This is a genomic window from Gulosibacter hominis (assembly GCF_904842695.1).
GTDB lineage: Bacteria > Actinomycetota > Actinomycetes > Actinomycetales > Microbacteriaceae > Gulosibacter > Gulosibacter hominis.
Map to the genome: position 1 here is coordinate 288,358 of NZ_CAJGWQ010000001.1, position 57,671 is coordinate 346,028.

Here is a 57,671-nt window from a genome sequence, read left to right on the forward strand (position 1 = left end):
GTGGCAATCTGGCAAAAGTCGCAGCGGCGGGTGCAGTGGTCGCCACCGATCAGGAAGGTGGCTTCGCGGTCTTGCCAGCACTCATAGATGTTCGGACAGCCGGCCTCCTCGCACACCGTGTGCAGCCCACCGCTGCGCGCGATACTGCGCACCTCTTGATATTGCTCACCGACGGCTGCGGTGGTGCGGATCCAGTCGGGCTTGCGTTCGATCGGAGTCTGCTGGTTCTGTGCCTCGATGCGCAGCAGCTTGCGGCCCTGCGGCTCGAGCCTGCCGAGATTAGTCGCGCTCATGCGGTTTCCTCCACTGGGACACGGAACCGTGCCAATTGTTGTTCGAGATGCGGTACGAGTCGGGCCGCAACTTCTTCGAGGGTCTGTTCTACGCCGAGATCACGCATCGAGACCACACCGGCGTCACGGATGCCGCAGGGCACGATGCGATCGAAGTCACCCAGATCAGTGGTGACGTTGAGTGCCAGTCCGTGCATGGTGGTGCGGCTGCTGAAACGCACCCCGATGGCGCAAATTTTGCGGTCGAACTGGCCGGGCCGCACGATCCAAACGCCAGTGCGCCCCTCGACACGACCGGCTGCAATGCCGTATTCGGCAAGCAGGTCAATCACCGCCTGTTCGAGCGCGCGCACATAGGCCACCACATCCTGGCGCCCGTGCACCTTGATAATCGGGTAGACAACCAGTTGCCCCGGGCCGTGATAGGTGACCGAACCGCCGCGATCGATAGGCACCACCGGCACATTTGCATCCGGAATGTCTTCGGGCTTCGTGCGACTGCCCGCCGTGTACACGGGATCAAATTCGATGAGCATGAGCGTATCGGCTGTCTCACCCGCGGCGACGCGCTCATGCAGGTTTCGCTGGCGAGCATCGACCGCCGCGTAATCGCTGCGACCTTCACTCAGTAGATTGTCGATCTGCACAACACTCGACCATAACTGTGTCAGCCAAAGAAGCCCTGATTGCTATTCGGTTTCGGGGCGATCAATCGCGCCCCCAAAGCGCCGATCGCGACCGGCATACTGTTCGATTGCCCGCCAAAGATCTTCGCGTGTGAAATCGGGCCAGAGGGTGTCGACGAACACAAATTCTGCGTAGGCCGATTGCCAGAGCAAAAAATTTGAGGTGCGCTGCTCCCCCGATGAACGCACGAACAGGTCGACATCGGGTAGATCGGGAAGATAGAGATGTTTTTGTAGCGTGCGCTCGGTTATGCGTTCGGGATTAATCCGCCCCTTCGCCGCCTCATTCGCGATCGCCCGCACCGCATCCACCAGCTCAACGCGCCCGCCATAATTGACGCACATGTTCAGGGTCATGCGGGTGTTGTTGCGGGTGAGTTCTTCGGCAGCGCGCAGATCGTTAATTACACTGCGCCACAGTTTCGGCTCCCGCCCCGCCCACTGCACTCGCACGCCCCACTCATTGAGTTGATCGCGTTGGCGCCGCAGCACCTGCCGGTTAAACCCCATCAAAAAGCGCACCTCTTCGGCCGCGCGCTTCCAGTTCTCGGTTGAAAAGGCATACACCGAGAGATGTTTGACCCCCACCTGCAGGGCGCCGGCCACCACATCCAATAGCGATTGCTCCCCCGCCCGGTGTCCCTCGGTGCGCGGTAGCCCCCGGCGGTTGGCCCAGCGACCGTTCCCATCCATCACGATCGCCACGTGCGCGGGCACCTCCGCCGCGGCGAACTCGGGCGGATACACGCCGGTCCAGTCAATCGGTTTGTATGCGGATATACCCGGCAATGACTCGTTCATCGGCTCCTCAACTTGCTCCTGTGTCAAGCCTAGTTGGCTCCGTGCCGCCGGGCGGCATCGGCAATTCTTGTGGCGCGCAGACTGTGCTCGAGATGATGTTCGGCATAGGCAATGGCAATATCACCGGCACGCTCACGCACCGCCGTATCCGCACTCAACTGCACGTGGCGGTTACCGGCAAGGAGAGCCCACAGGTGCCGCATCACATCAATATCCGCGGCCACCGTGGCACCCACCGCGATGGCACACGCGTCACACACGGCCCCGCCGGCTGAATATGAAATGCGAGCATGCGGGCCCGGCACTCCACAGCGTGCGCACTCGTTAAAACTCGGCTGCCATCCGGCAAGAGCGAGTGAGCGCAATAAATACCCGCCCATCACCAACTGCGCCGGATGATCTTGTGCGGCAAGATCACGCAGCGCACCCACCAGCAGCACCCACTGATTGGGTGCCGGGGTTTCGGTGAGCAATTGCATGGCCGACTCCACCACGACCGCGGCGGCGGTATAGGCCTCATAGTCGGCAACAATTTTTGCAGCGAGGGGATGCACGGTCACCGCCTGCGTGACCGTCTCCAAACCCGAACGGTTACGGAAATTGCGGGTGTACAGCTGCACATCCACCACATTGAACGGCTCGAGCCGGGCACCAAACTTGGATGAGGTGCGACGCACCCCGCGCGCGACAGCGCGTACCATTCCGCGCTCGCGACCAAATAGAGTAATGATGCGGTCGGCCTCACCCAGAGGCGCTGCTCGCAGCACCACGACCTCATCCGCATATACCGGCATCACACCAGTATCGCCCGCGGTCATCGCTATCGCGTTTGCCGCGCCCACCTCCCCACCAAAATCCCCGCCACGCGCTGCGCGTGCCTGAACCGAACGGAAGTCTGGTTTTGGAACCACATCTCGTGCAGGAGCTGCCAACGATCCCGCTGTGGCTCGATCTCACCGCCGTTGCCTTTGGTGCGCTGTCCGCTTCTGCAACCGCCGAAGGGGTGCAGCGGCAGGGCCGCCGCATCGACTGGCTGGGAGTGGCCATCCTCGGTGTTTCGGTCGGTCTCGGTGGCGGTTTTATGCGTGATCTGCTGCTCGGGGTGCCGCCGGCCACCATCCAAAACAATTGGTACGTGCTCACCGCGGCGCTCGCGGCACTGTGCGGTATGTGGCTGTCGTACGCGTTGAATCGCATCAATGTGGCCGTCACCATCCTGGATGCAATGTCGCTCGGGGTGTTTGCAGTTGTGGGTACGTCGAAGGCAATCGGCTACGGGGTTGAACCGCTGCCGGCGATCATGATCGGCACCGTGGCCGCCGCCGGTGGTGGTGCCGTTCGCGACCTCTTGCTGCAGGTACCCGTCGGTGTGCTGTACGCGGGCACGTTCTATGCTGCCGCCGCTTTTTTTGGCGCAGCCTCGTACGTTGCCCTCGATCTACTTGGTGTTGGCACTATTACCGGCATGATCGTGTGTTTCACGGTCACGGTCGCGATCCGCATGGCAAGCGTGTGGTGGGGGCTGTCGCTACCCGAACAGATGGCGCTGCGACTACCGCAGCGGCTACGTGAACCGAACCGTGAACGCTTGCTGCTGCGCCGGTACAAGCGCGGCTCAAAACCGACCACGCGCCCCATCCCCATCACCGAGTCGACCCGCAAGCGTAAACGCCGCCGGCGCGCATCCGACTAAAAACAAGCGGGCGGTGATGGCCATTGTGCACCATCACCGCCCGCTATCTGCGTGGGGCTACGCCGAGGGCATAACCTCAACCACACCATCGCGAATCGCGCGGTTCATACCCGACACAATCGCCTTCAGTGATGCGGTAGAAATGTCGGGATCAATGCCGACACCCCACAGCCGGGTGTCGCCGATCTCGATCTCAACATAGGCCGCTGCCAGCGCATCCCCCGATGCCGACAGAGTGTGCTCGACATAGTCGAACAGGCGAACGCCATAGCCGCGATCATTCACGGCGTTGAGGAAGGCATTGATCGGGCCATTACCACCGGCAGTCACAACCCGGGTGTCATCGCCATTGCGCAGCTTCACCTCGAGCTGCGTGCTGCCGTCCATCTCGGTTGCGGTGCGGGTGCCAAAAATTTCAATCTGGCCCCAGCGCTTGTCAGCGCTCTTGCTCGGCAGGTATTCGTCGTTAAAAATATTCCAGATTTCATCGGCCGAAACTTCGCCGCCTTCGCTGTCGGTGCGCTGCTGCACGAGCTGCGAAAACTCAATCTGCAGGCGCCGCGGCAGATCGAGGTTGTGGTGCTCTTTCAGCAGGTAAGCCACGCCGCCCTTACCCGACTGCGAATTGACGCGAATAACGGCCTCGTAGTTGCGTCCCAGGTCGTGCGGGTCGACCGGCAGGTAGGGCACCTGCCACTCGATCTCGCTGACCGGCTTGCCCTCGGCTTCGGCGCGGGCTTCGAGCGCTTCGAAACCCTTTTTGATGGCGTCCTGGTGTGAGCCAGAAAACGCCGTGTACACGAGGTCGCCGCCCCACGGGGTGCGTTCACCCACGCGCAGCTGGTTGCAATATTCAACCGTGCGACGAATCTCATCAATATCGCTGAAGTCGATCATCGGATCGATCCCCTGCGTGAACATGTTGACACCCAGGGTGACCAGGTCGACGTTACCGGTGCGCTCACCGTTACCGAACAGGCAGCCCTCGATGCGGTCGGCGCCGGCCAGATAACCGAGTTCGGCTGCCGCAACAGCTGTGCCGCGGTCATTGTGCGGGTGCAGCGACAGCAAAATCGAGTCGCGGCGAGCCAGGTGGCGATTCATCCACTCAATCGAATCGGCGTACACATTGGGCGTGGCCATCTCAACAGTCGCCGGCAAGTTGATGATCATCTTGTGCTCGGGAGTGGGATCAAACGCTTCGATCACCGCATTGCACACCTCGACGGCATAGTCGAGTTCAGTACCGGTATAGCTTTCTGGCGAGTACTCCCAATAAATGTCAGTGCCTTCCGCGAGGTGCGCAAAGCGCTGACACATGCGCACGCCCTCGAGCGCAATTTGTTTGACGCCCTCGCGGTCCTGGCGGAAAACCACCTCGCGCTGCAGCGTCGAAGTCGAGTTGTACAGGTGCACGATCGCACGCTTTGCACCGCGCAGCGACTCGAACGTGCGCTTGACCAGGTGCTCGCGAGCCTGAGTCAGCACCTGAATCGTGACGTCATCCGGGATCAGATCTTCGTCAATCAGCTGACGGATGAAGTCGTAGTCGGTCTGGCTCGCAGAGGGAAAGCCCACCTCGATTTCCTTGTAACCCATGCGCACGAGCAGCTCGAACATGACCTTCTTGCGCTCGGGAGACATTGGGTCGATAAGTGCCTGGTTACCGTCGCGCAGATCAACCGCACACCAGCGAGGAGCTTCGGTAATTACCCGGTCGGGCCAGGTGCGATCGGGCAGGGTGACACCGAACTGATCGTGATACGAGCGGTAGCGGTGGACGGGCATCTTTGACGGCTGCTGGAAATTTTGCATTTTTCACTCCCTGCGCTGCCGATGTGCACACCGACAGCGACTTTTTCGCCGGCACCTGTGGGCGGGATTCATCAGTTCCAGGTGTAACTACCGGAACAGGTGCCTTACTGTTCAAAATGGCCTAAGCCAACGACACACTCCGCGACGAGGAAGGCTTAGTTGCTAAGCCTCGTCGCGGCAACGAAGAAGGAGGGTGCCGTTTCGGAACATGTGGTCATCGTAGCACTGTCGACCGCCCGAGTTCTGCATAAACAGGCCGTCTAGAGCAGGCCGTGTTCGTAGGCGTACACCACCAGCTGCACCCGGTCGCGCAGCGAAAGTTTTGCGAGGATGCGCGAAATGTGAGTCTTGACGGTCGCCTCCGAGAGGAATTCTTTGGCAGCGATCTCGCTATTTGACATGCCCTTGGCCGCCAAAAAAAACATCTCTCGCTCACGCTCGGTGAGGGCCGAGAACTCTTCTGGTTCGCCACCGAGCCGGCCGGGAGCCTGCGAAAAACGGCGAATGAGATCGGCCGTGGCCTGGGCGGCAAACACTTCGGAGCCCGAGTGCACGGTGCGGATCGCCGCCAGCAAAAACTCCGGGTCAGCATCTTTGAGCACAAAACCGGATGCGCCGACCGCGACCGCGCGTGCCACAGCTTTGTCGAGGTCAAAAGTGGTCAACACCAGCACACGGGTCTCGAGGCCACGCGCCACAATTTGCTGGGTCGCTTCGATACCGTCCATATTGGGCATCCGCACGTCCATGAGCAGCACATCCGGTTTTACCGTTGCCGCCAATCGGATCGCTTCATGACCGTCGCCAGCCTCGCCAACAAATTTCATGTCGGGCTGACTCTCAATCAGCATCCGAATGCCGCCCCGAAAAAGCTGTTGATCGTCAACGAGCGCGACAGTTATTGGACTGCCAGAAGCGGGAGTCGAGGTGGGCACGTGGGTCTCCGTTCTGATCGGTGCCGCCAAATGAGCGCAATCATTCTTGCACGCGCACTGGGGCATTTGCTGGTGCGTTGCTGGTCTAAGGCTCTCCGGTCACGCGTTATGGCTGCGGCCGTGTCGCTAAAGGTGCCGTCGTGCTGGGGTCTGTGAACTGCCAGGTTTGGTCGCGTTCTGCAGCGGCCAGTGCAGCTCCCTGGAATGGCACTCGTGCGCGCACCACAAACTGATTTCCTTCGGTGCCAGCCTTCACCAGGCCACCGATCACGAGGATGCGTTCTCGCATCCCAATCAATCCGTGACGAGCACCCGAGAGCGTCGGGGCGCGTTCGGTGAGATCATTCCGCACGGTGATATCGAGCGCACTGCCCCAGTCGAGCTGCACCGTGGTGGGTTTCAGGCCGTCACCGTACTTGAGCGAGTTGGTGAGTGCCTCTTGGATGAGCCGATAAACAGCCACCTGCGTGGCTGCACCGAGCGAGCGCCGCTCACCGGTCTCTTGCAGCGTGACCCGCAAGCCAGCGGTGCGCAGCCGTTCGACGAGGCTGTCGAGATCGGCCATCGACTGTTGGGGGCCGCTCGGTTGGGTGTGGCGTAGCTGCGCCAAAAGCGCCCGTACCTCGACAAGCGCCGATCGTGCCGTATCGGCGATCGTGCCGAGCACCTGCGCCGACTTCGCGGGATCGGATTTTGCGAGATAACGCGCCCCGTCTGCCTGGGCGACCACCACCGCGAGCGAGTGGGCCACCACATCGTGCATATCGCGAGCAATCTGGTGCCGCTCTTGTTCAACCACGAGTTGCTCGCGGCTGCGCTCATATTCAAGCTCCACCAGCTGCGCCGCGTGGGCTGTTTCACGGCTAAACACCTGCACCCGTTGCACGAGCCCGGCGAGCCAAAAAATACCCGCGACAGCAGTAATTGGCAGCCCGAGATACAGCAGCGATTGCACCAGAGCAGCAAAACTGGCGAGACCACCACCGGTGAAATTACCGATCAAAATGAGGTCAGTGCGCGGGAACATCGCCAGGTGCAGCGCATAAAAAAGCGAAAAAAAGACCGAGGCCAACGCACTCGTCGCAAACCCACGACGGTAGGCATGCGCCGCACACGAGTAGAACACCATCAGCAGGCCAAGGTCATTACCGTGCGGCGGCGCGCCAGTGAGCAGCTTGACCAGGAACCCGATTGAAACAATCGCCAGCGCAATTTCGGGCGAGATTCGCCGCAGCACCATACCGGCCGTAAAAAACGGCCAGGTTGCGGCCACCGCCCAATCAAAATAGAAGCTCCAGTCGCTGGTGAGCACATAGGGGAACCCCACAGTGAGCATCAGCGCCATCCCGACCACGAGATCAGTGAGCCACACCTCCCGCGGTTGCGGTCGGATATAGGCGCGCAGGTAGTCAATCATGATGCTCAGCACCAACTAGGGCTAAAAACCAAGTTTCCCGAGCTGCTTCGCGTCACGCTGCCAGTTACTCGCCACCTTCACATGCAGCTGCACACGCACTTTTTCACCCGCGATAGCCGAGATCTGCTTCGCGGCACGCTGTCGCACCCGCTTGAGCCGGCTGGCCTGATGACCGATAACAATTCCCTTTTGGCTCTCGCGCTCAACGAACAGGCTCGCGTACAGTTCGAGCACGCCGTCCTCGCCCTCGTCCATATCGTCGATGAGCACGGCAATTGAGTGCGGCAGTTCTTCATGTACGCCCTCAAGCGCCGCCTCCCGGATGAGCTCCGCCGCCCGCTGCTCAAACGTCTCCTCGGTGATCATTTCATCGGGATACAGCTGCGGTGACTCCGGCATCGCCGCCAAAAGCTCACCAACCAGCGGCTCGAGATTAAAGTCTTCCAGCGACGATACCGGCACAATCGCATCCCAATCGCGAAGCTCCGAAACCGCCAGTAGCTGTTCCCCGACCTTGCTCTTAGAGACCGTCTCGCACTTGGTCACAATCGCGATTTTTCGCGCCTGCTTAGCAGCGTCAAGCTGGTCGTTGATGAACCGGTCGCCGGGGCCGATTGGTTCACCAGCTGGCACACAAAAACCAATCACGTCAACATCGGTGAGCACCTCTTCGACCATGTCATTGAGGCGCTGACCCAGCAGAGTGCGCGGCCGGTGAATACCCGGTGTGTCAACAATGATCAGCTGCCCGCTGGGTCGATGCACGATACCCCGCACGGTGCGCCGGGTGGTCTGCGGCTTTGATGAGGTGATGACGATCTTCTCACCCACCAGCGCATTAGTCAGGGTTGATTTCCCGACATTCGGCCGGCCAACAAAAGTGACAAACCCGGCTCGATACGGCTCGGTGTTGGTTTCGCTCATAGCCCACTCTCTGTTTTGGATGAGAACTCGGATCGGGTCACGATTCGCACAGTGTTACGCAAATAGCTCGGCACGCAAATAACACGGCACTTAGCGCTCAATTATCCGCCGTGCTCATTGTCTCGCGGATACCGGCGGCGGCGCGGCTCAGCGGTACCGTACCCCTCATCAAGCACGCGCTCGATCGAATCGGGTAGTTCGCCATAGTCGCCGTCAGCATCGGGATCGGCCACCGAACGCACCAGCACTGTCGTTACACGTCGACGTCGTCCACTGCGCTCGGCGCGCAGTTCGAGACCGTGTGTCACCACCGTATCGCCAGGTTCAGGCACCTTGCCAAGTTCTTTGCCCAACAGGCCACCAACCGAGTCGACATCGTCATCCTCGAGATCAACATCAAAAAGCTCTCCCAGCTCGCTCGTGGACATCCGCGACGGCACCCGCAGCGAACCATCGGCAACCAGTTCGGCAGCGTCGCCGCCCCGATCGTATTCGTCGTCAATATCCCCGACGATCTCTTCGATCAAGTCTTCCATCGACACCAGCCCCGCTACTCCGCCATACTCATCAATCACGATGGCAAAGTGCACGCTTTCACGGCGCATCCGTTGCAGCAGATCGTCAGCCCGCAGCGATTCGGGCACGATCAGCGCTGGCCGCAGATGTTCGGTAACGCCGGCGTTGCGATCACCCTGTTCATCAAGCAAGTAGCGCGACAAATCTTTTTGGTAGGCAATTCCGCGCACATCATCGCCGTCGCGACCAATCACCGGCACGCGAGAAAAACCGGCATTAAACATGATTTCGAGCGCTTCGGCCACGGTTGATTCTGCATCCACCGAAACCATATCGGTGCGGGCCACCATCAGCTCGCGAGCGTAGTGATCACCGAACGTGACCACCGAGTGGATGAGCTCACGGTCGTCCTCATCAAATACCGCGAGCTCGGTGGCTTCATCCACCATCGACAGCAGCTGCTCTTCAGAGGTGAGCCGCCCCGCGCGTGCCGGCCGGCCCGGCGTAACCGCATCACCGATGGTGACCAGCAGATCGGCGATCGGCCCCACCACGACTCGGCAGCCGCGCACCAGCCAGGCGGTAAACCGCAGCGTGGCTTCGGGATGCGCCCGCCCGATCGAGCGCGGGCTCGAGCCGGTCACCACAAAACCCACTACGAGCATCACGCCACTGGCGATCAGGAATGCCAGCAGGTCGTCATCAAGCGTTCGCGCCACCGCAATGGCCACCGCAACACCGGCCATGGTTTCTAGTGCAATACGGGTGAACGAAATCGCTGTTGTATGCGCACCAATACCGGCCGCAATGTGGCGGGCGGCCCCCGGACGACGCTGTTGTTCCGCAATTTCTTCAATGTCTGACCGCGAAAGCGACCCGAGCGCGGCCTCGGCTGCTGAGAGCGTCGCGGTAACGGGCACCACAGCTACCGCGATGACCGCGATCAATATCCAGATCACCGGCGGTGACCTCCCCGGCGTTCGATCTCGGCAAAGCTCGCCAGCAGCTCGGCCTGCAGTGCGAACATTTCGCGGTGTTCTTCGGGCTCGGCGTGATCAAACCCCAAAAGGTGCAGGGTGCCGTGTGTCACCAGCAGCGCGATCTCCTCAATCGGGCTAACCCCGTGCTCGACAGCCTGAGCTTCGGCCACCTGCGGGCACACCACCACATCGCCCAGCAGCCCCGGCGGGGTGCGACGCTCAATCGAGCCGGGTCGAAGCTCATCCATCGGGAAGCTCAACACATCAGTGGGCCCGGGTTCGTTCATCCACTGCACGTGCAGCTCTTCCATCGGACCCACATCAACAAAAACAATATTGAGTTCGGCATCCGGATGGATATAGAGCTTGTCGAGCACGTGGGTGGCAAGCCGCAGGATGAGAGCCTCGTCGACGGCCAGATTGGATTCATTGTTGATTTCAATGCTCATCGCTGGTTCCTTCGCTGGTTACCGTGCGTCCCGCCACGCCGCGAACGTTCGCTGGAGGCGCGCTGCTGCTGTGCATCCCATGCGGTGTATGCATTCACGATCTCACCAACGAGCGTGTGGCGCACCACATCCTCGCTGGTGAGCTGTGCGAAATGCACATCCTCGACTTTGCCGAGCACCGACGAAGCGTGTTTCAAACCCGAAGCGCCATCGGGCAGGTCAATCTGTGTGATGTCACCGGTGACGACCATCTTCGAGCCAAAACCGAGCCGCGTGAGAAACATCTTCATTTGCTCGGGTGTGGTGTTTTGGGCCTCATCCAAAATGACAAACGCATCGTTGAGCGTGCGACCACGCATATAGGCAAGCGGCGCCACTTCGACAACATTGGTCGCCATGAGCTTCACCACAAGATCCGGGTCGAGCATCTCTTGTAGCGCGTCAAACAGCGGCCGCAAATAGGGGTCGATTTTGTCATTCAGCGTGCCGGGCAAAAACCCGAGCCGCTCCCCCGCTTCAACTGCCGGCCGGGTGAGAATGAGCCGGGTTATTTCTTTGCGCTGTAGCGCCTGTACAGCCTTCGCCATCGCGAGGTACGTCTTGCCGGTACCGGCCGGCCCAATACCGAAGGTGATGGTGTGCTCATCAATCGCGTCAACATAGCGCTTCTGTCCGAGCGTTTTCGGCCGAATCGTTTTACCGCGCGACGAAACGATGGCCTCGCCAAGCACCTGCGCTGGCGCCGGCGCACCGGGTGTGGCCAGCAGTTTTGCGCTGCGTGATACCTGCTCGGGTTCTACCGGAATACCCCGCCGAGCAAGTTCGAGCAGTTCGTCAACTAGCTGCTGTGCAGCGGCAACCTCTTGCTCGGTTCCGCGGAAGGTGAGTTCATTCCCGCGAGCCAAAACGCTCACGCTCGGGTGTTCGCGCTCGACGGTTTTCAACAGCCGGTCGCCGGGGCCCAGTAGCTGCACCATCGGCACACTCTCGACCACCATCGTCCGCTCGATGAATTCACCATCGGGCCGTGTGAATTGCTGATTAGCGCTATTAGGCAAGTGATCCCTCTTCAAGGCCACCGGCGAGCACATGCGCGTGCACGTGGAAGACGGTTTGTCCGCCGCCGGCACCGGTGTTAAATACCAGTCGGAAATCGCCATCCGAGTGTGCGGCGGCAATTTGTTTTGCCACCGCAACCACATGAGCCAGTAGCTCCGGGTCGCCGCTGGCGAGTTCGGTGACATCGCGATACTGCTCGGTTTTGGGAACCACGAGTACGTGAACCGGCGCCTGCGGGGCAATGTCACGGAAAGCAATCACCCGATCGTCTTCAAACACGATGTCGCTCGGGATTTCGCGCTGGATAATTCGAGTAAAAACGCTGGGCTCAGTCATGGTATTCAGTCTAGTTGGCCGTGCCAGATGAACCGCCGAAAGCTGGCGGGCACACCGCTACCAGCGACCCAGCTTGCACTGCAGCACCGCGATAGCAGCCGGCCCCGCGGTGGAGGTTCGCAGCACCTCGGCCCCGAGCCGAACCCGCTGCGCACCCAATTGCGTAAACTCATCAAACTCGCGTGACTCAATCCCGCCCTCGGGACCCACCACGAGCACAATGTCGTCGGCGACGCAATCGACCTCGCTGAGCCGAGTTTCAGCGCGCGGATCAAGCACTATCACCTGTGCCGCCGACAGCCGCTGCATCAGCTGCGGCACGCTCGCGGCAAAATCTTCAACAGCGGGCAACCACGCCGAAAGCGACTGTTTCGCAGCCTCGCGACAAATACTCGTCCAGCGGTCCCGCTGCCGGGCGACCTTCTCGCCGCGCCACTGCGAAACCGAGCGATGCGCCTGCCACGGGGTCACCGAACTCACGCCGAGTTCTACCGCGGCCTGCACCGCCATTTCGTCACGACCGCCCTTGGCGAGTGCCTGCACCAAATGGATGCGCGGGGTCGGTTCAGGTTCGCGAACAACTTCCAGCACACGCACCTCAAAAGTGCTGGGTGAGACGGCGACAGTTTCGCAGACCACACGCATCCCGTGCCCGTTCAGCAGCTCAATCTGCTCACCAACCTGCAGCCGCGCCACTTTCACCGCGTGGCGCGCCTCATCACCGCCGACGGTAATGAGCTCACCGGCCGCGGTATCAGCGAGCTCGGCAACAAGATACGCGTGCGCCATTAGCGCCCGAACCGTTCACGCATTCGCGAAAAAAGGCCGTGTTTTTCGGTCGCGAGCTTCGGCTTGGTGGAGTTGCGGTCGCGCTCAGCGAACTCGCGCAGCAGTTCCTTCTGGCGGCTATCGAGCTTGGTCGGAGTGACCACCTGCACGGTGACTTTCACATCACCGCGCTGGGTTGATTGCAGGCGCGTGATGCCGCGGCCGGCCACTGTGAGCACCTCTCCCGACTGCACACCGGCGGGAATTTCGAGTTCGATATCGCCATCAAGCCCCGGCAGGGTGACCTGCTCACCGAGCACCGCGTCAACCATGGCAACCTCGAGCACGCACTCGAGATCATCTCCCGAGCGCTGCCACACCTCGTGGTCCCGCACTCGAATCTCGAGGTACAGATCGGCGTTGGCGCCACCGGCGGGGCCGGCCTCACCCTGACCGGGCAGCCGGATGCGCAGGCCCGAGTCGACACCGGCGGGAATATCCACCGGGATGGTCGTGCGTGCCCGCACACGCCCCTGACCGTGGCAGGTGGTGCAGTGCTTGTCAATCACCGTGCCGTAGCCGTGGCAGGTGCCACACGGCGAGGTGGTGACCACGGGCCCGAGCACCGAACGCACCTGGCGGCGCACTTCCCCTGCCCCGCCACATTCTGAACAGGTCTTCGGTGATACACCGTCGGCACAGCAGCTCCCGTCACAGTCGGGACAGCGCTCAGCGGTGTTGACCTCAATATCGCGATGCGTGCCAAACATCACCTCGTGCAGGTCGAGATCGACGTGCACCAGTGCATCCTGCCCGCGCTGCGCACGCGAACGCGGACCGCGGCCACCGGCTGCACCGCCAAAGAAGGCGTCAAAAATATCGCCAAATCCAAAACCACCGCCGGCGCTCGGCCCGGCATCGTACTGTCGCCGACGCTGCGGGTCACCCAGGGTGTCGTAGGCCGCGGTCACATCCTTAAACTGTTCGGCAGCCTCCGGTGACGGATTCACATCGGGATGCAGCTGCCGCGCGAGTTTGCGATAGGCCTTTTTGATTTCGTCCTGGCTTGCATCGCGAGCTACACCGAGAGTCTCGTAAAAATCTGCCAAGTTAAACGGCTCCTCATGAGTGTGGTTAAAAAACGTGGTAGTCGGTGGGGTTCACCGCGGCACGAATCAATCGTGCAAATCATCGGTGAGTCGCGATAGGTAGCGGGCAACCGCACGCACCGCGGCAATATTGTTCGAATAGTCCATTCTTGTGGGCCCCAGCAGCCCAACGCGCGCCGCGCCGCCCTCGGCTCGATACTGGGTTGCCACCACACTGGTTTCTTCCAGCGTGGCATTTTCGTGTTCGTGTCCGATCGATACCGCCACTTCGCGATCATTAATATCCAATTCGGTGAACAGTCGCAGCAGCACCACCTGTTCTTCGATCGCTTCGAGCAGCGGCAGGATGGTCGAAAAATCGCGCTCTGAGCGCGCCAGGTTGGCGGCACCGGCAATTACCAGGCGATGATGTTGGTTCGCCAGCACCTGGTCGACAAGCGCTGCCGCCAACGGAGTGGCCGCCGCCACATCCTCGGGGGCGAGGAAATCTTGGGGGTTGCGCAACAGTGCCGCCGCATCCCGCAGCCGCTTCCCGACAAGCTGTTCATTGAACCGATCCCGCAGCCGCTCGAGCAGTTCGGCGCTTGCGGGTTCGCGAAGCTCGGTGATGCGCTGCTCAACGCGACCGCTATCGGTAATGAGCACCGTGAGCACCCGGCGCTCATGCAGCGGCACGAGTTCAATGCGGTGCACATCGGTGTTGAGCAGGGACGGTAGATGCCCAATGGCAACCGAGCCGGTCAGCTGGGCGAGCATCCGCACCGACCTGTCGAGCAGCTGCTCGGGGTCGAGCGTCCCGGCCATGAACTGCGAAATCGCCCGCCGCTGGGCCGGTGAGAGGGGGCGCACCTCGGCCAGCCGGTCGACGAAAACGCGATATCCCTTATCGGTCGGGATGCGCCCGCAAGAGGTGTGCGGTGCGGTGATGAGTTCAGCCTCTTCAAGCGCCGACATATCGTTTCGAATCGTTGCCGCCGAGACGTTAAAACCGTGCCGGTCGACGATTCGTTGCGAACCCACCGGCTCGCTGGTGGCGACATAGTCTCCGACAATTGCGCGCAGCACCTCGAGGCTCCGCTCGGTAATCATCAGTTCACCACCGTTCTGAATTTGCACTCAAACATGCTGACTGCCAATTGTACGCCGCCAGAGCACCAGGTTTAATGTTTCGCTGCCCGCGTAACCTACAATCGGCACCGCGTTGCTGACACCTTGCTCGTGTTAGCTGTGTGGATAACCGATACGCACGGGAAGGAATATTCCAAATGACTTCGACCCCCGACCAGTCGCAACCCGGCGACGGCGCCCAACAGCACAATCCCTACGGCGCTGGCCAACAAAACAACGGCCAGCAGAACGCCTACGGCGCTGGCCAGCAACAGCAGCCACCGGCCATGAACCCCAATACCTCGCTCATGTGGGGCCACCTGTTGAATATCGTCTCGGTTATTGGCCCACTCGTGTACTGGCTCGCAACGCGTGAACAGAGCGAGGCACACGATCGCGAGGGTAAAGAGGCGCTCAACTGGGGCATCACCGTGGCAATCGCATCAATCGCCTGCAGCCTGCTTTACATCATCCCCTTTATTGGCGGGGTAATCGGCGGCACCCTCATGGGCGCGGTTGGGCTTGTGAACCTTATCTTCGCGATTTACGCGGCCGTTGAAACCAGTCACAAGGGCGGCTACCGCTACCCGTTCACGCTCAACCTCGTGAAGTAAGCCACCGGCCCAACTAGGTGAGCGCCCGCGCCACCACATCCGCGAGCAGCCGGCCACGCAGCGTCAGCACGATCCGCCCCCGCATCGCCGCTGTCGCATCCACCAGCTGATCGGCGATGAGCTCGGCCACCCGCGAGCGGTCGGGCAGCTCGGCAACCGGCAGCCCCTCGGCCAATCGTGTGCGCAGCAGCACCCGCTCAAGCTGGCGCGCATCGGCATCGAGCACCTCGCGGCCGTGCGCGGGTGAAACACCGGCAGCGAGCCGGTCACCATAGGCGGCGGGGTGCTTCACATTCCAAAAGCGCACGCCGGCAATGTGGCTGTGCGCACCGGGGCCGAACCCCCACCAGTCGGTGTCGTGCCAGTACGCCAGATTGTGGCGCGAGGGGTGCTCACCGGCAAGCGACCAATTGGAAATTTCGTACCAGCTAAACCCTGCCGCTTGCAGCCGGGTGTCTGCGAGCTCATACATTTCGGCCTGCAGATCGTCATCAACCGGTGGCAGCTCTCCCCTGCGGATACGCCGCTCGAGTGCCGTACCGGGCTCAACAATCAGCGCATAGGCAGAAATATGGGTCGGTTCCAGGGCGATTGCGGCCTCGAGCGAACGCTCCCAATCGGCAAGCGTTTCGCCTGGGGCGCCGTAAATCAGGTCGACCGAGGTTTCGAGCCCGGCAGCTTTTGCGGCGGCAACCACCTCGGGTACCCGCTCGGGTGTGTGGGTGCGATCAAGCGTGGCGAGCACGCTCGGAACCGCCGACTGCATCCCAAAACTCACCCGGGTAACCCCACCGGCACGCAGTGCGGCAAGTTTTTCCGCATCCACGGTGTCGGGGTTTGCCTCAACGGTAATTTCCGCATCCGCAACAATGCCGAAGGTGTCGCGCAGCGCGGCCAGCACCGTGACAAGATCATCGGCCGCGAGAAGCGTCGGTGTGCCGCCGCCAAAAAACACCGTCGATAGTGGCTCGTGATGTCCCACGCGGTCGAGTACCGACCGCGCCAGGGCGATCTCACGCAGCACCGAGTCAGCGTAGTTACTGCGACTCACCGAGCCGAGTTCATCAGCGGTGTAGGTGTTGAAATCGCAATATCCGCAGCGCACCCGACAAAACGGGATGTGCACATACGCACCAAATTGCCGCCCCGGCGCCATCTCATCAAGCGGTAGCGCACCGTCAGCGGGTACCGGTTCGCCAAGCGGCAGCGCGCTAGGGGGCAACTCGACCGTTCTTGTCGAAAGCAGCGGCCGTTGCCGGCATCAGCTCGCGCCAGAATGCCTCCATCTTTTCGGCCACCATTTCGATTTCGCGCTGCGGGAATGACGGAAACGCTGAGTCTTCACGTTTGGTGCGCAGCGAGAGAAAATTCATCAGCGAACGCGCGTTCATCGTGACGTACATGCTCGAATAAATATTCACCGGCAGCACCGACCGGGCCACCTCGCGAGCAACCCCCGCTGCGAGCATCCGCTGGTACGACTCATAGGCGCGAGTCGACGAGTCGCGAATCTCGTTTTCGACCAGCTCGTGCTGTTCGGGAGTGCCAGGGAAAAACTCATATTTGCCGGGGCGGCCCTCCTGCACGAGCATGCGTTCGCGGTTCGGTACATAAAACACCGGACGCAGCTGCCGATAGCGGCCCGATTCTTCGTTGTAGCTGGCCATCCGGTGCCGCTGAAATTCGCGGAACACAAAAATCGGTGCCGAAACGTAAAACGTCATTGAGTTGTGTTCAAACGGAGTGCCGTGACGGTCGCGCATCAAAAAATTGATGAGACCGAGGTCACGTTTGGCGAGTTCTGTTGATTCGGATGCTGCCGCATCCGTCTCGAGGGTCTGCTCGCCCACCGTCGAAACGCGCGCCGAATACAGCACATCGGTGTCGCTTGCCTGCGCACGCACCAGTTCGACAGTTACATCATCACGGAATTCAATCGCGTCACTCACGCCGACAGCCTACCCTGCCTGGTTGCGCTCGGCACGCTCGAAACCGATCGCCTGCCGCATCGCGGCGCGGGCACGGTTCGTGTCACCGGCAGCACGGTAGGCGAGCGAAAGACGCGCCCAGGCGGCCCACGATTCGGGGGCAGCCTCCACCTCGGTCTTCCAGCGCTCAAAATCGGCATCGGCAGCTTCGCGCACCACGCGCCCGCTTGGCCGCTTCGGCAGGTTATCTTCGGGCAACGCATCCGCTTCGGCCAGCTGCTGCAAGAGGTGATTTCCTTGCACCGCAAACATCAGATCGCGCACCACAAGCACCGCACCGAACAGCGGAAAAATGATCAGCGCCGCACCCATAGCAATCGCGATGAGATCGCCCGATGCAATGAGCCCCCAGGCAATTCCGACAACAACGACCAGATAGATGACCGTGAGTAGTGTGACAAATAGCACACCCCACATCGCCGGTGGCCACCGCTTCATTGGGCGCCACTCCCCCGCGCATCGCTGTCATCCAGCCCCAGCAGCTGCTCAAGCCCGACGGTAACGCCTCGAGCCGTCGCCGCGGCCTGCAAGGCCAGCAGGATGCCGTGGGCATACGCCTCGGACGAAAGGGTTTCGTAGCGGATTTCGAGCGTCTCGCCCACGCCGCCAAAAATCACGCGCTGATCGGCAACCACTCCCTGCAGCCGCAGCGAATGAATCGGAACCCCGGCAACCGCTTCACCGCGGGCCCGCTGCTCGACAAACGGCGGCTCTAGCGGTGCCTGCCGCGCAGCCGCAATGGCCTCGGCGGTGCGCACCGCGGTGCCCGAGGGCGAATCAATTTTGCCGTCGTGATGCGACTCAATGATTTCCACCGACTCGAATAGTTTCGCCGCCATGGTCGCGAGCTTGGTGCCGAGCACCGACCCAATCGAAAAATTCGGCACGACAATAACGCCGCGATCTTCGGGAAGCGTCGATTCGAGTTCGGCAATGCGGCCGCTATTCCAGCCACTTGTGCCGATGACGACATTGCTGCCGTGTTGCACGGCAAAATCAACCACTCGGCGAGAGACCTCGTAGTTTGTGACATCGATCACCACATCGGCGCCGAGCATCTCATCGAGCTCGCTCGAGCTGTCGAGCTGCGAGTGCAGCGTAAACTCATCCGACTGTGCAACAAGGTTGCTGATCAGCCGCCCCATTCGCCCAGTGGCACCGGTAATGGCAATTGAAATCGTCATGGCTCCAGCCTAGGTCGTCGCCGCTCACTGCACGCTGCGGTAAAAAACATCCACTGTGCGCGACAACCAGCTAAACCTAAATCGCCGGGAACCACGACCGCCCGGTTCGCTCCGCCGGCGCAAGATGCGACACATCCCCAAACAGCACGAGCTCGCTCGGCTTACCGGTGCGCAACCGGATCACGGTCAGGGCGCAATTGCCGGTACCCAGCGCGAGCCAGCGCCAGCGCGGAAGTTCGAGAGTGCGCCGCACAAACTCTCCGATCACGAAGTTGTGGGTAACGAGCAGTGTGTGCCGGTCTTCTCCCGAGCGGGTCAACCAGTTTTCGGCAGCATCGTGCATTTGCGCCTCACCGGCCTCGATCGCTTCTTCGCTCACCCCTGAAAAAAACGTCGCGTAGCCTTCGGGCGCGTCTTCACCCGATGAGGGGATGCAATCAAACAGCAGGTTTGACGGTTCGATAGCCGGCCCCTGCGTGTAGTTGTCGAGGATTGCCGCGGTCTCGACTGCACGCTCCAGCGGCGAGGTAAATGCCGCGTCAAACGGGACCTGCCGCAGCCGTGCCCCAAGGGCATGTGCCTGGCTCTGGCCCCGCGGTGAGAGCGGTCCCTCGTCAATACCGAACTCAGCGTTTTCTTGTTCGCCATGCCGAACGAGATACAGGTAGTGGCTCATAGTGCCTGCTCCAGACGCGTTGCCGCCGCCGCTGTCAGCGGACCGATTACCGATACCGTGCACAGGTTCGCCACCAGGTCTTGCGCGAGCGCCTGCACCTCATCGCGCGTCACCGCCTCTAATCTCGCCACGGCAACATCGAGGTCGGCAAATTCGCCCAGCACCGTTTCGGCACGACCGAGCCGATGCATCCTGGTGACATTCGATTCGAGTGCGAGCGCGCCGGCGCCTGCCCCCGACGACACCGCATCGGCGAGTTCGGTTTCGGTCACGCCCTCATCGGCAATGCGCTGCAGCTCGGCAACTGCCACGTCCACCGCCTCGGCGGCACGATCGGGGCGGCAGCCCACATAAACACCACCAATACCGGCATCGGTGTGACCGGCGCTGAACGAGTGCACCGAATAAGCGAGCCCGCGCTTTTCCCGAACCTCTTGGAATAGCCGTGAAGCCATCCCGCCACCGAGTATGTGATGCAGCATTGCGTTCGCATTGCGGCGCTCATCGGTTGCGTGGATGCTCGGCCCGGCGATCACAATATTGGTCTGTTCGAGTGCGCGATCAATATGTGTAAAACCACCGGCGGGCTGCACGAGTGCCCCATTGCGTCGATCCACGGGCGGCTTTCCGGCGGCATCGGGCCAGCCGCCAGCTTCGAGCCCGGCGCTGAGAATTGCGAGGGCCTCATCATGATCGACGCGCCCGGCGATCGCCACGACGAGTCGGTGCGGCTCGTAGTTGCGGCGGTAGAAGTCATAGACCTCGTCGCGATTCACCGCCGAAATCGACTCAACGGTGCCAGCAATCGGGCGGCCCAGGGGATGCTCACCAAAGTGGGTTGCCCACGCCGCATTCCACAGCACATCGATGGGATCATCGTCGCTCATCGCGATCTCTTCGAGAATCACCCCGCGCTCGGTGGCAAATTCGGCCGGGTCGAGCAGTGACGAAGTGATCATGTCAGCGAGCACGGTGAGCGCCATTGGCAAATCGTGGTCACGCACCCGGGCGTGATAGTAGGTCTGCTCGCGCGAAGTGGCCGCGTTGAAGTCGCCACCCACGCGCTCAAACTCGGTGGCCACATCGCGCGCGCTGCGGCTGGGAGTGCCCTTAAACAACAGATGTTCGAGAAAATGGCTCGAACCGTACTCGGCAGCCGATTCATCTCGAGAACCGAGCGGAACAAAAAAGCCGACCGTTGCCGAGGCGGCGCCGGGCACATCCTCGGTGATGAGCCGCAGTCCGTTCGGCAGCACGGTTCGTCGCAACCGTGCGCCACCGGCAACTTCGGCATCAATTTCGGGCAGCGTGAGTGAAAGTTCAATGGGCGTAGTCATGTTGATCGGCGAACAGCCTACCCGCCGCCTGTGACATCAGCCCCGAACTCCTCCAGGATTCGCAGATTCCCTCATGGCAACGTAAGTCTCAGGTATTACCGACCAATCGTGACTGCGAGGTATGACGTGACTCTTCCCACCAATAACCCCTACGAACAGCTCCCCGAGGTCGCCGCGCTGCAGGTATCAGCCGAGTTTACGGATGGTGACACGCTCCCGATGGCACATGTGGGCGCATCCCACGGTGGTGCCGAGCGCTCACCCGCTCTGCGCTGGCAGGCCGTGCCGGGAGCCAAAAGCTACACCGTCACCTGCTACGACCCCGACGCTCCCACCATGTCGGGTTTTTGGCATTGGGTGGTGTACAACCTGCCCGCCGACTGCCTCGACCTGCCCGAGAACGCCGGTAGTGGCGATCTGGCCGACCTTCCCGAGGGCTCAAGCCTCGGTTTCAACGAGGCGCTCGGCCGCGAATACATCGGCGCCGCTCCCCCGGCGGGCCACGGGCCGCACCGCTATTTTTTTACGGTGCAGGCACTTGACTCGCGACTCGATCTGCCCGATGACCTGACCGCCGCTCGCGTGCACTTCATGCTGCGCGAGCACGTCATCGCTCGCGGTCACGTGATGGCGGTGTTTGAGCAGCCCGCCGAATAGTTGCCGACCGCAAACGACTGCTCCCCACCGATCAGCTTGATCAGTGGGGAGCAGTTCAATTAGTGGCGGCTAGTGTTGAGCAAGCCGAGCCCGGCTACTCGTCAGCCGACTCTTCCGTTTCGGCCTTGTCTCCGGCCTCATCCTCATCGAGCACGGGCTCAAGCGAAAGCTTGCCACGGCTGTCAATCTTGGTGACGCGCACGAGCAGCTTCTGCCCCACCGAGAGCACCGACTCAACATCATCGATGCGCTTACCGCCGGCGAGCTTGCGCACCTCAGAGATGTGCAGCAGACCGTCTTTACCGGGCAGCAGCGAGATGAAGGCACCAAACGAAGCGATCTTCACGACCGTACCGAGGTACTGTTCGCCAACCTCGGGGGTCTGCGGGTTAGCGATCTGGTTCACCGCGTCGCGAGCAGCCTCGGCCGAAGGACCGTCGGTTGCACCAATAAACACGGTGCCGTCGTCTTCGATCGAAATCTCCGCGCCAGTGTCTTCCTGAATCTGGTTGATGACCTTGCCCTTGGGGCCGATCACCTCACCGATCTTGTCAACCGGGATCTTCACCGAAATGATGCGCGGTGCGGTGGGTGCCATCTCGTCCGGCTCATCGATCACAGCGTTGATTGCCTGGTCGAGTATCTGAATGCGGGCATCGTGCGCCTGCTGCAGTGCCGCGTCGAGCACCTCGCTGGGGATACCGTCGAGCTTGGTGTCGAGCTGCAGCGCGGTGATGAACTCGGCAGTACCGGCGACCTTGAAGTCCATATCGCCCAGCGCATCCTCGGCACCGAGAATATCGGTCAGCGCCTGGTATTTCATCTGGCCGTCGATCTCAGCCGAAACCAGGCCCATGGCAATACCGGCAACCGAGGCGCGCAGCGGCACACCGGCGTTGAGCAGCGAAAGCGTCGACGCACAGACCGACCCCATCGAGGTCGAACCGTTCGAGCCGAGGGCTTCCGACACCTGTCGAATCGCGTAGGGGAACTCTTCGCGAGTGGGCAGCACCGCGATCAGTGCCTTCTCGGCGAGGTTACCGTGACCGATTTCGCGACGCTTCGGCGAACCCACTCGGCCGGTCTCACCGGTTGAGTAGGGCGGGAAGTTGTAGTGGTGCATGTAGCGCTTGCTCTCAACCGGCGAGAGCGAGTCGATCTGCTGCTCCATCTTGAGCATGTTGAGCGTGGTGACACCGAGAATCTGGGTTTCACCGCGCTGGAAGATGGCCGAGCCGTGCACGCGGGGAACCACGTCGAGTTCGGCGTCAAGCTGGCGAATATCGGCAACGCCACGGCCATCCATGCGCACGCCCTCGGTGAGGATGCGGCCACGAACAACGTCCTTGGTGACGCTCTTGTACGCTGCCGAAACCTGCTCGAGCGAGCCCTCGGGCAGTTCCTCGGCCTCAACCTTCGCCGCGATGGCTTCCTTGACGCGCTCCTTGAGTGCGTCGTCGGCATCCTGACGCGCGATCTTCTCGGCGATCTGGTAAACATTGCCGAGCTCAGCCTCAGCGAGCTCACGCACAGCGTCGAGCACCTCGGGCGTGTAGGCCGGGAAGGTCGGGTATTCGGCAACCTGCTTGTTGACCTGGTCAGCAACCTGCTGCTGGGCTCGAATAAGCTGGGCGATGAACGGCTTCGAAGCCTCCAAGCCCTGCGCGACCACGCGCTCGTCAGGCTTCTGTGCGCCGGCCTTGATGAGATCCCAGGCGTTGTCGGTGGCCTGTGCCTCAACGGTCATGATGGCGATGTCTTCGCTACCGTCCTTGCGGGTGATCAGACGGCCCGCGACCGTCAGCTCGAACACCGCTTCGCTCAGCTGCGAGTGCTTCGGGAATGCCACCCACTGGCCGTCAATCAGCGCGATTCGCACCGCACCAATCGGGCCCGAGAACGGCACACCAGAAATTTGCGACGACATCGACGCCGCGTTCACCGCGAGCACGTCATAGGTCTCATCGGGTGCGATCGAAAGCACGGTCACCACGATCTGCACCTCGTTGCGCAGGCCGTCGATAAACGACGGGCGCATCGGGCGGTCGATCAGGCGGCATGCCAAAATCGCCTCGGTCGAGGGGCGACCCTCGCGGCGGAAAAACGAGCCGGGAATCGCGCCCTTCGCATAGGCGCGCTCTTCAACGTCAACCGTCAGCGGGAAAAAGTCGAAGTGATCTTTCGGCTGCTTCGAGACGCTGGTGGCCGACAGCAGCATAGTTTCGCCGTCGAGGTAGGCCACGGCCGAGCCCTGCGCCTGCTGGGCGAGACGGCCGGTTTCGAAACGGATTGTGCGAGTGCCGAATTTACCGTTATCGATGACGGTCTCGGCGAACTTGATTTCGGGACCCTCCAAGGTCTCCTCCTTCTGTCGCCCGCACAGTGCTGGCGTGGCTCAACACCGAGCGGTGCCAAGCATCTCGCGCTGACCATCAGTAACCAAGTTCTGGAATTGCTCCAGCCCTCCGCCACCGACAATCAGTCGCGTAAGCGCTATGCGGATGGATACGAACTAGCCCAGTGTATCCCGAGACACTGCAAAACCGCCGGTGTGCCAGCAAAACGCCAGCCGCGGCACACCGGCGGCGATGCCTAGTTGCGTGCCACATCCAGGGCACGCTGCAAATCGGCAATCAGATCGGCAACCGGTTCAATACCAACCGAGATCCGCACCAGCCCCGCACTAATGCCGGCAGCTTCTTGAGCTTCCGGAGTCATCGAAGCGTGCGTCATCGTGGCCGGATGCGCAACGAGCGATTCGGTGCCGCCGAGCGACTCAGCCAGGCTGAACAATTGCAGCGAATCGACGAATTTGCGAACCGCATCCAGGCCGCCAGCAAGTTCAATCGACAGCATCGCACCAAAGCCTCGCTGCTGCTGCGCAGCCAACTCGTGCTGCGGATGCGCTGTCAGCCCCGGATAGTTGATGCGGGTAATTGCCGGATGCTCGGCGATTGCCGCGACGATGTCTTGGGCGTTGCGCTGGTGCCGCTCGACACGCACTTCGAGTGTTCGCAGCCCGCGCAGCACCTGGTGCGAGTCGACAGGAGAAGCGGTCAGCCCGAGCACATTACCCCACCAGTCAAAGAGTTCGGCGTGCTCGGCGCTCTTGGCAACCACCGCGCCCTGCACCACATCCGAGTGACCATTGAGGTACTTGGTGACCGAGTGCACGACCACATCGACACCGAACTCGAAAGGCTGTTGCAGCAGCGGCGTGAGGAAGGTGTTGTCGGCAACAACCAGCGCACCGATCTCGTGGGCGGCCGACGTTACGGCCCGCAAGTCGGTAATGCGCAGCAGCGGGTTCGACGGGGTCTCAAGCCACACGAGTGCGGGTTTCAGCTGCTGCAAGCGCGTTCGAGCGGCTTCAGCGTCGGAGAAATCTACGGGCTCAAATTGGTAAAGCCCCTTGCTTGCCAACTGCTCAAACTGCCGCCACGAGCCGCCATAACAGTCGTGCGGATATGCGACCGTGTCGCCGGCGCGCAGCAGCGCCACGATCGGCAGCAGCACTGCCGCCATACCGGTGGCGACGACGGTAGCGCCGGCACCGCCCTCGAGCTTTGCGATCGCTTCCCCGAGCAGTGCCCGGGTTGGGTTACCCGATCGGGTGTAGTCAAACTCGCGAGGTTCGCCGAGCGCTGCAAATGTGTAGTTGGTCGAGCTGTACACCGGTAGCACGACAGCTCCGTGGTTGCGGTCGGTTTCGATTCCAGCCCGGATGGCCTGGGTGAGTGCGGTTGGCTCGGTCACTATTCGCCTCTTTCACGTCTTCTGAATCCGGTCTTGCCGGTGTCGACAGGTTGAGGCGAACCTATTTGAGGATGCGCGATAGGCGCCAATGCGGCGCAGTAGTGCGTCACACGGCGCCATATCGCGTCATATTTATCACCGCGCCGGCCAGCTGCGGCCGGTTTCGGCTAGGGATGCACGTTCGGGAATTCCCCTGTGGGCTGTTCACCCTGGTCGTAAATTTCGCGGGGCGAGCCGACGATCTTCGGGTCGGGAGTGCCGACAACCCGGTGGTCCTTACCCGGGTAATCGAACAGCGATAGAACGTGGCGCATTGCTTCGAGTCGGGCACGCTTTTTGTCGTTCGACTTCACGACCGTCCAGGGCGATTCGGCAGTGTCGGTGTAAAAAAACATCGCTTCTTTGGCGTCCGAGTAGTCGTCCCACTTGTCGAGCGAGGCGAGGTCGGTCGGCGACAGCTTCCACTGGCGCACGGGGTCGTCACGACGCGAGGCGAAGCGCGAGAGCTGCTCGGCACGCCCCACCGAGAACCAAAATTTGATGATGTGAATACCCGAGTTCACGAGCATCCGCTCAAATTCGGGTGCCGAACGCGTGAACTCGAGATATTCGGTGGGCGTGCAATAGCCCATGACCCGCTCAACACCGGCGCGGTTATACCAAGACCGGTCAAACAGCACGATCTCGCCGCCCGAGGGAAGATGCTCGACGTAGCGCTGGAAGTACCACTGGGTTGCTTCTTTTTCGGTGGGCTTTTCGAGTGCCACGGTGCGGGCCCCGCGCGGGTTCAGGTGTTCCATAAAGCGCTTGATTGCGCCGCCCTTACCCGCTGCATCGCGGCCCTCAAAAATGATGATGATTTTTTGGCCGGTTTCTTTCACCCAGGTCTGCAGTTTGAGCAGCTCAATCTGTAACTGACGCTTCTGACGCTCGTAGACACGACGGGTCAGTTTTTTGTCGTAGGGATATCCCTGGCGCCACGCATCCGGGTCGGCGCTGCTGTGACCGCGCAATTCGCGCAGTTCGTCGACTTCATCGGCCATATCGGGAAGGCCCGCTTTGTCGAGGCGATAGGTGGATGAATCGTCAGCTCGCAGCGAATCGAGCGTGGTGAAGGTGGTTGCCCGCTTTGCGGCGGCACCCGCGGCAGCCTTGCTTTCTTGGTTCGGCTTCTTGTTTGCGGTTGCCTTGATGCTGGCGTCTTGATCCTGACTCATGCCTTAATTTTATGCCGTTCATAACGGGCCTCGAAATCGCTGTACGTCGAGCACAAAAAACTGTGTCCCCACCGGAATTTCGGTGGGGACACAGCCAAACGAATGCGAATTTGTAACTAGCGGCGAAGGCCGAGTCGCTCGATGAGCGAACGGTAGCGCTCAATGTCGACGTCAGCGAGGTAGCTGAGCAGACGACGGCGCTGACCAACCATCAGCAGCAGTCCGCGGCGCGAGTGGTGGTCGTGCTTGTGGAACTTGAGGTGCTCGGTGAGCTCTTTGATGCGAGCGGTCAGCAGTGCGACCTGCACCTCGGGGCTGCCCGTGTCACCCTCGTGAGTGGCGTACTCGGCAATGATGTCGTTCTTCTGCTGTGCGTCCAGTGCCATGGGCATTCCCTTCGTTCGCTGCGCGGCGCGCCTCACCCATTGTGAGAGCTCTCTCTATCCGCGGCCGATTACACGGCAACCTGACCACTATACCCGACAATCGAATGGGCTTGCAAATGCAAATGACATGCGGGACATCGGGAAAGCGCGTGCCGGCCCGCAACTACGGACCGGCACGGCACTCGAGCGAATGAAAACGCCTACTTCACGCCCAACAGGTCAATCACAAAAATCAGTGTGCGTCCCGAGAGCGGGTGTCCCCCGGCATTGCCGTAGGCAAGCTGCGGCGGGCAAATGAGTTTACGGCGGCCACCCACACGCATACCGGGAATGCCCTCCTGCCAACCCTTCACGAGCATCGCGAGCGGAAACTCGATCGGTTCGCCGCGCGACCAGGATGAGTCAAACTCGGCGCCCGATTCGTAGTCGACACCGAGATAGTGCACATTTACGATGCCGCCGGCCTGCGCCTCATCACCGTCACCAACGGTGATGTCTTCAATAATGAGTTCGGTCGGTGCCGGACCCTCGGGCATATCAAGTTCTGGCTTCTGCAGTTCAGTCATGCTTCGATGCAACCACATTTGTTTGCGCTGCACCTGCGTGCCGCTGCTGTTGCGCGCTATTGAGCACCTCGCGGTGCTGGCGGGTCGCCTCGAGAAGTGCCCGTTCAAGCGGCCTGCGAAGTGGATCGCGCTTGTCGACCGCGGCGTGTTCGCGCGCGAAGGCGAGCCGGGTGGCGCTGCGGATAAACCCTCGCATCGCCTCGGCAACATGCGGCGGCTGCTTTGCTGCCCAGTGCAGCGCGGCCCGGCGGGTCTTCCAGTCGGTAATCATCCGCACCTCTTCGCGCGTAAACCAGCCCGCTCGGCGGTACTCATCGAGTCGGCGGCGCAGCACTGCTACGTCTCGGTCTTGCAGACGCATCAGCATCCAGACGACCACTCCAAATAGCGGCACCTGCACAATGAGGTAGTAGATCACCCACGAAAGCGGGTTTCCTGGCTCGATACCAAGTAGCGGCAGCACCAGCACCGCGCCACCGTTCCACAGCGCGTGTAGTCCGATTGCCGCGAGCAATCCGACGGCACCGGCCACAACAAACCGCCACGCTTCGTGGTGCCGCGCGGCCCATCCGATCGCCAGGCCAAACACCCCCGTGAACAGCACGTGAGCGAAAGGCGAGAGGATGCAGCGCACCACGAGCATCCACATAAACTCGGTGCCGAACGATTCACTCGAGGCGAAATAAATAATGTTCTCGGTAAAGGCGAACCCGGCGCCAATCATGGCCGCGTAAATAAAACCGTCGAGCGGACCGCCAACCTCGCGGCGAGCAATGAGCACTATGAGCAGCAGCCCGAGTGATTTCATCGCCTCTTCAAGCACCGGTGCCTGCACCAACAGTGAAAACACCGCTTGTGGCAGCTGCTCGGTGACATAGTTTTCGGCCACGTCCACCAGGAAGTTTCCGGTCAGTAACGTCCCAGCCACTGCCGCCCCGGCGCCATAAATGGCCATGAGCGCAAGTAAGAGTGGCGGTTCGGGTTCCCAGCGATCGAGATAGGCGACCGCGGCCAGCACCAGTGAGAGCGGGATGAGCGCCGGCAGCACCATGATGAGCGCGTTCACCCGCCAGGTCGACAGCATCCACCCCAGCGTAATGAGCGCAATTAGCAACAGGAGCGCCAGCGCGATAAGCCAAGCCAGCGGCACCAAGCGCGCACGGTTCCGAACACGCCGAAGCCGCTCATCAAGCTGCATCGATCGATCGGTCAGCCGCGGCGCCTGCATATCTGGGGCATTCTCCTCATCACAACGGTCGGTTTTGCCCACCGCGGCTCAAAACCATGTGCCACAAGCGCGAGCAAACGAATGCGTCTAGAGTAAACCGCACCTACGACATCTGGCCGGATGACGCGCACTCAGCCGAAACGAGCATTCCCAAGCTAGATTTACTGCATGGGCAACAAACGAATCGTGACCGTCAAAAGAGTCTTGTTCGTAACAGGGCTGGGTGTTGGCTACGTGCTCGGCGCCCGCGCCGGACGAGAACGCTACGAACAGATCGTCCGTCTAACGCGCCGAGCAGCCGCGTCTGCGCCGGCACAGCGCGCGGGTGATTTTGCCCGTGAACAGCTCGATAGCGCCTCGGAAAGCATCGCCCGCCTCACCGGCGAGCTCGAAGAAAAATCGCGCGAACTCCCCGGGAAGCTGGTTCACACTGCCGAATCGCTGCGCGCTGATCTCAAACGCCGTGCCGTCGACTTCAGCGACAGTTTTGATGATGCGCAGGCGCAGCGGCTTTTCGACGCTGCCGAGCGACACTCGGATGCGATTGACGAGCTCGAAAGTGATGATGACTCGATGATCGACACCGAAAACGCCGACGAGCGCAATCTCAATCAGCCCTAAGAATTCGGCTTCGCGCCGTTTAACGGCGCGAAGCGAATGAAAAACGGGCGGGCCTTCCGAAACTTGTTCGGGAGGCCCGCCCGTATGAGTAGGTCGCTACCTGCTAGGCAACTTCGATGCTGTCAAGGTCAACCAGGTCGAGCGAGTCGATCTGACGCTCGAACTCGGCAACCTCTTCGTCGGTGAGCAGCTTCCGGTCGCCGAGGGTCGGGATGCTGCCGGCAAGCTGTTCGGCCTGCAGCAGTTCCTCAACCTGCTCGCGGGTGAGCAGGCCCTCTTCAACCGCGATATCGGCAACCGACTCGCCGGTGCGCTGGGCGCGCTTGGCGATCTTCGAAGCGGCGGAGTAGCCAATAACCGGGTTGAGGGCGGTGACCAGACCGATGTTGGCACGCACCTGGCTCTCGGTGCGCTCGCTGTTGGCGGTGATGCCGTTTACACAGTTGACGCGCAGCGTGCGCAGTGCGCGGCGCAGCCAGGTTGAGTTCTGCATCAGCGTGTGCAGCATAACCGGCTCGAATGCGTTCAGCTGCAGCTGACCGGCCTCGACCGCCATCGACACGGTGACGTCGTTACCGGCAACCACATAGGCAACCTGGCTAACCGCCTCCGGGATAACCGGATTGACCTTACCGGGCATGATCGATGAACCGGCCTGGCGCGCGGGCAGGTTGATCTCGTTGAAACCAGCCTGTGGGCCCGACGAGAGCAGGCGCAGGTCATTACAAATCTTCGAGAGCTTCATAGCGGCGCGCTTCATCACGCTCGAAACCGACATGAACACACCGGTGTCGCTCGTGGCCTCGATGAGGTCGCTCGCGCCGACAATGTCATCGCGTCCGGTGATCTTACGCAGGTGCGGAACCACCGCGGCAGAGTAGTCGGGGTGTGCGTTAATACCGGTACCGATTGCGGTACCACCGAGGTTGAGCTCGAGAACGAGCTTCTGCACCTCGATGAGGCGGTCGATATCTTCGCTAATGGTGGTGGCCCAGCCGTGGAATTCCTGGCCGAGAGTCATCGGCACAGCATCCTGCATCTGGGTGCGGCCAACCTTGAGAACGTGGCTGAACTCGACGCTCTTCTTGAGGAATGCGTCCTGCAACAGACGGTATTCGGCAACGAGGTTTTGCATCGAGTGCACGATGCCGATCTTCACCGACGACGGGTAGGCGTCGTTGGTCGACTGCGCCATGTTGACGTGGTCGTTGGGCGAGATGTACTGGTATTCGCCCTTCTTGTGACCGGCCAGTTCGAGGGCGCGGTTGGCGATCACCTCGTTGGCGTTCATATTCGAGCTGGTGCCGGCACCACCCTGGATGACACCCACAACGAATTGATCGTGCAGCTTGCCATCGATGATCTCCTGGCAGGCGGCATCAATGTACTTACCGATTTCGGGATCGAGCTGACCGATTTCAACGTTTGCCCGGCAAGCGGCCTGCTTCACCTGTGCCAGCGCCACGATGAAGTCGGGATATACGCCAATCTTGCGTCGAGCGATGTCGAAGTTTTCGACCGCGCGAGCGGTGTTAACACCGTAGTACGCGTCAGCCGGGATCTTCATTTCGCCGATCGAATCCTGTTCGATGCGGTAGTCCTGACCGTCAACCATGAACCGCGACCTTCCTCTGTCGAAGCTACGACCGCACCGATGCGGTCATCTTTCGCTCTCACCCTATCGCAAGATGAACCGCATTCGTTTTACGTTCGCACAGAGTTTGCTGGTAGTCGTGGTGCAGATTGCCAGCCACCCAGCTAGCGACCCCGCAGCGCGTCAAGCATGAGCCCGACCAGTGCATCCACCTGCAGATCGTCTGAATGCACCAGATCCTCGTCGCTGCCGTCAAGGGCACGCGCGGCAAGTCCCTGCTTCGAATCAATGAGATCGGCCACATGTGCATCAATCGTCTGCGAGGCAATGATGCGCCAGGCGGTAACCGGCGTTTCCTGCCCGATGCGGTGCACCCGGTCGATCGCCTGGGTTTGTTCGGCAGCGGTCCAGCTCAGCTCGGCAAGCACCACATCACTTGCCACCTGCAGGTTAATTCCCACACCGGCCGCGAGCAGCGAACACACCACGACCTTCACCTCGGGATCGGTCTGGAATGCTTTCACGGCACGGTCACGCGCCAGCTGCGACTGCTCGCCGCGGATCGATACGGTGCGGATGCCCTCGGCAGCGAAGGCGGCTTCGGCGCGGTCGAGCGCCTCAACATGTTTCGCGAAGTAGACAACCTTGCCCACCGAGTGCGCCAGCTGGGCGGTGTACTGAGCTGCCAGCTCGGATTTCGCCACACCGATGCGGTGGAGCATGGCAAAAATCGAGTCGCCGGCGCTGGATGCTTTTGACTCCTGCACTTCGTGGTGCGCCACCATTTGCAGCCGCTTGAGGTCGATCGTGTGCGGCGGCAGATCGCTCGCCTGGAGGATGCGCGCGTAACGTGCCAGCAAGCGTTCCACCAGAGCCGCCTCGGCCCGACGAATCGACGATCCTTCGTCACTATCAAGCTCGATCGGCATATCGACAATGCGTTTCGATGGCAGCGATTTGGCCACATCAACCTTGCGACGCCGAACAATGCCGAGATCAATTACCTCGCGTCGTGCCGCGGCCATGAAGCCAGGGTCAGAAGGCACCAGGCCGGTTGCATCCAACCGGTCAAGTAGCTGCTGCGAAGGGCGGTACTCCCCCACCTGGCCCGGAATTTCTTCAATCCAACCCAAAAAATGCCAGATCGATTTGAAGTCCTCCACCGAATTAATCAGCGGCGTACCGGTGAGCGCCATCAGCAGCGGCCGATCACCGGGAATCTGGCCGCGCAGCGTGTTCGCCAGCTGCGTCACCAGACGAGAACGCTGCGAAGTGGGGTTTTTAATGAAGTGCGCCTCATCAACCACCATGCCCCGCAGCCCGAGACGCTGCAGCCAGCCCACGTGCCGATCAAGAATTTCGTAGTTGATGATGAACACGTCAGCAAACGCATCCACATTTTCACCATCGCCAGAAATAACCGTGGCGCGGCGTCCGGGTGTCCAACGCGCAACCTCCTGTGCCCAGTTGGTTTTCACCACGTTCGGCACGACGCACAAAAGCGGATAGGCGTCGGCAACCGATGCCGCCAAAATTGATTGCGCGGTCTTACCGAGGCCCGGCTCATCAGCCAGCAAAAACTCTCGGTGACCGTAGCGCACCGCCTCAACCAGCTGCGCCTGGTGCGGCATCAGCGCGCGTCCGGCGGGCGCTACCCGGTCGAACCGCGGTGGATCGGGCAATTCCATCGAGGCAGCCCCGCCACCGGCACCGGTTTCAAATGCTTTCAGGATGGGGTCGATCACTTCCCAATCGCGCAGCTGCGAATAGTGGGTTGCTGGCAGGGTGAGTTTTTCGAGTTTTGGTTCGAGGAAGGGCTGCGATCGCACGCGCGCCTTCACGCCCACCGGCATAACCTGCCGTTCACGCAGTTTTTCGGGCACAACGGCGCCGGTTACTGGCACATCCGGTTCGTCATCGACGACCATATCGATGCCACCGGCAAAGAGCATCTGCTTGCGCATCGCGCGCGCTTGGGGCGTGGTGGCTGTTTCGGCCTGCAAGAGGCGAATAAGCGAGGTGTCTCGCGCAGCTGTTTTCGCCATGATCGCGGCCAAACCGTCAAGCCGCTTCATCGCGTCGTTACGCTCGGCATCGCTGATGGTGTCATCAGTTTTTAGGCGCGCCCGCTCCTCGCGCATCAGCAGCGCGACCACCTGGAATTTGGTGCGGTTAGTGGCCGAGACATGCCCGCGCATCACCGCCGCTTCAACCTCGCGAACCGCTTTTGCAAGCTGCGGGATCACACCGGTGTTGTCAGTTGCGGCACGCTTTCGCCGGGCACCGTACTGCCCGCGGCGGGAATTCGACACCATGACTCCTTCACTGGCCGGCGGCGCTCGCCGCTGGCGGTTCCGATCACAACTGGGGATCGGACGAATAAAGCAACGAATCGAACGGTCAACTTTCTCGATTCGAACGCGGACGGCGAGTATGCAGATGCTCAACCATCGCAGGCGCACCGCTCATTCTAGCCGCAGCAGGGCGGTCGGATGCAATAATGAACCGCGTGACCGCCAATACCGCCGATCCCTCCCAGCCATCGAGCTCGCAGCCGTTCTCGCGTCCGCCCGCAAAACTCAGCGGCGACTGGAGCGCGCATATTGCCACCACGCTCGATCGGCTCGCCTTTGTGCTCGCGGGGCTTGATAACCGGGCGTGGGATGCACCCAGCCGATGCGAACAATGGCGGGTGCGGGATGTTGTTGGCCACCTTCTCTGGCGTTTGGGTTCAACCAACCGCGAACTGATCACCAGCGGCCTTGGGGCAACCCTCACGAGCGCACTCAACCCGAACGCGGCGATCGCAAAGATCGCTATCGAGCTCGGTGATGCTTCCGAGGCCGAGCTGCTTTCCGGGCTCGAAGAACTCTCTGCCGACAAGATGGCCGGTATTGGCCGCAGCACCGTCGTTGAACTCACCGAGGCGGTGGTGCACGCCTACGACATCACCGATGCGCTGGAGCTGCCGCTGCGCTTGAGCCCGCGCTCAACCAGCGCCGTGGCGCTGTCGCGGCTGCGGGTCGGCGGCCGCAACGCAAAGATCACTAAAAAGCATTCGCTGCGCGCAATTGACGCCGGCTGGCAGATCGGTAATGGCCCGGCGCTCGACGCCACCGCAGCCGAAATCATCATGCACCTGTTCGGCCGCACCCGGCTCAACCCGGATCAATAGCCGGCCCGATTGCTACCGGGCGGCAGGCACTTTGTGAGTCCCGTCGCCAAGCTCAGCAGCCGGCCATAAAACGCCAAGCGCCGGCTCAGCAGCCGGCCATAAAGCGCCGCGTCTCGAGCGTTTCAGCACGCATCCGCAGCCGGGTGCGAGTCTCGTCGACATCGTGCCCCATCCGCTCGATGAGCGCCTCGAGGCTGGCGAATTTTTCCATGCCTCGAATCCGCTGCACGAACGCAATATCCACCGATTCGCCGTAAAGATCGAGGTTTGCATCCAGTAGATGCGCCTCAACCTGACGCTGCGGCACACCCTCAAACGTTGGGTTGTTCCCCACCGAAACTGCGGTGGGATACACCCGGCCGCCTGAGCGGAACCAACCCGCGTACACACCATCGGCCGGAATCAGACCCTCGACCGTGGCGGGGTCGAGATTTGCGGTTGGAAATCCGAGCTCGCGACCGCGCTTTGCCCCGTGCACCACCGTGCCCGACACCACGTGGTAGCGGCCAAGCATCTGTGTGGCGAGCTCAACGTCACCGGCGCTCAGTGCTTCGCGCAACCAGGTTGACGATGCGCGCCGACCTGTTGGGCCGGGAATATCCTCGGGAACGATCACCTCGAAGCCGCGTTCGCGTCCCACGCGCCGCAGGAGCTCGACATCGCCCGCTCCCCCGCGGCCAAACCGAAAATCACTCCCCACTATGAGCAACTCGGTGCCGAGCTGCTCGACAAGCACGCGCTCGATGAACTCTTCTGGCGATAGATTCGCCAGCTCGCGGGTAAACGGCAGCACGACCGCTGCATCCACACCAAAAGTGGCTATCTGCTCGAGCTGCTGCCGCGGCGACAATATCGGTACCGGGCAGCGGTCTGGCGCAAAAAGGGCCAGCGGATGTCGATCAAATGTCACCACCACCGCGTGCAGCCCACGCCGGTCAGATTCGGCCCGCACCAGCTCAAGCAGGGTTTGGTGGCCGCAGTGCACACCATCAAACTTGCCAATTGTCACCGCCGCGGGGCGCAGCGCGGCCGGGAATTCATCGGGTTGGTAAATCGTGATCATATCGTCGACGGCTTCATTCGGGTTGCTGGACGAGACTCGAGGTAGGCGGCTCCAATGAGCGGCAAGACGAACGGAATATACAGGTATCCGCGACCAAAGCCGCTCCACACGGTGTCTGCCGGGAAATATTCGGGGTGTACGGCCGAAAGCATACCCACAGTCAGCACCCCGGCGAGCTCAAACCCCACCGCGCCGGCGGCAATACCCTGCCACGATCGGCTGCGGTGTGCCAGCGCCAAAGCGATTCCGGCGAGCAAATACACCGCCGCTGCAACCGCGCTGAGCGTATAGGCAAACGGTGCGGCATCAAAATCACGCACAATCTGCACGACGCTGCGCCCGGTGGCCCCCACAAAAAGCACGATGTACACCGCAACCAGCACCGGCGACGCCTGTTCCGGACGGCGCGGTTTACGAGCTGACGCGGTTTCGGTAGTTTTCGCAAATACGCCCAAACTACTGCCCCGCTATCCCAATAGTGGTGCGTTGCCGAGCCAGATCTGCTGCATCCGGAACACCATCACCGAAGCCGAAAGCGCCGCGATTCCCAGCACCGCATTTGCCCAGCGGCCACGATCGATAAGTGCCCACAGGATGCCGCCGAGCGGGAAGATCACCAGCGCCACCTGGTACATCCAAAACTCCAGGCCATCACCGAGGCAGACATTGCCCCACAGCGGCGCCACAATCGCGAGCACCAGCTGTACGAGTGCGAGCAGCGCCACCACCGCCACCGAACCGGCGGTGAAATCCCCCGGAGGCCGATTGCGGAACGCCTGCACCAGGCAAATGATGCCGGCGAGGGCCCCAATCCCAAACTGGAGCCACGTGTACCACTCGATCATGCGCCGCCTCCGTCACGCTGCGGAAAATTCATCAGTGTCTTTGTACGTCCGGCGCGGATTTCTACCAGCCCGATTGGTTCCCCGGCATCCGTGAGCGCGGCCACGGGCGTTCCGGCTGGCAGATCGGCGATTGTCAGCGTTGACAGCGGCTGGTCGGCGGCGGTTTGCGGCGCGATGACCGCGGCAGGTGCGGGGATGCGCTGCCCGTTACGCAGCGCTCTGGCTCGGTCGGCATCGCAGCGCATTTGCGGAAACCTGCGAACCAGCAGTTCGGTGGGTGAGAGCAGTGCCGCAGCCAACCGTCGCGCCTCATCGGTGCCCGCTTCGCTATCGGGCGCGGGACGCTCAGTAGCAAGCGCGGCCGCATCCGCAACGTGGAAGCTGCCAACGCTGGCACGCCGCAGCAGACACACGTGTGCGGGAACACCGAGTGCCAGGCCAAGGTCACGACCGAGCGCGCGAATATAGGTGCCCGAAGAACACGACACGCGCACATCCACATCCACAATCGCTTGACCCTCGGCCTCACCATGGGTGACGCGACGCACTTCCAGCTCGTGAATCGTCACCCGCCGCGATGTCAATTCGACCCGCTCACCCTCGCGAACGCGCTGATAGGCGGGTTTACCATCAATTTTGATGGCCGATACAGCACTGGGCACCTGATCAATTTCGCCAATAAATTGCGGCACCACACCCTGCACCTCGGCCGGAGTGATTGCCACAATGTCTTCCCGTCCGGCAACTTCGGTAATTTCACCGTCAGCGTCCTCGGTGTCGGTGGCGATGCCGAGCCGAATGGTTGCCTCATACTCTTTGTCGTCGCCAATAAGATACGTGAGCAGGCGGGTCGCATCCCCCACCCCAACCAGCAACAGGCCGGTTGCTGCAGGGTCGAGCGTGCCGGCATGACCGACCTTGCGGGTGCCCAGGGCTCGACGAACTCGAGCCACGACATCATGGCTGGTAATACCGGCCGGTTTGTCGATGAGCAGCAGGCCGTGCGGGCCGGTTGGTGACGAAGACATACTGTTCCCGAGTCTACCGTCAGGGCGGCCGTAGCGGGTGCGGCAGCAGCTATCCGTGCGGCCCGATAGGCTGACCGGATGCGAACGAGCATTATCGGAGTTGGCGCGGTGGGCGGGGCCCTGGCCGCACTATTCGATCGTGCCGGGCATGAAATCACCGCCATTGTTCGACCCGAAAGCGCCAGTGCCGCAATAATCCAGCGCGATGGCCTGCGCCTAAGTGGCGCGCGCGGAACGCATCTTGCGCGGATACGAGTTGCCCACGAGCTGCCCAAAAACACCGAGCTAGTCATCGTGGCCACCCGCACCTTTCAAACCGATGCGGCACTCCAGGCCCATGCCGCACGGCTCGGCCCAGCCGGATTGCTTGCGAATGTGCCGGTCGTAATCGCACAAAACGGCTTGGATGGCCCACAGCGAGCTGTCACCGCACTGCACCGTGACGATAGCGGCGGTGTTTTTGGTGCGCTGGCACTGTTTCCGGCCACCCAGCGAGCCCCCGGCGACACAGTATTGACCGGCGACGGCCGAGTCTGTCTGGCGCCAGCTCGACCCCAGGATTTTGCCACCGCCAAGCAGCTCGCCTCGTTTTTTGACGATGCTTTCCCCACACTCGCGCTGCCGCGACTATATCCGGCTCTGTGGAGCAAGCTGCTCGTCAACCAGGTCAACGCCCTACCGGCCATTACCGGCAAGAGCGTGCAATTTACCTGCCGCCATCCGCTTACGTCCGCAATTTTGGCCCACTCGCTCACCGAGGCGGTCGCGGTGGCGGATGCGCACGGCATCCGCTGCATTAATATCGGCGTGTTGACGCCCGCCCACACGAGCATGATTCGCGCGGGTGCGGCGCTCGCCGTGGTGCGCTCGCGATTGGCGACAGCTTTTGGTGTGCGCCCCAACCCGGCGTCGACGCTGCAGGCAATCCGCCGCGGTCAGCCCACCGAAATCGACGATCTTAACGGTGCGGTTGTGCGGGCAGCAGCCGAAGTGGGGCTTTCGGCGCCGGTGAACGCGACGCTCACCGCACTCGTGCACGAGGTGAGCCGCAGCGGGCGGCATCTCAGCCTCGCCGAGCTGCGGCGTCGGATGGCGAAGCTCGGCGACGCTGATCGCGGAGGGGCTGCTGAGTGCGCAGGGGCTACGCTGCCACAATGACCGATAACCCACTGGTGACCGCAGTGATCGACTGGTACCGCTTCGACCACCGCGATTTTCCCTGGCGCGATCCCGATGTGACGCCCTGGGGCATTTTGGTGAGCGAGGTCATGTCGCATCAAACGCAAATGTCGCGAGTCACGCCCCGCTGGCTGGAGTTCATGCGGCGCTGGCCCACCCCGGCAGCGGCTGCCCAAGCGTCGGATGCCGAGATCCTGCGGGTGTGGGACCGGCTCGGCTACCCGCGCCGGGCGCTGGCGCTGCGCCAGTGCGCGCTAGCCATAGTTGAACGGCACGATGGCGAGGTACCGGCCGATCGTGAAGCGCTGCAGGCGCTCCCGGGTATCGGCCCCTACACCTCTGCGGCGGTGTGTTCGTTTGCATTCGGGATGCGCGTGCCGGTGGTCGACACAAATGTGCGCCGGGTGATTGCCCGGGCGGTTCACGGCGATGAGGTTGCGTGGCGGCCGAATGCGCGCCGTGATGAGGCCGAGATGCTGGCCCTACTGCCCCGCGTGGATGCCGATGTGCAGCCCTGGAATGCCGGGGCCATGGAGCTGGGCGCTACCGTGTGTTCACAGCGATCCCCTGATTGTGTCCGCTGCCCCATCGCCGAGATATGCGAGTGGCGCGGTGCCGGGTTCCCGTCGCTTCCCGATTCCGAGCGCGAGCGGCGGCAGCTTCGGCAACCAAAGTTTGCCGGCAGCAATCGTCAGCGTCGCGGCCGTGTGATGGCGATCGCGCGCGCTTCGCATGGCGGTTTTGCCATCGATCAGCTCTGGAATCGCATCCTGCTGGAGACAGATTTTTGTGCCCCGGAAGATTCGGTGCAGCTTGCTCGAGAACGCGAACAGCATCTGGCAGCTGCCGCGACGCTAGTTGCCGAGGGGATGCTGCAGCAGCGCGGCGATTGGATCTCGCTGCCGGGCGAGCCGGCACCATAGGTGGCCAGGGCACACAAAAGGCAGCGCCCCGCAAACGGCGAGTGCCCCGCTCACTCAACTGAGTGACGGGGCACTGCCGTGGGTTCAGCGCCGCTATTCGGCTGCTGATTCGCTATCGCGGTAGGGGTCGGCCTCGCCGGCAAACGACTTCCCCTCGCGTTCGCGGGCGACCCGTTCGTCGGCCTCACGTGCCTGCGCGAGCAGGTCATCAATGCGGCCAGCGTTTTCGGGAAGTGCGTCGAGGACAAATTCGATGCTGGGAGTGAGCCGGGTGTTGAGCTGCCGGCCGATTTCCGACCGGATCATGCCCGTTGCCGACTTGAGCGCCGCAGCGGTGCCCTTTCGTTCTTCTTCGGTGCCATAGACCGTGTAGAAGATCGTGGCGTGCTGCAGATCACCGGTGACTCGCACATCCGTGACGGTGACAAAGCCCAGGCGCGGGTCTTTTACTCCCCGCTCAAGAGTTTTTGCCACCAGCACGTGGATGCGTTCAGCGAGTCGAGCTGCGCGTGGATTTTCAGTCACGGGGCTTCTCTACCATCTCAATCGTTTCGATCTCGTCGCCGATCTGAATATCGTCGAATTTGCCGAGGCCGATACCACACTCGAAGCCCTCCCGGACCTCGGTGACATCGTCCTTGAAGCGGCGCAGTGATTCGATGGCCAGGCCATCTGCCACCACGACGCCCTCGCGAATGATGCGGGCCTTGGCGTTGCGGGTGATCGTGCCCGACTGCACCATACAGCCGGCGATATTGCCCCACTTCGACGAGCGGAAGATCTCACGGATCTCGGCAACACCCGACTGGACTTCCTCGTACTCCGGTTCGAGCATGCCGCGCAGCGACTTCTCAATGTCTTCGATCGCCTGGTAGATGACCGAGTAGAACCGGATGTCGACGCCCTCGCGGGCTGCACGCTCGCGAGCCTTGGCGTCGGGGCGCACGTTGAAGCCGATGATCACGGCGTTGTCGACAGTGGCGAGCGACACATCCGACTCGGAGATCGCACCCACCGCGCGGTGAATGATGCGCAGCTGTACCGACTCGTCGATTTCGATCTTGAGCAGTGAGTCTTCGAGCGCTTCGACAGCACCCGAAACATCGCCCTTGAGAATGAGGTTGAGTGACTGCACCTTGCCCTCTTCGAGCGCACGAGTGAAGTCTTCCAGCGACATCCGCTTGCGAGCCTTCGCCAGCTGGGCGTTACGCTCGGCCGCCTCACGTTTTTCAGCGATCTGGCGAGCCGTACGGTCGTCCTCGGTCACGATAAACGTGTCACCGGCGCGCGGCACCGAGCTGAGCCCCTGCACCTGCACCGGACGCGACGGACCGGCTTCGGTAACGTCATTACCGTTTTCGTCGAGCATTGCACGCACGCGACCGTAGGCGGTGCCGGCCACGATCGAGTCGCCAACACGCAGCGTACCCGACTGGATGAGCACGGTTGCCACCGAGCCGCGACCGCGGTCGAGTTTCGCTTCGATAGCGGTACCGCGAGCGTCACGGTTGGGGTTGGCTTCCAGCTCGAGCGCGGCATCAGCGGTGAGCAGCACGGCGTCGATCAGCTCGGAGATGTTTTCGCCCTTCTTGGCCGAAACATCCACGAACATGGTGTCGCCACCGTAGTCTTCGGCCACCAGGCCATACTCGGTCAGCTGTGAGCGCACCTTCTGCGGGTTGGCGCCGTCAACATCGATCTTGTTGACCGCAACCACGATCGGCACGCCGGCCGCCTGGGCGTGGTTCAACGCCTCAATGGTCTGCGGCATGATGCCGTCATCGGCGGCGACCACGAGGATCGCGATGTCAGTGACATTGGCACCGCGGGCACGCATGGCGGTAAACGCCTCGTGACCGGGGGTGTCGATGAAGGTGATCGCGCGGCGGACGCCCTCGTGCATCCCGGTGACCTGGTAGGCACCGATGTGCTGGGTAATGCCGCCAGCTTCACTGGCACCCACGTCAGCGCGACGGATTGCATCCAGCAGCGCGGTCTTACCGTGGTCGACGTGACCCATGACGGTGACCACTGGCGGACGGGGCTCCATGTCTTCTTCGTCTTCGACCTCTTCTGCCTCGAGGTCGATGTCAAACTGTTCGAGCAGTTCGCGGTCTTCGTCCTCGGGCGAAACGATCTCGATACGGTAGCCGAGCTCTTCACCCAGCACCTCAAAAGTTGCTTCGTCGAGCGATTCGGTAGCCGTTGCCATCTCACCAAGGTGGAAAAGCACCGTCACGAGGTCGCCGGGCGAAGCATCAATTTTGTCGGCAAAGTCGGCGATCGATGCGCCGCGACGCAGCCGGATGCGCGTCTCACCATCACCGTGTGGAACTTTCACACCGCCGATGGTCGGCGCTTCCCGCATCTCGTACTCGGCGCGTTTCGCCCGCTTCGACTTGCGCGACTTCGACTTACCGCCGCCGCGACCGAAGGCACCCGCGGTGCCGCCGCGACGTCCGCCGCCGCCACCGGGACGACCGCCCGGACGGCCGCCGAAACCACCGGGACCGCCGGGGCCACCTCCGCGGCCACGACCGCCGCCACCTGGGCGACCGGCGTGCTGCGGCTTTTCACCGGGCAGCACTCGCGGCTGACCCGGACGCGGAGCCTGCAACCCGGCCGTGTGCATCCCGGGGCGGGGGCGATTGCCACCGCGGTTACCGGGCTTCGCGCTGAACGGGTTATTGCCCGGACGCGGCGAGGCCTGCTTGCTCGAGAAGGGGTTATTACCCGGGCGCGGGCCGCGCGGCCGGGGCATGTTGTTGGGGCCGGGCTTGGGTGCGCCACCGGCGCCGGGCTTGGGCGCACCGGGCTTCGGAGCTGCACCCGGTTTCGGTGCGTCGGCCTTGGGCGCTGCTGCCGCCTTCGGTGCAGCATCCGGCTTCGGTGCTGCAGGCGCAGGCTTAGCGGCGGGCTTCGCCGCCGGTTTCGGTTCTGCCGGGGTGGGCGTGGGGGTTACTCCCGAACGAGTGGGTCGGGGTGCCGCACCGCGTCCGGGCTTCGGGCCGGGGGTCGGGGTGGGCTTCACACCCGAGCGCTGCGGCCGGGCACCGGGGGTCGGGGTGGGTTTCACGCCCGAGCGCGGAGCCGGTTTCGGGGCCGCAGGCTTTGTGGTCTTGCCCGCTGCGGGCTTTTTCGCCGCTCCAGTAGCGCCGGGCTTAGCGGCCGGTTTAGCTGCGGGGGTCGCCGATTTGGCGGCGGGTTTGGCAGCGGGCTTCTCGCCTGCTGCATCGCCGTCTGCCTGTGCCGCACGCTTCGCGAGCTCGTCGCGCAGTCGACGCGCGACGGGCGGCTCAACGCTGGAAGATGCGGTTTTTACAAACTCGCCCATCTCCTGCAGCGTTTGCAGGGCGACTTTCGATTCGACGCCCATCTCGGCGGCGATCTCATGTACGCGTGGTTTTGCCACTGTTCTCCTTCACCGGGTCTGATCCCCGGTGGGGAGCAGACCGTTTAACGTCGGTTGTGTCTCATCGTGAGCCACTCATGACTTGTCCATGGTCCGTTCAACCTTTGCTGTCGCGTCGTCGGCTGATTCCGACGACAGTTGACTGATGTACGCACGCAGTTCGTGATCGTCGAGAGTATTCACTCGCAAAGCACGCCGCCAGGCACGCTTTTCAAGTGCGGCTCTCGCGCAATCCGCGGACGGATGCAACCAGGCGCCTCGTCCCGGAGCCGAGGCCGATGTGTCTATCACCAGCCGATTTTCGGCCACCACCACTCGTGTGAGTGCAGATCTTGGGGCGCACGATCGGCATCCAATACACGTTCGCACCTGACCCATACTACCCCTCGGTGCTGGATATTTCCGGACACCGGGCGGTCGCGGTCGAGTTATTCGTCGTCTTCGAGGATGCTGTCGGGCTGAATATCGATGCGCGCACCGGTCAGTTTGGCGGCCAGGCGGGCGTTCTGCCCCTCCTTGCCGATCGCCAGCGAGAGCTGAAAATCGGGAACGAGCGCGCGAACCGCCTTCGCCTTCTCATCGAGCACGAACGCACTCGACACCTTTGCGGGACTGAGCGCGCTGGCCACAAATGTGGCCAGATCGGGGCTGTAGTCGACAATGTCGATTTTTTCACCCGCGAGTTCGTTCGTAACCGCGCGCACTCGAGCGCCGAGCTCGCCAATGCAGGCACCCTTGGCATTAATACCCGGCTGGTTGGCGCGCACCGCAATTTTGCTGCGGTGCCCGGCTTCGCGGGCTACCGACACGATTTCGACCAGCCCGCTGGAGATTTCCGGCACCTCCAGCTCGAAAAGTTTGCGCACCAGCGCCGGGTGCGTGCGCGACACGGTGATCTGCGGACCGCGCTTACCGGTACCACGCTCGACCTTGGTGATAAAAACCCGCATCCGGTGCCCGTGCGGATAGGTCTCGCCCGGCACCTGCTCTTCGGGCGGCAAAATACCCTCGACGGTACCGAAATCAACGTGAATCATGTTCGGGTTCGGCCCCTGCTGAACAACACCGGCAACGATGTCGCCCTCACGAGCCCGAAACTCACCGAACACGCGGTCGTCGCCGATATCGCGCATCCGCTGAGTGATGACCTGTTTGGCTGCCGTCGCAGCGATGCGGCCGAAATCTTCGGGATGCTCGATCGCCTCACCGATGACGTTGCCCTCATCGTCGAGTTCAGGAACGAGCACATTGATCTCACCGGTCTGCCGGTCGAGCTGGACGCGCGCACCCTTTGGCGGCTCAATGCCGAGTTCCTGGGTGGCGTGCTTCTGGTAGGCCGTCAGGATGGCCTGTTCAATAATGCCGGCCAGCTCGGCCTGGGGGATTTCCCGCTCTGCCTCAAGCAGCCGCAGCACTGCGAGATCGATCTTCATGTGTTCGCTCCCCTATTCAAATATGTTTGTTGTGAACCGCCTATGCTACCTGACGTCGCTCGAGCAGTGCCGCGATTGCCTCATCAGCGGGCATTTCGGTGCGCTCGTTAGTGCGCCGGTTCCAAAGCTCAACAATTCCCTCGCCGGCCTTCTTACCGGCGATGATGATCCACGGCATGCCCAGCAGCTCGGCATCGCCGAACTTCACGCCGGGTGAGGTTTTGACTCGATCGTCTACGAGCACCTCGAGCCCGGCTGCATCCGCTTCAGCAGCCAGTTTTTCAGCGAGCTCGAACGGCTCATCACCCTTACCGGTCGCAACAATTTGCACGTCGAACGGTGCCACCGACTCGGGCCAGATAAGGCCGCGGTCGTCGTGGTTCTGTTCGGCGATCAGCGCCAGGTTGCGGGTAACACCGATTCCGTATGAACCCATCGTCACCGTGACGAGCTTGCCATTGGGGTCGAGCACCTTCAGCCCGAGTGCCTCGGCATACTTGCGCCCCAGCTGGAACACGTGACCGATCTCGGTGCCGCGCTGCGTGGTGATCGACCCTGCCCCGCCGGGAGCCGGGTCGCCATCACGCACTTCGGCGGCTTCAATACGGCCATCGCAGCTGAAATCGCGGCCGAGCACCAGCGAAGCAACGTGGTGATCGACGCGGTTGGCGCCGACGATCCAGTTCGATCCCTCACCGATGCGCGAATCAACAAAATACGGGATACCGGTGATCGACTCGGCACCAAAAAACTGCTCCCCATCACGCCACGGTCCGATAAATCCCTTCACAATTTCGGGATGCGCGGCAAAGTCGGCCTCGCTGGCCGGCTCAACCTCGCGCGGCTGGAAAGCGACTTCGAGGCGCTTCATATCGACCTCGCGGTCACCCTCGAGCGCGATCACGGCGAGCTCACGGTTCCCATCGTGATCCACGAGCGCCACCACAATGTGCTTCAGCATGTCGGCAGCAACCCAGTCGCGCCCCTCGGGGTGCGGGTGGTTAGCGTTCGCCCAGTCAACAAGCGAGTCGATCGTGCCCGCACCCGGGGTCGCCACCACATTTGCTGCCGCATCCCCACTGGCGTCTCGAGCCGGCGCCGGAGTGGCGGTGTAGGCCTCAACATTGGCGGCATAGCTACCGTCTGCGCTACGCACAAAGATATCTTCACCAACCGGGGTGGGGTGCAGGAACTCCTCCGACTTCGATCCGCCCATAGCGCCCGAGTCGGCGGCCACAATGACGTATTCGAGCCCGAGCCGGGTGAAGATGCGCTCATAGGCGTCGCGCTGACGCTGGTAGCTCTCGTCGAGTCCCTCATCCGAGTAGTCGAACGAGTACGCATCCTTCATCGTGAATTCGCGGCCGCGCAAAATACCGGCACGCGGCCGAGCTTCATCGCGATATTTATCTTGAATCTGATAGATCGTCAGCGGCAGGTCTTTGTACGACGAATAGAGGTCTTTCACCACCGATGTGAACGCTTCTTCGTGGGTTGGTGCGAGCACCATCGGCACATCCTTGCGATCGGTGAGCCGGAACATGCCGTCGCCATAGTCGTCCAGACGCCCGGTGGCCTCATACAGTTCGGCTGGCAGCAGCGCAGGGAAAAGCATCTCTTGGGCGCCGGCGGCGGTCATCTCTTCGCGCACGATCTGCTCGACCTTGCGCCGCACCCGCAATCCCAGCGGCAGCCAGGCGAACACGCCCGGTGCTTGGCGACGGATGTATCCGGCACGTACGAGCAATTTGTGGCTCGAAACTTCGGCATCGGCAGGGTCATCGCGCAGTGTGCGCACGAACAGCGTAGAAAGACGTTCAATCACGGGTGTAATGCTACCCGCAGCGATGAGTGGTCACCGTAACCGCTACCAGGGTTTGTCGGCTCCGCCCCCAAAGCGATTGCCGTCGAGCTCATCCTCACGCTGATCGCGATTGTCTTCGAGGTCTTGTTCGATCTCGTCGAGCGCATCGGGGTTCGGGTCACCGGGTTGCCGCTTGTCTTTGCCGCCGTCCTCTTCCGGCTGCGGCTGGGGTGGCGACTGCTGTTCGAGGCGGCGAATTTTTTCGCGGATGCGCGGCTCGCTCTCGCGCAGTGATCCGGTCGCGGACGAGTCGGCACAGGTGGGGTCGGCTTCGGTGATCACCTTGAGCGCTTCGACATAGTGCGCGTGCGCGTTTTCAAAATCCGACTTGAAATAGGCATCGTCGCCCTGAGACTCGATGGTGATCGCCAGATTTGCCCGAATTGGGCACTGTTCTCGCGGCTGCGCCAGACCGAGTGCACTCTCGAATGCCGCGCGAGCCTCATCGTAGGCTTCCGCCGCCAACAGACTCGTCCCGGTGTTGTAGTCGGCCTTCCAGGTCTCAACGATATTGAGCCAGTGCAGCTGCGAGGAGGTGTTGAGCGCGCCCTCAAAGTTGCCATCGGCGTACTGACCGGTCACCACACTCGCGGCGATATGCTGCGCAATCAGCTTGCATCCGATAAGCCCCATCACGATGGCCAACGGCACCGCCACGAGCACAAAAATGCGCCGCTGACGCCGGCGACGACGTTCTGCTGCCAGCAGGCGCTCTCGGCGGTCAGCATCGCTTTCGCGCAGCTTCGTGAGCGCCGCCACGCGACGATCGAACTCGGCCTGCGCGGTCTGGTCAGTCTGCTCGCTCCGGTCAGTCTGCTCGCTCCGGTCAGTCTGCTCGGCCATATTTTTGCGACTCATTCCGACACCACCTTCGCCGCCGCAAGTTCGCGCTGCTGCCGCACCAACCAACCACATTCAACGAGCATCCAGCCGGCTGCCACCAGTGCAAACACCCAGTAAATCGGGAACGTCGTCACTCCCCCGCGCTGTGTGGCACCTTCGCCGCGAGCCGGGTCAATATCCGCCGCTTCCGGTTCACTATCGGCGTCGCGAAGCTGATATTCAACCCCGAGGTCATCGGCAATGTCTTGCAGATTCGCCTCATCAATCGTCGAGATTCCCTCCTGGCCACTGCGGTCACGGATGTACTCGTCGCCGCTATAGGGATCAGAATCGCGCATCCGGCCACCGCGTTCGGTGCCATAACCAAACACCTTGCCGCCCTGGATAAGATCGGCCGACCCGCGATACCGTTCGGGTGTGGTGTCGGAAGTGATCTCGCCATCACCCAGGTAGTAGACCACGCGCATCCGTTCCGGGTTGTAATCGATCGCATTATTGAGCACCTGCTGCAACATCTCGGCTCCGGCACCGATCGACGAGCCGTGACTGCGACCGGATGGTTGCGGCTGCGCCAATTGCATCGCTTTGGCCAGTGCCGTCGTATCGGTGGTAAAGGGCAGTCGGTACTGGGCTTCGCTATCAAATGTGATGAGCGCAAACCGCGCCCCCGCGTGCCGCAGCGCCAGCTGTTCAATATCGCTGCGCATCCCGGTCAGCCGCGGTTCACTGCCATTCCAGTCTTCGGCACCGGCCGAGCCGCTGAGGTCGACCACAAACACCACATCGAGTTCGGTGTTCGCGGCATTCGTCGCCACCGACCCAACGCCCGGGCGCAGCGCCGCGATCAGCACCGCGCACACCAGCAGCAGCCGCCCGAGCCACATTCCGCGACCATCTTTCGGGGCCGCACGCATCCCGACCAACACCAGCGCCACCAGACCGCTGCCGATCAGTAGCAGCAGTAGCGGATGCACGAGCGGATTGAGCGTCATAGTCGCGACCTCCAGACCATCGTCAAATAGATCGCCGTACCGCCCAGGAGCAGCCACAGCCAAACTTCGGGCCGGTCGGTGATGGTCAGCTGCGGAGCGCCGCGAATCAGGCTTGTCTGCTCAGAGGTGATGGTGTCGACGATGGTGTCGACCTGGGTGCCGTCAGTGAGCGCGAAATATGTGCCGCCATTGTTTTCGAGCGAAATTCGATACTCTTCGGCGTAGGCGTCCTGGTTTTCGTTGGCGTCGAGCCCGTACACCGAGATCGAATTGTGGCGCGCATATTGCAGCGCTTCGGGAAGCGTGACTGTCTGTTCCCCATTCACCTGGTTGTCGGTGGCGAGAATGATCGACCGCGAGCGGCCGTCATCGATCGGTTCTTCATCGGTAGACGGCGCCGCCCCCTCAAACTGCATGACGCATGACGCCAGACCATCGCCCACGAGCGAAGCGCCGGGTTTTTCGAGGGTGCCAACATTGACGAACTCGGAATACCCACCCGACTCCATTGCGTCACGCATTTGCTCAAGCTGTTCTTTCACAAATGCGTAGTCGTCAGTGAGCGGAAAAATCGGCACCGCCGACGAGTTCCACACCACCAGCGACATGCGTTCGCCATCGAAGCCTGGCAGCATCTCGAGATAGCGGTCGATCACCTTCGCGTCATAATCAACCATCGATCCCGATACATCCAGGCACAGCACAATATCGCGGTTGTATTTTTCGGGCGTCACCACGTTTGTGTACACCCAGCGGGCCCCGCCAATTGTGGCAACCACGAGGCTGAGCACCGCGGCGATAAGCGCGAACCAGACGCGTTTGGATGCCTTTCGCACCGCCCGGTCATACTCGGGTAGCCTTGTCAGGCGCGCCGAGTTGGCGATCGGGGTGCCGGTTTTTCGGTGACCTGGTCTGAACAGCTGCTGGCTGATGATCACGGCCACCAGCAGCACCAGCACGACTATCGGCACCCACCACAGCACTAGTGACATCCCGACATCACCTGCCTGGCGGCTCGCACCGACTCATCAAAGTTTTCGGGAGGCTCGGCGGCAAACACCGCTGGATAAAATTTTGCCACCGCATCGGCTGTGCCCCGCAGCGGTGACTGCTGCAACTGCCTCAGCGTCATCTTGTCGGCGGGGATGCCGGTTATGACGGCGACATATTTTCGTACCGCACGCGAAAGTTCCTCGGTGGCTTCGCGCTGACCGAGCTCGCCGTTTCGAGCCCGCTGTTCGAGGGCATCCACACGCTCGGCCAATTGGCTTTGTAGCGTAACGGGATCGGCCGGTTGCGCATCGGGATGCTGTCGCACTGCGCGTGCTTGCCGTCGCGTGAGCAGCGTGGTCACCAAAAAATAGGCGATGATCAGCGCCAATAACAGCAGCCCCAGCAGCAACCACACCGGCGAGTATCCGGTTGGAGGCATCGGCGGGCTCGGTGCCGGCCAATCGTCATCGGGTTTCAGCCGCGGCACCAGCGTCAGGTTCAGGACGAAACTAGTGCCGGTCATACTGCCTCGTTCTCAACATCTCGAGCAGTTTTGGCGCCACCTCGTCACGGAGCTCGAGGCGCGCATACGAGGCGCCCGCGCGACGCAGCAGCTGCAGCAGCCGCTCATTACGCTGGTCGCTGGCACGCACCACCGCCGCCGCAAGCTCGGTGTCGCCCTGCAGCACCCGAGGTAGGGCCCAATACCCGGCCACATCAAAACTCCGCTGCCGGCGACTGTTTTTTAGCCCCATCGGATGCGCATCAGCCAGTTCAACCCACAGCAGTTCATGCTGATACGACAGCGTGGCAATGAGTTCTTCGAGCTCGCTGCTCATAACCACCTCATCGGCTACCACCACCAGTAGCGAGCGCTGCCGTTCGCGGTCGCGCACCTGCCGAAGTAGCGCCAGCAGGTCGCTTTCGGCGGTGTCGGAACCACCATCGCTGTGGATGCGTCCCAGTAGCCGCTCGAGTTCGCCCTCCCCGACGCGGAACGGGAACCGTTCGTTTCGGCGCGCATCCGCCACCAGCGCCCCGACTTCGTCGCCGTGCTGCAGTGCGAGCCAGCCCAAAATACCCACGGCCTCGACCGCAAGATCGGCTTTTCGTTCTCCAGCGGCCGATACCGCACCGAGATTCCGGCCACCAGCAACCGCAAAGAGCAGGCGGTGCCGCCGCTCGGCGCCATAGCGACGCACCATGATCGCACTGTGGCGGGCGCTGGCTCGCCAGTCGATATCGCCAACCTCATCGCCGGGCTGGTAATCACGCAGATCATCAAAATCTAGGCTGCGGCCGCGATGTATCGATGCGTACTGCCCCTCGAGCAGATGCGCCACCGGACGGCGGGCACGCACATAGAGCCGTGATTTCACACGGCTCAGCAGCGATTGCGACTCAGCTTGCACGGGCACTACGGCGTCCGGATCGCCCCGAGAACCGCATCAACATAGTGGTCGGCCGTCACGCCCGTGGCCGCTGCCTCATAACTGAGCACGAGCCGGTGCCGAAGCACTCGCGGCGCTATCGAACGCACATGCTCGGGAAGCACCTGCGCGCTGCCCTCAATCAGTGCCAGGGCGCGGGCACCGGCACTCAGCGCGATAGCGGCTCGCGGTGACACCCCAACCTCGAGCAGGCGGGCAAGCTCTGGCGGCAAATACTGTTCGATGTGACGGGTTACATAGGTGATCGACACGATGTATTCGGTGATTGCCGGGTCGATATACACGCGCTTCACCAGTTCTTGCAGCCGCTGCACATCGTCGAGCGTGGCAACCGGTTTTGGTTCGGTGGCAAACCGTCCCTCATCGATGCGTCGCAGCACCTCGGCTTCTTCAGCGGGCGTGGGATAGTCGAGCACGTCCTTCAGCATGAAACGGTCGAGCTGCGCCTCGGCAAGCACATAGGTGCCCTCCTGCTCGATCGGGTTTTGGGTGGCGATCACCATAAACGGCTTTGGCAGCGGGTATTCCACACCACCGATCGTGGTTTGCCGCTCCTGCATCGATTCGAGCATCGCCGACTGAGTTTTGGCACTCGACCGGTTAATCTCGTCAAGCAGCACGATATTTGCGTGCACCGGCCCCAGCTGGGTGCGAAACTCACCATCGCGGGCATCGTAAATCTGACTGCCAATAATGTCGCTCGGCAGCAGGTCGGGTGTGCACTGGATGCGGTTAAAGCTCCCGTCAACGGCCGCGGCAATTGTTTCGGCCGCGGTAGTTTTTGCCAGACCCGGCACCGATTCGAGCAGCACATGGCCACCGCAAATAAGCCCCACCAGCAGTGACTCGCCAAGTCGTCGTTGGCCAACAACTCGATCCGAGAAGGCCTCGGCAATCCGCGAAATCGTTTCGGACGATTCCGCAAGTTCGGCTTCGCTAAGCGAATTGGCCGCTGCCTGCCGATCCGGCTGTGCCAGCTGCTGCGGAGGCAGCATCGGTAGTGGCCGGTTTAGCTGTTGCGGCTGCTGAGTCGGCTGCGGCACCGGCTGCGGCCTTCCCCAGCCCGGCTGCGCGGGCGATGTCTGACCGTATGTGCCCTGAAATTGCGGCGCGCCCGTCGCCTGCGGCACCGGCCCCGGTCCCGCAGGCGGCGGTGACCCCTGCCACTGTTGCTGGTATGCCGAAAAGGCGCCGTTGGGACGTTCAGAAGGCGAATGCATGCCGCCCAGGTTACGCGATGATTTCTGGTGAGCCTTCAGACCCCGGTGGCATTTCGGCGGCAATGCGCTCAGCCTCTGCGATGAGGGTCGGTACGATCTCCGATTCAGGCACGGTTTTGATGACCTCACCCTTGATAAAAATCTGCCCCTTACCGTTACCCGAGGCGACCCCAAGGTCGGCTTCGCGGGCCTCTCCCGGACCATTCACAATGCATCCCATTACCGCGACGCGAATCGGGACGGTGAGGTGTTTCAATCCCTCTTCAACTGAATTGGCGAGGGTGTACACATCCACCTGCGCGCGGCCACACGACGGACACGAAACAATCTCGAGCTTGCGTTCGCGCAGATTCAGCGAGCGCAAAATCGCCAGCCCCACCTTCACCTCTTCAACCGGTGGAGCCGAGAGCGAAACGCGAATCGTGTCGCCAATTCCGTCACCCAGCAGCGAACCGAATGCCACCGCCGATTTGATGGTGCCCTGGAAGGCGGGCCCGGCCTCGGTCACACCGAGGTGCAGCGGCCAGTCGCCGCGCTCTGAAAGCATCCGGTATGCATTCACCATGACCACCGGGTCGTTGTGTTTCACCGAAATACCGAAGTCGTGGAAGCCGTGCTCTTCAAACAGGCTCGCCTCCCACACCGCCGACTCAACGAGTGCTTCCGCGGTGGGGCGGCCATATTTTTGCAGCAGCGACGGCTCGAGCGAGCCCGCGTTGACACCGATTCGCAGCGCCACACCGGCATCGGACGCGGCCTTGGCGATCTCACCCACCCGGTCGTCAAACTTGCGAATATTGCCCGGGTTCACGCGCACCCCGGCGCAACCGGCATCGATCGCCTGGAAAACATAGTTCGGCTGGAAGTGAATATCCGCGATCACCGGAATCGGGCTCTTTTTCGCAATGATCGGCAGCGCCTCGGCGTCATCCCGGCTGGGCACAGCAACACGCACAATATCGCAGCCAGCGGCCGTGAGTTCGGCGATCTGCTGCAAAGTGGCGTTGATGTCAGTGGTCGGGGTGGTGGTCATCGACTGCACCGTGATGGGTGCATCGCCACCGACATACAGCGAGCCGAGTTTCACCTTGCGCGTCTTGCGGCGCGGGGTGATCACTTCGGGGACCTTGGGCATACCGAGATTTACTGCAGACACGCTACGAGTTTACGACGGGACTGCCTGACAGACCGCACCGACTCGGTGCGCGCCGTCACGAACACTATTCAAACAGCCGGATGGGGTTGACGATATCGGTGAAAATAAACAGCGCACCGATCAGCATCAGCAGCCCCGCCACCACGATCGTGACCGGCAAGAGTTTTGCCGAGTCAAACGGCGCCGGGTCGGGACGGCGCCGCAGCCGCGCCCACCACTTGCGCAGGCCATCCCACAGCGCCGCTGCAATATGCCCGCCATCAAGCGGCGGCAGCGGAATCAGGTTCATCAACCCGAGCGCAACGTTCACAGAGCCGACCATGCCGATCATGGTGGCAGCGCGATCGGCAATTGACACATCGTGCAGCTGCGCGATCTGACCGGTAATCACCCCGACACCAACCACGCTCACGGGCCCGTTCGGATCGCGTTCGGCGCCGAGAAAGCCTGCCTGGAACATCTCAACCACCCGCTGCGGCATGGTGATGATCACATTCACCACCGCGCGCGACTGCTGCACAAACATTTCACCGGCGTAATAGGGCGATTCGTGCACTTTTTCGAACCGCGAACCGAAGCCCACAAAACCGACCGTTTCGAGCACCGGTTTGCCGGCGTCATCTTTCACCTGGCTGCCAGTGACCTCGTCAAAAACATAGCGCTGGGTTGGTTCGGGATGCAGCACTGTCTCATGAATTACGCCCTCGCGCGTGTACTGGAGTTTGAGGTCTTTACCGGCTGACTCGCGAATGATCTGCTGCACCTCATCCCACGAGCCGGGATATTCGGAGTCAATCCTTACCAGGGTGTCGCCGGGGCGCAGCCCCGCCGCGTATGCCGGAGATGGTGTTTCGCACGAATCGGGGTCAGCGGTTGCTTCTTGGCCGGCCGGAACCACGCAGCGGTACACCGATTCGAGCGTCAGCGATGGCTGATTCACACCGAACCCGCTGGCGACGATCACAAAACAAATGATGGCGACGATGAAATTCATCAGCGGTCCGCCAAACATCACCAGCAGCCGCTGCCACACCGGCAAGCGGTAGAACGCACGATGCTCTTGCCCGGGCGGAATTGTTTCGGCCGATGCCTGGCGACCGTCCTCGATGAATTGCGAGAGGATCCCGGTGCCTCGCGCCTTGGCCTTCTCGCCCGGTGCCGGCGGATACATGCCGATCATCTGCACGTATCCGCCAAGCGGAATCGCTTTCACACCGTATTCGGTCTCACCACGTTTTGTTGACCAGAGCGTCGGACCAAACCCGATCATGTATTGCGTGGTCAGCACATTGAAGCGCTTCGCGAAATACAGATGCCCGCATTCGTGCAGCGCAATCGACAGCGCGATACCGAAAATCGCGATGAGGATTCCAATAATGAACGCAATGACATCAATCACAGCGTTCAACCTTAAACCGCAATGATCCGGGCCGCCTCGGCACGCGCCCAGCGCTCGGTTTCGGCCAGTGACTCGCGGGTGATCTCACCCGATGCTGGCTGATAGCGGTCAACTACCCGCGCCACTGTGTCGACGATCTCGACAAAGCCCAGCGCGCCCTCGTGGAATGCATCCACACACACCTCGTTCGCGGCATTGAACACCGCCGGGTATCCCCCGCCAGCTTCGCCAACCCGAGCCGCCAGCTGCAGTGCCGGGAAAGTTTCGTGATCGGGAGCTTCAAAAGTCCAGGTGTGTGCACTTGTGAAATCAACCGGCGGCACCGCATCCGGCACACGTTTGGGCCAGTCAAGCGCCAGCGCGATCGGCAACCGCATATCGGGGTTCGACACCTGCGCCAAAATCGAGCCGTCAACATACTCGACCATCGAGTGAATCATCGATTGCGGATGCACCACCACATCGATCTGCGAAAACGGGATGTCAAAAAGCACATGGGCCTCGATAACCTCCAGCCCCTTATTAACGAGGGTGGCCGAGTTGGTGGTCACCACCCGCCCCATATCCCACGTGGGATGCGCGAGCGCCTGTGCCGGGGTTACCTCGCGCAGCTGTGCCCGTGTTTTGCCCCGAAACGGGCCGCCCGAGGCCGTGAGAATGAGTCGCCGCACCTCGGACCGGCTGCCGCCACTGAGACACTGCGCTAGAGCCGAGTGTTCAGAATCAACCGGAACGATCTGGCCGGGATTCGCGAGCCTGCGCACGAGCGGCGCCCCGACGATGAGCGATTCTTTATTGGCAAGGGCCAAAGTACGACCGGTTTCGAGCGCGGCCAGCGTCGGCCCCAGCCCCACCGAGCCGGTAATACCGTTCACCACCACATCGGCGTCCACATCCCGCACAAGCTGCTCGGCCGCATCCGCACCCAGCGCGGTGTGCGCCGCGGGCACGTTGAACTGCGCCGCCTGTTCGGCGAGCTGTTCGGCATTGCGTCCGGCGCTGAGCGCCACCACCTCGAAGCGATCGGGGTTTGCCCGCACAATCTCGAGGGTCTGGGTGCCGATTGAGCCGGTTGATCCGAGCACCACTACGCGACGCAACTGTTCAGTCATGACACATACGTTAGCGCCGCCGAGGCCGTAGCATGGCTGACAGTGCGCTTGCGGTGGCAGAACCCGGTGTGTTCGGGTCGACTGGAAGCGATTGATTTTTGTAGTTGAGGCTGTGGCTGAGGAGGCGGTGTCGCGGTGGGACGTTCGGGAACTTTCATGGCAGCGGATGCGGTGGAGCTTGCGACGGTTTCGCGCGGCGGCTTCATCGAGTCGCGGCATATCGGCTCGGCGGCGGTGGTTGACGGCGAGGGCGAACCGATCGCCCTTATTGGTGACACCTCGACACCGGTGTTTCCGCGTTCGACCATGAAATTTTTGCAGACGCTGGCCGCATTGGATGCGGGTGCTCCGCTTGATGGTGAGCATCTGGCGATCGCCTGTGCCAGCCATTCCGGCACTCCCCTGCATGTGGCGCTGGTTCGGGATATTCTCGGCCGCGCGGGGCTGGATGAGACGGCGCTGCAGTGCCCGCCCGCCTGGCCTGCCGACCGCGCCGCCCGCGACGCGCTAATTCGATCTGGTGAACCCAACGCCCCGATCTATATGGAGTGTTCGGGTAAGCACGCGGCATTTCTTGCCGCCTGCCGTGCAGCGGGATGGCCCACCGACAACTATCTCGACCCCGAGCATCCTCTGCAGCGCCGAGTCGCTGAAACCGTGGGCCGATTTGGTGGTGGACGTATCGACCACACCTCGGTTGACGGTTGTGGCGCCCCGGTACACACCATGCCGCTGGTTGCGTTGGCGCGCAGTATGGCGCGTTTCGCCACCGCGCAAGAATCGTCGCCGTTTGCGATATTCCGTCACGCAGCACAAATTCGGGATGCGGTGATTGCGCATCCAACCGCGATGTCGGGTGCCGGTCGCCCCGATACCGTGTTGATCGAGCAGCTCGGCATCATGGCAAAGTTTGGTGCCGAAGGGGTGTATGTCGCCGCCACCCGAGAAGGTGTGTCGGTGGCGTTGAAATATCTCGACGGCACCGGTCGCGGTGCACCGCTGGTGGCGCTCCAGCTGCTCGTTGCGGCGGGCGCCGTTGCGCCGCAACAGGCCGAGCAGGTGCTGCCGTATCTGGGCCTGGAGGTGCGCGGTGGTGGCCGCGTGGTCGGGCACGTAAATGTGGGTGCCGGTGTTCCTGTCGAGCTTCCCGCTCGCTAGTTTTGATCGCGGTTGCTGGCCTGTCATTTGCATGGCCGGCCCGTTTCGGTCGCCAACTGGTCTATTACGCCGGTTTCGCCCCAATCGACTTCACAAAACTGCCACGGTAATGCGTCGCGCAATCGCACCCGGCGAAATTTGCCGTTCGGAGTGCGCCACAGCCCGTATTCACGCGGGTCGAGGATGGGTGGTGGTAGCGGATCATCACGAAAAAACGTTCGCCACTGCGCCGGGGCAACGCCGATTGCGAGCACCGGCCGCTGCCGTGATTCGCGAGCCAGCGCCCCGTAGGTGCCCTGCCACTGCTCGGGATCTCCGATAAGCACCCGGGCACCGGACACCACTCGCACCTGCTCGCCCGGCGCTGCTGGCATCGCCGCCCCGGGTTTTGGCACCCCGCTGACATCGTGGCCGGCCTCCGCAAACCACTGTGATAGCCGATCGGTTTGGCGTGCCACCACGACGCAGCCGGATTGCGGCACTTCAAATGAACTGTGCCGTAGCACCGGCGCTCGTTGTTGCAATTCCGTTTCGCTGTGGCAGCTGTGTACCTGCACCAGCAGGTCGTGCCATCGGCCGCGGCCGGGCACAAAGCGCCCGCTGAAATGACGGGTTTCGCCCCCGTTCAGCAGCCACTCCTGTTTTGAGTGCGTTGCTAACCGCAACACTGCACTCATGAGTGAGCCCAGTCGCTGTAGTGACCCGTTAAGCCGCGTACTGGCAAACACCACACTGTGACCGCCCGGCTGCCGAAGTAACCGGGTGATGCGCTCGAGCAATTCGGTGCGGTGCGGTTCTTCAAGCTGCTGCTCAAGCGCATCCAAATCATCGATAAGTAGCAGGTCGCCGGCCGCACTGGCGGTTGGCAACTGGGCCAGAAGCTCGTAGGCATTTTCGGCGCTGTGCCCCACCCAGCGCACCGGCCGCCGCGCCGCGGCCGCCGCACGCGCCATACTCGCCAGCGCGGTCGACTTACCCGACCTCGGCGCTCCCACAATCAAGGCGTGGTCACCCGGTCTTGGTAGCTCAAGCTGCCACTGCCGCTGCTGCTCGGGTTGGTCGGCAGTAGCCCAAGTGGTGCCCCGCTGGGGAATATCGTTGCCGAGCGCTGGCTGCCAGGGGCGCACTATTTCGGGTAGGCACTCACTGCGCCGACGATGGTTTTCGCGGGCCGCAACCTCAGCAATGTCCACCGCGGTCGCTCGAGCCACCTGCGCGGTACCAACACTGCCGCTACCAATGCGATAGAGCATGCGCCCGCGCGGGGTGATGGGCAGTTCAGCCGCATCTTCGATACCGAGAAGCGTGCGTGAATCAATGGGCTGTTCCACGCGAAGGCTCAGGCGCAGGGCACAGTTTGCCAAAAGTGCTTCGCGAAACACCCCTGTGGGCCGCTGCGTGCACAGCACCAGGTGGATGCCGAGGCTCCGACCTCGCGACCCAATATCGGCGAACACTTCGGTGAGCTGCGGGTGATCGGTCACAAGCGCCTGGTATTCGTCGACAAACACCACCAGCCGCGCGAGCCGCCCCTGCGCCTCGGCAATATCTCGCACGCCCAGTTGCCGTAGGCAGTGCTCGCGGCGTTTGAGTTCTGCCTGCAGGCTGGCGAGAACACGCAGCGCTTCACCCTCGTCGAGATCGGTGACAATACCCACGCAGTGCGGCAATTGCTGCACCGCATCGAAGGTCGCCCCGCCCTTGAAGTCGAGG

General features: G+C 62.0%; 56 protein-coding genes (2 of these 56 only partly in view). 8 read left to right on the top strand and 48 right to left on the bottom strand.

What is annotated here, in order from left to right:
- The 4 genes in view from lipA to recO are tightly spaced (at most 42 nt apart) and all read right to left on the bottom strand, a layout consistent with a single transcriptional unit that may run on beyond the window.
- Window positions 1-293 carry the 5' end (the start) of a lipoyl synthase gene (gene lipA, locus JMV54_RS01315; protein ID WP_201517070.1) on the bottom strand. Its footprint begins 781 nt before the window's first position, so only the first 293 of its 1,074 coding nucleotides appear in the window; the start codon lies at window positions 291-293; its stop codon lies off the left edge, out of view.
- The gene (gene lipB, locus JMV54_RS01320; protein WP_201517071.1) at window positions 290-940 is read right to left on the bottom strand and encodes a lipoyl(octanoyl) transferase LipB; all 651 of its coding nucleotides are present in this window, start codon (window positions 938-940) and stop codon (window positions 290-292) included. The genes lipA and lipB overlap by 4 nt, the downstream gene beginning before the upstream one ends.
- A 42-nt stretch (window positions 941-982) precedes the next feature.
- The gene (locus JMV54_RS01325) at window positions 983-1,780 is read right to left on the bottom strand and encodes an isoprenyl transferase (RefSeq protein WP_201517072.1); all 798 of its coding nucleotides are present in this window, start codon (window positions 1,778-1,780) and stop codon (window positions 983-985) included.
- A gap of 29 nt (window positions 1,781-1,809) precedes the next feature.
- Window positions 1,810-2,598: a DNA repair protein RecO gene (gene recO / locus JMV54_RS01330; RefSeq protein WP_230972753.1), complete on the bottom strand. Its 789-nt coding sequence runs from the start codon at window positions 2,596-2,598 to the stop codon at window positions 1,810-1,812.
- 83 nt (window positions 2,599-2,681) lie between these two features.
- Between recO and JMV54_RS01335 the strand changes: the two genes are divergently transcribed.
- Window positions 2,682-3,473, top strand: a complete 792-nt coding sequence (locus JMV54_RS01335) for a trimeric intracellular cation channel family protein (protein WP_201517073.1) — start codon at window positions 2,682-2,684, stop codon at window positions 3,471-3,473.
- A 57-nt stretch (window positions 3,474-3,530) separates the two neighbouring features.
- Here the strand turns inward: JMV54_RS01335 and leuA are convergent, their stop codons facing one another.
- The 11 genes from leuA to hrcA all read right to left on the bottom strand — a co-directional run bounded on the left by leuA (window position 3,531) and on the right by hrcA (window position 14,870).
- The gene (gene leuA / locus JMV54_RS01340) at window positions 3,531-5,288 is read right to left on the bottom strand and encodes a 2-isopropylmalate synthase (RefSeq protein ID WP_201517074.1); all 1,758 of its coding nucleotides are present in this window, start codon (window positions 5,286-5,288) and stop codon (window positions 3,531-3,533) included.
- 260 nt (window positions 5,289-5,548) lie between these two features.
- A complete protein-coding gene (locus JMV54_RS01345) occupies window positions 5,549-6,223 on the bottom strand; it encodes a response regulator (RefSeq protein WP_269144430.1) in 675 nt (224 codons plus the stop codon).
- A gap of 106 nt (window positions 6,224-6,329) precedes the next feature.
- Window positions 6,330-7,652 carry a sensor histidine kinase gene (locus JMV54_RS01350; RefSeq protein WP_201517076.1) on the bottom strand — a complete coding sequence of 441 codons (1,323 nt, stop codon included), beginning with the start codon at window positions 7,650-7,652 and terminating at the stop codon, window positions 6,330-6,332.
- A 9-nt stretch (window positions 7,653-7,661) separates the two neighbouring features.
- Window positions 7,662-8,564, bottom strand: coding sequence for a GTPase Era (gene era, locus JMV54_RS01355; RefSeq protein ID WP_201517077.1), 903 nt, complete (start codon window positions 8,562-8,564; stop codon window positions 7,662-7,664).
- 101 nt (window positions 8,565-8,665) lie between these two features.
- On the bottom strand, window positions 8,666-10,039 hold the full coding sequence (locus tag JMV54_RS01360) for a hemolysin family protein (RefSeq protein ID WP_201517078.1): 1,374 nt from the start codon (window positions 10,037-10,039) through the stop codon (window positions 8,666-8,668).
- Window positions 10,036-10,509, bottom strand: a complete 474-nt coding sequence (gene ybeY, locus JMV54_RS01365; protein ID WP_201517079.1) for an rRNA maturation RNase YbeY — start codon at window positions 10,507-10,509, stop codon at window positions 10,036-10,038. The genes JMV54_RS01360 and ybeY overlap by 4 nt, the downstream gene beginning before the upstream one ends.
- Window positions 10,506-11,507 carry a PhoH family protein gene (locus JMV54_RS01370; protein WP_230972754.1) on the bottom strand — a complete coding sequence of 334 codons (1,002 nt, stop codon included), beginning with the start codon at window positions 11,505-11,507 and terminating at the stop codon, window positions 10,506-10,508. The genes ybeY and JMV54_RS01370 overlap by 4 nt, the downstream gene beginning before the upstream one ends.
- A gap of 52 nt (window positions 11,508-11,559) precedes the next feature.
- Window positions 11,560-11,904, bottom strand: coding sequence for a histidine triad nucleotide-binding protein (locus JMV54_RS01375; protein WP_201517080.1), 345 nt, complete (start codon window positions 11,902-11,904; stop codon window positions 11,560-11,562).
- 57 nt (window positions 11,905-11,961) lie between these two features.
- Window positions 11,962-12,693 carry a 16S rRNA (uracil(1498)-N(3))-methyltransferase gene (locus JMV54_RS01380; RefSeq protein ID WP_201517081.1) on the bottom strand — a complete coding sequence of 244 codons (732 nt, stop codon included), beginning with the start codon at window positions 12,691-12,693 and terminating at the stop codon, window positions 11,962-11,964.
- A complete protein-coding gene (gene dnaJ, locus JMV54_RS01385; RefSeq protein ID WP_201517082.1) occupies window positions 12,693-13,781 on the bottom strand; it encodes a molecular chaperone DnaJ in 1,089 nt (362 codons plus the stop codon). Before dnaJ ends, JMV54_RS01380 begins: the two co-directional genes overlap by 1 nt.
- Window positions 13,782-13,847: 66 nt before the next feature.
- Window positions 13,848-14,870: a heat-inducible transcriptional repressor HrcA gene (gene hrcA, locus JMV54_RS01390; protein WP_201517271.1), complete on the bottom strand. Its 1,023-nt coding sequence runs from the start codon at window positions 14,868-14,870 to the stop codon at window positions 13,848-13,850.
- A gap of 176 nt (window positions 14,871-15,046) precedes the next feature.
- Between hrcA and JMV54_RS01395 the strand changes: the two genes are divergently transcribed.
- On the top strand, window positions 15,047-15,502 hold the full coding sequence (locus JMV54_RS01395; protein WP_201517083.1) for a DUF4870 domain-containing protein: 456 nt from the start codon (window positions 15,047-15,049) through the stop codon (window positions 15,500-15,502).
- A 13-nt stretch (window positions 15,503-15,515) separates the two neighbouring features.
- Here JMV54_RS01395 and hemW read toward each other — a convergent pair whose 3' ends face one another.
- The 6 genes from hemW to JMV54_RS01425 form a co-directional block, all read right to left on the bottom strand.
- Complete coding sequence (gene hemW, locus JMV54_RS01400) at window positions 15,516-16,658, bottom strand: radical SAM family heme chaperone HemW (protein WP_230972776.1); 1,143 nt, start codon at window positions 16,656-16,658, stop codon at window positions 15,516-15,518.
- A gap of 55 nt (window positions 16,659-16,713) precedes the next feature.
- Window positions 16,714-17,451, bottom strand: coding sequence for an FAD-dependent thymidylate synthase (gene thyX, locus JMV54_RS01405; protein ID WP_201517085.1), 738 nt, complete (start codon window positions 17,449-17,451; stop codon window positions 16,714-16,716).
- A gap of 9 nt (window positions 17,452-17,460) precedes the next feature.
- A complete protein-coding gene (locus JMV54_RS01410) occupies window positions 17,461-17,928 on the bottom strand; it encodes a hypothetical protein (RefSeq protein WP_230972755.1) in 468 nt (155 codons plus the stop codon).
- On the bottom strand, window positions 17,925-18,674 hold the full coding sequence (dapB, locus tag JMV54_RS01415; RefSeq protein ID WP_201517086.1) for a 4-hydroxy-tetrahydrodipicolinate reductase: 750 nt from the start codon (window positions 18,672-18,674) through the stop codon (window positions 17,925-17,927). The genes JMV54_RS01410 and dapB overlap by 4 nt, the downstream gene beginning before the upstream one ends.
- A gap of 76 nt (window positions 18,675-18,750) precedes the next feature.
- On the bottom strand, window positions 18,751-19,350 hold the full coding sequence (locus JMV54_RS01420; RefSeq protein ID WP_201517087.1) for a histidine phosphatase family protein: 600 nt from the start codon (window positions 19,348-19,350) through the stop codon (window positions 18,751-18,753).
- The gene (locus JMV54_RS01425) at window positions 19,347-20,687 is read right to left on the bottom strand and encodes a M16 family metallopeptidase (RefSeq protein ID WP_201517088.1); all 1,341 of its coding nucleotides are present in this window, start codon (window positions 20,685-20,687) and stop codon (window positions 19,347-19,349) included. Before JMV54_RS01425 ends, JMV54_RS01420 begins: the two co-directional genes overlap by 4 nt.
- Window positions 20,688-20,813: 126 nt before the next feature.
- Here JMV54_RS01425 and JMV54_RS01430 point away from each other — a divergent pair, with 126 nt between their 5' ends.
- Window positions 20,814-21,344 (top strand): YbhB/YbcL family Raf kinase inhibitor-like protein, encoded by a 531-nt coding sequence (locus tag JMV54_RS01430; RefSeq protein WP_230972756.1) that lies wholly within the window; start codon window positions 20,814-20,816, stop codon window positions 21,342-21,344.
- 94 nt (window positions 21,345-21,438) lie between these two features.
- Here JMV54_RS01430 and JMV54_RS01435 read toward each other — a convergent pair whose 3' ends face one another.
- The 6 genes from JMV54_RS01435 to JMV54_RS01460 all read right to left on the bottom strand — a co-directional run bounded on the left by JMV54_RS01435 (window position 21,439) and on the right by JMV54_RS01460 (window position 28,497).
- Window positions 21,439-23,700, bottom strand: coding sequence for a polyribonucleotide nucleotidyltransferase (locus JMV54_RS01435; protein ID WP_201517089.1), 2,262 nt, complete (start codon window positions 23,698-23,700; stop codon window positions 21,439-21,441).
- 236 nt (window positions 23,701-23,936) lie between these two features.
- Window positions 23,937-25,100: a cystathionine gamma-synthase gene (gene metB, locus JMV54_RS01440; RefSeq protein ID WP_201517090.1), complete on the bottom strand. Its 1,164-nt coding sequence runs from the start codon at window positions 25,098-25,100 to the stop codon at window positions 23,937-23,939.
- A 167-nt stretch (window positions 25,101-25,267) separates the two neighbouring features.
- On the bottom strand, window positions 25,268-26,317 hold the full coding sequence (gene ppk2, locus JMV54_RS01445; protein ID WP_420842071.1) for a polyphosphate kinase 2: 1,050 nt from the start codon (window positions 26,315-26,317) through the stop codon (window positions 25,268-25,270).
- 116 nt (window positions 26,318-26,433) lie between these two features.
- A complete protein-coding gene (gene rpsO / locus JMV54_RS01450; RefSeq protein WP_201517091.1) occupies window positions 26,434-26,703 on the bottom strand; it encodes a 30S ribosomal protein S15 in 270 nt (89 codons plus the stop codon).
- 200 nt (window positions 26,704-26,903) lie between these two features.
- Window positions 26,904-27,269 carry an FKBP-type peptidyl-prolyl cis-trans isomerase gene (locus JMV54_RS01455; RefSeq protein ID WP_201517092.1) on the bottom strand — a complete coding sequence of 122 codons (366 nt, stop codon included), beginning with the start codon at window positions 27,267-27,269 and terminating at the stop codon, window positions 26,904-26,906.
- Window positions 27,262-28,497: a PrsW family intramembrane metalloprotease gene (locus tag JMV54_RS01460; RefSeq protein WP_201517093.1), complete on the bottom strand. Its 1,236-nt coding sequence runs from the start codon at window positions 28,495-28,497 to the stop codon at window positions 27,262-27,264. Before JMV54_RS01460 ends, JMV54_RS01455 begins: the two co-directional genes overlap by 8 nt.
- A gap of 168 nt (window positions 28,498-28,665) precedes the next feature.
- On the opposite strand from JMV54_RS01460, the gene JMV54_RS01465 reads away from it, so the two are divergent.
- Window positions 28,666-29,118 carry a hypothetical protein gene (locus JMV54_RS01465; protein ID WP_201517293.1) on the top strand — a complete coding sequence of 151 codons (453 nt, stop codon included), beginning with the start codon at window positions 28,666-28,668 and terminating at the stop codon, window positions 29,116-29,118.
- A 103-nt stretch (window positions 29,119-29,221) separates the two neighbouring features.
- Here the strand turns inward: JMV54_RS01465 and JMV54_RS01470 are convergent, their stop codons facing one another.
- Both JMV54_RS01470 and JMV54_RS01475 read right to left on the bottom strand, forming a co-directional pair.
- Window positions 29,222-30,733, bottom strand: a complete 1,512-nt coding sequence (locus JMV54_RS01470; protein WP_201517094.1) for an aspartate ammonia-lyase — start codon at window positions 30,731-30,733, stop codon at window positions 29,222-29,224.
- Between the two features lie 143 nt (window positions 30,734-30,876).
- Window positions 30,877-33,027 (bottom strand): DEAD/DEAH box helicase, encoded by a 2,151-nt coding sequence (locus JMV54_RS01475; RefSeq protein WP_201517095.1) that lies wholly within the window; start codon window positions 33,025-33,027, stop codon window positions 30,877-30,879.
- A gap of 185 nt (window positions 33,028-33,212) precedes the next feature.
- Between JMV54_RS01475 and JMV54_RS01480 the strand changes: the two genes are divergently transcribed.
- Window positions 33,213-33,887: a maleylpyruvate isomerase family mycothiol-dependent enzyme gene (locus tag JMV54_RS01480; RefSeq protein WP_201517096.1), complete on the top strand. Its 675-nt coding sequence runs from the start codon at window positions 33,213-33,215 to the stop codon at window positions 33,885-33,887.
- Window positions 33,888-33,972: 85 nt separating this feature from the next.
- Here JMV54_RS01480 and JMV54_RS01485 read toward each other — a convergent pair whose 3' ends face one another.
- From JMV54_RS01485 to truB, 4 genes are read right to left on the bottom strand one after another with little or no spacing between them, the layout of a single operon-like run.
- On the bottom strand, window positions 33,973-34,950 hold the full coding sequence (locus JMV54_RS01485; RefSeq protein WP_201517097.1) for a bifunctional riboflavin kinase/FAD synthetase: 978 nt from the start codon (window positions 34,948-34,950) through the stop codon (window positions 33,973-33,975).
- Window positions 34,947-35,405, bottom strand: a complete 459-nt coding sequence (locus JMV54_RS01490) for a hypothetical protein (RefSeq protein ID WP_338085369.1) — start codon at window positions 35,403-35,405, stop codon at window positions 34,947-34,949. The genes JMV54_RS01485 and JMV54_RS01490 overlap by 4 nt, the downstream gene beginning before the upstream one ends.
- A gap of 12 nt (window positions 35,406-35,417) precedes the next feature.
- The gene (locus JMV54_RS01495; protein ID WP_201517098.1) at window positions 35,418-35,795 is read right to left on the bottom strand and encodes a hypothetical protein; all 378 of its coding nucleotides are present in this window, start codon (window positions 35,793-35,795) and stop codon (window positions 35,418-35,420) included.
- Window positions 35,792-36,823 (bottom strand): tRNA pseudouridine(55) synthase TruB, encoded by a 1,032-nt coding sequence (gene truB, locus JMV54_RS01500; protein ID WP_201517099.1) that lies wholly within the window; start codon window positions 36,821-36,823, stop codon window positions 35,792-35,794. Before truB ends, JMV54_RS01495 begins: the two co-directional genes overlap by 4 nt.
- Window positions 36,824-36,901: 78 nt before the next feature.
- Between truB and JMV54_RS01505 the strand changes: the two genes are divergently transcribed.
- Together JMV54_RS01505 and JMV54_RS01510 are read left to right on the top strand one after the other, a co-directional pair.
- Window positions 36,902-37,981 (top strand): ketopantoate reductase family protein, encoded by a 1,080-nt coding sequence (locus tag JMV54_RS01505; protein ID WP_201517100.1) that lies wholly within the window; start codon window positions 36,902-36,904, stop codon window positions 37,979-37,981.
- Window positions 37,978-38,925: an A/G-specific adenine glycosylase gene (locus tag JMV54_RS01510; protein WP_201517101.1), complete on the top strand. Its 948-nt coding sequence runs from the start codon at window positions 37,978-37,980 to the stop codon at window positions 38,923-38,925. Before JMV54_RS01505 ends, JMV54_RS01510 begins: the two co-directional genes overlap by 4 nt.
- A gap of 93 nt (window positions 38,926-39,018) precedes the next feature.
- Here the strand turns inward: JMV54_RS01510 and rbfA are convergent, their stop codons facing one another.
- From rbfA to dxr, 14 genes are all read right to left on the bottom strand, one after another.
- A complete protein-coding gene (rbfA, locus tag JMV54_RS01515) occupies window positions 39,019-39,450 on the bottom strand; it encodes a 30S ribosome-binding factor RbfA (RefSeq protein WP_201517102.1) in 432 nt (143 codons plus the stop codon).
- Window positions 39,443-42,337, bottom strand: coding sequence for a translation initiation factor IF-2 (gene infB / locus JMV54_RS01520; protein ID WP_201517103.1), 2,895 nt, complete (start codon window positions 42,335-42,337; stop codon window positions 39,443-39,445). Before infB ends, rbfA begins: the two co-directional genes overlap by 8 nt.
- Before the next feature lie 75 nt (window positions 42,338-42,412).
- Window positions 42,413-42,715 (bottom strand): YlxR family protein, encoded by a 303-nt coding sequence (locus JMV54_RS01525; RefSeq protein ID WP_201517104.1) that lies wholly within the window; start codon window positions 42,713-42,715, stop codon window positions 42,413-42,415.
- A 50-nt stretch (window positions 42,716-42,765) separates the two neighbouring features.
- Window positions 42,766-43,770 carry a transcription termination factor NusA gene (gene nusA / locus JMV54_RS01530; protein WP_201517105.1) on the bottom strand — a complete coding sequence of 335 codons (1,005 nt, stop codon included), beginning with the start codon at window positions 43,768-43,770 and terminating at the stop codon, window positions 42,766-42,768.
- Window positions 43,771-43,810: 40 nt separating this feature from the next.
- Window positions 43,811-45,595, bottom strand: a complete 1,785-nt coding sequence (locus JMV54_RS01535; protein WP_201517106.1) for a proline--tRNA ligase — start codon at window positions 45,593-45,595, stop codon at window positions 43,811-43,813.
- A 42-nt stretch (window positions 45,596-45,637) separates the two neighbouring features.
- Window positions 45,638-46,492 (bottom strand): hypothetical protein, encoded by an 855-nt coding sequence (locus JMV54_RS01540; RefSeq protein ID WP_201517107.1) that lies wholly within the window; start codon window positions 46,490-46,492, stop codon window positions 45,638-45,640.
- Window positions 46,489-47,469 (bottom strand): vWA domain-containing protein, encoded by a 981-nt coding sequence (locus tag JMV54_RS01545; protein ID WP_201517108.1) that lies wholly within the window; start codon window positions 47,467-47,469, stop codon window positions 46,489-46,491. Before JMV54_RS01545 ends, JMV54_RS01540 begins: the two co-directional genes overlap by 4 nt.
- Window positions 47,466-48,461 (bottom strand): vWA domain-containing protein, encoded by a 996-nt coding sequence (locus JMV54_RS01550; protein ID WP_201517109.1) that lies wholly within the window; start codon window positions 48,459-48,461, stop codon window positions 47,466-47,468. The genes JMV54_RS01545 and JMV54_RS01550 overlap by 4 nt, the downstream gene beginning before the upstream one ends.
- A complete protein-coding gene (locus JMV54_RS01555) occupies window positions 48,452-48,985 on the bottom strand; it encodes a hypothetical protein (RefSeq protein WP_201517110.1) in 534 nt (177 codons plus the stop codon). The genes JMV54_RS01550 and JMV54_RS01555 overlap by 10 nt, the downstream gene beginning before the upstream one ends.
- The gene (locus JMV54_RS01560; RefSeq protein WP_201517111.1) at window positions 48,972-49,880 is read right to left on the bottom strand and encodes a DUF58 domain-containing protein; all 909 of its coding nucleotides are present in this window, start codon (window positions 49,878-49,880) and stop codon (window positions 48,972-48,974) included. The genes JMV54_RS01555 and JMV54_RS01560 overlap by 14 nt, the downstream gene beginning before the upstream one ends.
- Complete coding sequence (locus JMV54_RS01565) at window positions 49,880-50,908, bottom strand: AAA family ATPase (RefSeq protein WP_201517276.1); 1,029 nt, start codon at window positions 50,906-50,908, stop codon at window positions 49,880-49,882. The genes JMV54_RS01560 and JMV54_RS01565 overlap by 1 nt, the downstream gene beginning before the upstream one ends.
- 235 nt (window positions 50,909-51,143) lie before the next feature.
- Window positions 51,144-52,289 carry a flavodoxin-dependent (E)-4-hydroxy-3-methylbut-2-enyl-diphosphate synthase gene (ispG, locus tag JMV54_RS01570; RefSeq protein ID WP_201517112.1) on the bottom strand — a complete coding sequence of 382 codons (1,146 nt, stop codon included), beginning with the start codon at window positions 52,287-52,289 and terminating at the stop codon, window positions 51,144-51,146.
- Window positions 52,290-52,353: 64 nt separating this feature from the next.
- Window positions 52,354-53,688, bottom strand: coding sequence for a M50 family metallopeptidase (locus JMV54_RS01575; protein WP_201517113.1), 1,335 nt, complete (start codon window positions 53,686-53,688; stop codon window positions 52,354-52,356).
- Between the two features lie 11 nt (window positions 53,689-53,699).
- A complete protein-coding gene (dxr, locus tag JMV54_RS01580) occupies window positions 53,700-54,788 on the bottom strand; it encodes a 1-deoxy-D-xylulose-5-phosphate reductoisomerase (RefSeq protein ID WP_201517277.1) in 1,089 nt (362 codons plus the stop codon).
- Window positions 54,789-54,935: 147 nt separating this feature from the next.
- Here dxr and JMV54_RS01585 point away from each other — a divergent pair, with 147 nt between their 5' ends.
- Window positions 54,936-55,958 carry an asparaginase gene (locus JMV54_RS01585; protein WP_338085370.1) on the top strand — a complete coding sequence of 341 codons (1,023 nt, stop codon included), beginning with the start codon at window positions 54,936-54,938 and terminating at the stop codon, window positions 55,956-55,958.
- Window positions 55,959-55,981: 23 nt separating this feature from the next.
- Here JMV54_RS01585 and JMV54_RS01590 read toward each other — a convergent pair whose 3' ends face one another.
- Window positions 55,982-57,671, bottom strand: partial view of an FtsK/SpoIIIE domain-containing protein gene (locus JMV54_RS01590; protein WP_201517114.1) — the 3' portion only. It continues 1,259 nt past the right edge of the window; the window shows 1,690 of its 2,949 coding nt (coding positions 1,260-2,949); the start codon falls outside the window, past its right edge; it ends in the stop codon at window positions 55,982-55,984.

Coding starts and splice junctions, on each gene's coding strand:
- JMV54_RS01325 (WP_201517072.1), bottom strand. CDS start 1,780: ATGAACGAGTCATTGCCGGGTATATCCGCATACAAACCGATTGACTGG.
- recO (WP_230972753.1), bottom strand. CDS start 2,598: ATGACCGCGGGCGATACTGGTGTGATGCCGGTATATGCGGATGAGGTC.
- leuA (WP_201517074.1), bottom strand. CDS start 5,288: ATGCAAAATTTCCAGCAGCCGTCAAAGATGCCCGTCCACCGCTACCGC.
- era (WP_201517077.1), bottom strand. CDS start 8,564: ATGAGCGAAACCAACACCGAGCCGTATCGAGCCGGGTTTGTCACTTTT.
- ybeY (WP_201517079.1), bottom strand. CDS start 10,509: ATGAGCATTGAAATCAACAATGAATCCAATCTGGCCGTCGACGAGGCT.
- JMV54_RS01370 (WP_230972754.1), bottom strand. CDS start 11,507: ATGGTGGTCGAGAGTGTGCCGATGGTGCAGCTACTGGGCCCCGGCGAC.
- JMV54_RS01375 (WP_201517080.1), bottom strand. CDS start 11,904: ATGACTGAGCCCAGCGTTTTTACTCGAATTATCCAGCGCGAAATCCCG.
- JMV54_RS01380 (WP_201517081.1), bottom strand. CDS start 12,693: ATGGCGCACGCGTATCTTGTTGCCGAGCTCGCTGATACCGCGGCCGGT.
- hrcA (WP_201517271.1), bottom strand. CDS start 14,870: ATGATTACCGAGCGGAGCCTCGAGGTGCTGCGCGCAATTGTCGGAGAC.
- JMV54_RS01395 (WP_201517083.1), top strand. CDS start 15,047: ATGACTTCGACCCCCGACCAGTCGCAACCCGGCGACGGCGCCCAACAG.
- hemW (WP_230972776.1), bottom strand. CDS start 16,658: ATGGCGCCGGGGCGGCAATTTGGTGCGTATGTGCACATCCCGTTTTGT.
- JMV54_RS01410 (WP_230972755.1), bottom strand. CDS start 17,928: ATGAAGCGGTGGCCACCGGCGATGTGGGGTGTGCTATTTGTCACACTA.
- dapB (WP_201517086.1), bottom strand. CDS start 18,674: ATGACGATTTCAATTGCCATTACCGGTGCCACTGGGCGAATGGGGCGG.
- JMV54_RS01420 (WP_201517087.1), bottom strand. CDS start 19,350: ATGAGCCACTACCTGTATCTCGTTCGGCATGGCGAACAAGAAAACGCT.
- JMV54_RS01425 (WP_201517088.1), bottom strand. CDS start 20,687: ATGACTACGCCCATTGAACTTTCACTCACGCTGCCCGAAATTGATGCC.
- ppk2 (WP_420842071.1), bottom strand. CDS start 26,317: ATGAGTCAGGATCAAGACGCCAGCATCAAGGCAACCGCAAACAAGAAG.
- rpsO (WP_201517091.1), bottom strand. CDS start 26,703: ATGGCACTGGACGCACAGCAGAAGAACGACATCATTGCCGAGTACGCC.
- JMV54_RS01455 (WP_201517092.1), bottom strand. CDS start 27,269: ATGACTGAACTGCAGAAGCCAGAACTTGATATGCCCGAGGGTCCGGCA.
- JMV54_RS01460 (WP_201517093.1), bottom strand. CDS start 28,497: ATGCAGGCGCCGCGGCTGACCGATCGATCGATGCAGCTTGATGAGCGG.
- JMV54_RS01465 (WP_201517293.1), top strand. CDS start 28,666: ATGGGCAACAAACGAATCGTGACCGTCAAAAGAGTCTTGTTCGTAACA.
- JMV54_RS01470 (WP_201517094.1), bottom strand. CDS start 30,733: ATGGTTGACGGTCAGGACTACCGCATCGAACAGGATTCGATCGGCGAA.
- JMV54_RS01475 (WP_201517095.1), bottom strand. CDS start 33,027: ATGGTGTCGAATTCCCGCCGCGGGCAGTACGGTGCCCGGCGAAAGCGT.
- JMV54_RS01480 (WP_201517096.1), top strand. CDS start 33,213: ATGAACCGCGTGACCGCCAATACCGCCGATCCCTCCCAGCCATCGAGC.
- JMV54_RS01485 (WP_201517097.1), bottom strand. CDS start 34,950: ATGATCACGATTTACCAACCCGATGAATTCCCGGCCGCGCTGCGCCCC.
- JMV54_RS01495 (WP_201517098.1), bottom strand. CDS start 35,795: ATGATCGAGTGGTACACGTGGCTCCAGTTTGGGATTGGGGCCCTCGCC.
- truB (WP_201517099.1), bottom strand. CDS start 36,823: ATGTCTTCGTCACCAACCGGCCCGCACGGCCTGCTGCTCATCGACAAA.
- JMV54_RS01505 (WP_201517100.1), top strand. CDS start 36,902: ATGCGAACGAGCATTATCGGAGTTGGCGCGGTGGGCGGGGCCCTGGCC.
- JMV54_RS01510 (WP_201517101.1), top strand. CDS start 37,978: ATGACCGATAACCCACTGGTGACCGCAGTGATCGACTGGTACCGCTTC.
- JMV54_RS01525 (WP_201517104.1), bottom strand. CDS start 42,715: ATGGGTCAGGTGCGAACGTGTATTGGATGCCGATCGTGCGCCCCAAGA.
- nusA (WP_201517105.1), bottom strand. CDS start 43,770: ATGAAGATCGATCTCGCAGTGCTGCGGCTGCTTGAGGCAGAGCGGGAA.
- JMV54_RS01540 (WP_201517107.1), bottom strand. CDS start 46,492: ATGAGTCGCAAAAATATGGCCGAGCAGACTGACCGGAGCGAGCAGACT.
- JMV54_RS01545 (WP_201517108.1), bottom strand. CDS start 47,469: ATGACGCTCAATCCGCTCGTGCATCCGCTACTGCTGCTACTGATCGGC.
- JMV54_RS01550 (WP_201517109.1), bottom strand. CDS start 48,461: ATGTCACTAGTGCTGTGGTGGGTGCCGATAGTCGTGCTGGTGCTGCTG.
- JMV54_RS01555 (WP_201517110.1), bottom strand. CDS start 48,985: ATGACCGGCACTAGTTTCGTCCTGAACCTGACGCTGGTGCCGCGGCTG.
- JMV54_RS01565 (WP_201517276.1), bottom strand. CDS start 50,908: ATGCTGCCTCCGCAGCAGCTGGCACAGCCGGATCGGCAGGCAGCGGCC.